This window comes from Piscinibacter sp., assembly GCF_047600445.1.
Lineage (GTDB): Bacteria > Pseudomonadota > Gammaproteobacteria > Burkholderiales > Burkholderiaceae_C > Piscinibacter.
Genome location: NZ_JASGKT010000001.1, coordinates 725,029 through 780,417, shown reverse-complemented (window position 1 = coordinate 780,417; position 55,389 = coordinate 725,029). Strand labels below are relative to the sequence as shown.

The 55,389-nt window shown below is 72.3% G+C and carries 52 protein-coding genes and 1 tRNA gene (2 of these 53 cut by a window edge); 32 read left to right on the top strand and 21 right to left on the bottom strand.

Annotation, left to right across the window (positions count from 1 at the left end):
* A protein-coding gene (locus tag QM792_RS03640; protein ID WP_415147823.1) for a feruloyl-CoA synthase crosses the window boundary here: on the bottom strand, window positions 1–1,463 show its 5' portion. The gene continues 388 nt to the left of window position 1, outside the view; 1,463 of the gene's 1,851 nt are visible here — the first part of the coding sequence; the start codon lies at window positions 1,461–1,463; its stop codon lies beyond the left edge, outside the window.
* The gene (locus QM792_RS03635) at window positions 1,460–2,269 is read right to left on the bottom strand and encodes a crotonase/enoyl-CoA hydratase family protein (protein ID WP_415147822.1); all 810 of its coding nucleotides are present in this window, start codon (window positions 2,267–2,269) and stop codon (window positions 1,460–1,462) included. The genes QM792_RS03640 and QM792_RS03635 overlap by 4 nt, the downstream gene beginning before the upstream one ends.
* Before the next feature lie 137 nt (window positions 2,270–2,406).
* On the opposite strand from QM792_RS03635, the gene QM792_RS03630 reads away from it, so the two are divergent.
* Window positions 2,407–3,276 (top strand): amidohydrolase family protein, encoded by an 870-nt coding sequence (locus QM792_RS03630; protein ID WP_415147821.1) that lies wholly within the window; start codon window positions 2,407–2,409, stop codon window positions 3,274–3,276.
* Window positions 3,277–3,371: 95 nt separating this feature from the next.
* The gene (locus QM792_RS03625; protein ID WP_415147820.1) at window positions 3,372–4,193 is read left to right on the top strand and encodes a universal stress protein; all 822 of its coding nucleotides are present in this window, start codon (window positions 3,372–3,374) and stop codon (window positions 4,191–4,193) included.
* Window positions 4,194–4,284: 91 nt separating this feature from the next.
* On the opposite strand, the gene QM792_RS03620 is transcribed toward QM792_RS03625, so the two are convergent.
* Complete coding sequence (locus QM792_RS03620) at window positions 4,285–4,716, bottom strand: universal stress protein (protein ID WP_415147819.1); 432 nt, start codon at window positions 4,714–4,716, stop codon at window positions 4,285–4,287.
* A gap of 95 nt (window positions 4,717–4,811) precedes the next feature.
* Here QM792_RS03620 and QM792_RS03615 point away from each other — a divergent pair, with 95 nt between their 5' ends.
* The 10 genes from QM792_RS03615 to QM792_RS03570 all read left to right on the top strand — a co-directional run bounded on the left by QM792_RS03615 (window position 4,812) and on the right by QM792_RS03570 (window position 13,509).
* Window positions 4,812–5,684, top strand: a complete 873-nt coding sequence (locus tag QM792_RS03615; RefSeq protein ID WP_415147818.1) for a branched-chain amino acid ABC transporter permease — start codon at window positions 4,812–4,814, stop codon at window positions 5,682–5,684.
* Between the two features lies 1 nt (window position 5,685).
* Window positions 5,686–6,651 carry a branched-chain amino acid ABC transporter permease gene (locus QM792_RS03610; RefSeq protein WP_415147817.1) on the top strand — a complete coding sequence of 322 codons (966 nt, stop codon included), beginning with the start codon at window positions 5,686–5,688 and terminating at the stop codon, window positions 6,649–6,651.
* Window positions 6,644–7,414, top strand: coding sequence for an ABC transporter ATP-binding protein (locus tag QM792_RS03605; RefSeq protein ID WP_415147816.1), 771 nt, complete (start codon window positions 6,644–6,646; stop codon window positions 7,412–7,414). The genes QM792_RS03610 and QM792_RS03605 overlap by 8 nt, the downstream gene beginning before the upstream one ends.
* 2 nt (window positions 7,415–7,416) lie before the next feature.
* A complete protein-coding gene (locus QM792_RS03600) occupies window positions 7,417–8,118 on the top strand; it encodes an ABC transporter ATP-binding protein (RefSeq protein WP_415147815.1) in 702 nt (233 codons plus the stop codon).
* Between the two features lie 31 nt (window positions 8,119–8,149).
* Window positions 8,150–8,452 (top strand): antibiotic biosynthesis monooxygenase family protein, encoded by a 303-nt coding sequence (locus QM792_RS03595; RefSeq protein ID WP_415147814.1) that lies wholly within the window; start codon window positions 8,150–8,152, stop codon window positions 8,450–8,452.
* Between the two features lie 102 nt (window positions 8,453–8,554).
* The gene (locus QM792_RS03590) at window positions 8,555–9,082 is read left to right on the top strand and encodes a GNAT family N-acetyltransferase (protein ID WP_415147813.1); all 528 of its coding nucleotides are present in this window, start codon (window positions 8,555–8,557) and stop codon (window positions 9,080–9,082) included.
* On the top strand, window positions 9,079–9,927 hold the full coding sequence (locus QM792_RS03585; protein WP_415147812.1) for a patatin-like phospholipase family protein: 849 nt from the start codon (window positions 9,079–9,081) through the stop codon (window positions 9,925–9,927). Before QM792_RS03590 ends, QM792_RS03585 begins: the two co-directional genes overlap by 4 nt.
* A 103-nt stretch (window positions 9,928–10,030) precedes the next feature.
* Window positions 10,031–10,567: an ECF-type sigma factor gene (locus tag QM792_RS03580; RefSeq protein WP_415147811.1), complete on the top strand. Its 537-nt coding sequence runs from the start codon at window positions 10,031–10,033 to the stop codon at window positions 10,565–10,567.
* Entirely contained in the window at window positions 10,564–13,236 is a 2,673-nt protein-coding gene (locus tag QM792_RS03575; protein WP_415147810.1) for a protein kinase domain-containing protein, read from the top strand. Before QM792_RS03580 ends, QM792_RS03575 begins: the two co-directional genes overlap by 4 nt.
* Window positions 13,237–13,317: 81 nt before the next feature.
* Window positions 13,318–13,509 carry a hypothetical protein gene (locus QM792_RS03570; protein ID WP_415147809.1) on the top strand — a complete coding sequence of 64 codons (192 nt, stop codon included), beginning with the start codon at window positions 13,318–13,320 and terminating at the stop codon, window positions 13,507–13,509.
* Here the strand turns inward: QM792_RS03570 and QM792_RS03565 are convergent.
* Both QM792_RS03565 and QM792_RS03560 read right to left on the bottom strand, forming a co-directional pair.
* Window positions 13,495–14,337, bottom strand: a complete 843-nt coding sequence (locus QM792_RS03565; protein ID WP_415147808.1) for a Rossmann-like domain-containing protein — start codon at window positions 14,335–14,337, stop codon at window positions 13,495–13,497. The two genes, QM792_RS03570 and QM792_RS03565, sit on opposite strands and share 15 nt — an antisense overlap.
* A gap of 17 nt (window positions 14,338–14,354) precedes the next feature.
* On the bottom strand, window positions 14,355–14,783 hold the full coding sequence (locus tag QM792_RS03560) for a TOBE domain-containing protein (RefSeq protein WP_415147807.1): 429 nt from the start codon (window positions 14,781–14,783) through the stop codon (window positions 14,355–14,357).
* A 120-nt stretch (window positions 14,784–14,903) separates the two neighbouring features.
* On the opposite strand from QM792_RS03560, the gene QM792_RS03555 reads away from it, so the two are divergent.
* From QM792_RS03555 to QM792_RS03530, 6 genes are all read left to right on the top strand, one after another.
* Window positions 14,904–15,293, top strand: coding sequence for a winged helix-turn-helix domain-containing protein (locus QM792_RS03555; RefSeq protein ID WP_415147806.1), 390 nt, complete (start codon window positions 14,904–14,906; stop codon window positions 15,291–15,293).
* Window positions 15,294–15,392: 99 nt separating this feature from the next.
* Complete coding sequence (locus QM792_RS03550) at window positions 15,393–17,399, top strand: TonB-dependent receptor plug domain-containing protein (RefSeq protein ID WP_415147805.1); 2,007 nt, start codon at window positions 15,393–15,395, stop codon at window positions 17,397–17,399.
* A 13-nt stretch (window positions 17,400–17,412) separates the two neighbouring features.
* Window positions 17,413–17,955 carry a DUF2478 domain-containing protein gene (locus QM792_RS03545; RefSeq protein ID WP_415147804.1) on the top strand — a complete coding sequence of 181 codons (543 nt, stop codon included), beginning with the start codon at window positions 17,413–17,415 and terminating at the stop codon, window positions 17,953–17,955.
* Window positions 17,948–19,003, top strand: coding sequence for an ABC transporter substrate-binding protein (locus QM792_RS03540; protein ID WP_415147803.1), 1,056 nt, complete (start codon window positions 17,948–17,950; stop codon window positions 19,001–19,003). The genes QM792_RS03545 and QM792_RS03540 overlap by 8 nt, the downstream gene beginning before the upstream one ends.
* Complete coding sequence (locus QM792_RS03535; RefSeq protein ID WP_415147802.1) at window positions 18,990–20,024, top strand: FecCD family ABC transporter permease; 1,035 nt, start codon at window positions 18,990–18,992, stop codon at window positions 20,022–20,024. Before QM792_RS03540 ends, QM792_RS03535 begins: the two co-directional genes overlap by 14 nt.
* A complete protein-coding gene (locus QM792_RS03530) occupies window positions 20,021–20,830 on the top strand; it encodes an ABC transporter ATP-binding protein (RefSeq protein ID WP_415147801.1) in 810 nt (269 codons plus the stop codon). The genes QM792_RS03535 and QM792_RS03530 overlap by 4 nt, the downstream gene beginning before the upstream one ends.
* A gap of 1 nt (window position 20,831) precedes the next feature.
* Here QM792_RS03530 and QM792_RS03525 read toward each other — a convergent pair whose 3' ends face one another.
* Window positions 20,832–21,524: a dienelactone hydrolase family protein gene (locus tag QM792_RS03525; protein WP_415147800.1), complete on the bottom strand. Its 693-nt coding sequence runs from the start codon at window positions 21,522–21,524 to the stop codon at window positions 20,832–20,834.
* A 37-nt stretch (window positions 21,525–21,561) separates the two neighbouring features.
* Window positions 21,562–22,650, bottom strand: a complete 1,089-nt coding sequence (locus QM792_RS03520; RefSeq protein WP_415147799.1) for a substrate-binding domain-containing protein — start codon at window positions 22,648–22,650, stop codon at window positions 21,562–21,564.
* Between the two features lie 174 nt (window positions 22,651–22,824).
* Between QM792_RS03520 and QM792_RS03515 the strand changes: the two genes are divergently transcribed.
* From QM792_RS03515 to QM792_RS03495, 5 genes are read left to right on the top strand one after another with little or no spacing between them, the layout of a single operon-like run.
* The gene (locus QM792_RS03515; RefSeq protein ID WP_415147798.1) at window positions 22,825–23,298 is read left to right on the top strand and encodes a formate dehydrogenase subunit gamma; all 474 of its coding nucleotides are present in this window, start codon (window positions 22,825–22,827) and stop codon (window positions 23,296–23,298) included.
* The gene (locus QM792_RS03510) at window positions 23,295–24,854 is read left to right on the top strand and encodes a formate dehydrogenase beta subunit (protein ID WP_415147797.1); all 1,560 of its coding nucleotides are present in this window, start codon (window positions 23,295–23,297) and stop codon (window positions 24,852–24,854) included. The genes QM792_RS03515 and QM792_RS03510 overlap by 4 nt, the downstream gene beginning before the upstream one ends.
* A 2-nt stretch (window positions 24,855–24,856) precedes the next feature.
* Window positions 24,857–27,733, top strand: a complete 2,877-nt coding sequence (gene fdhF / locus QM792_RS03505) for a formate dehydrogenase subunit alpha (RefSeq protein ID WP_415147796.1) — start codon at window positions 24,857–24,859, stop codon at window positions 27,731–27,733.
* On the top strand, window positions 27,730–28,563 hold the full coding sequence (gene fdhD / locus QM792_RS03500) for a formate dehydrogenase accessory sulfurtransferase FdhD (RefSeq protein ID WP_415147795.1): 834 nt from the start codon (window positions 27,730–27,732) through the stop codon (window positions 28,561–28,563). The genes fdhF and fdhD overlap by 4 nt, the downstream gene beginning before the upstream one ends.
* Window positions 28,564–28,576: 13 nt before the next feature.
* Window positions 28,577–28,777, top strand: a complete 201-nt coding sequence (locus QM792_RS03495; protein ID WP_415147794.1) for a formate dehydrogenase subunit delta — start codon at window positions 28,577–28,579, stop codon at window positions 28,775–28,777.
* A 4-nt stretch (window positions 28,778–28,781) separates the two neighbouring features.
* Here QM792_RS03495 and QM792_RS03490 read toward each other — a convergent pair whose 3' ends face one another.
* The 3 genes from QM792_RS03490 to QM792_RS03480 all read right to left on the bottom strand — a co-directional run bounded on the left by QM792_RS03490 (window position 28,782) and on the right by QM792_RS03480 (window position 35,241).
* The gene (locus tag QM792_RS03490) at window positions 28,782–30,224 is read right to left on the bottom strand and encodes an aldehyde dehydrogenase family protein (RefSeq protein WP_415147793.1); all 1,443 of its coding nucleotides are present in this window, start codon (window positions 30,222–30,224) and stop codon (window positions 28,782–28,784) included.
* Between the two features lie 85 nt (window positions 30,225–30,309).
* Entirely contained in the window at window positions 30,310–32,421 is a 2,112-nt protein-coding gene (locus tag QM792_RS03485; RefSeq protein ID WP_415147792.1) for a TonB-dependent siderophore receptor, read from the bottom strand.
* A 126-nt stretch (window positions 32,422–32,547) separates the two neighbouring features.
* Window positions 32,548–35,241 carry a protein kinase domain-containing protein gene (locus QM792_RS03480; RefSeq protein ID WP_415147791.1) on the bottom strand — a complete coding sequence of 898 codons (2,694 nt, stop codon included), beginning with the start codon at window positions 35,239–35,241 and terminating at the stop codon, window positions 32,548–32,550.
* Window positions 35,242–35,442: 201 nt separating this feature from the next.
* On the opposite strand from QM792_RS03480, the gene QM792_RS03475 reads away from it, so the two are divergent.
* The 4 genes from QM792_RS03475 (at window position 35,443) to QM792_RS03460 (ending at window position 39,571) form a co-directional block, all read left to right on the top strand.
* Entirely contained in the window at window positions 35,443–37,368 is a 1,926-nt protein-coding gene (locus QM792_RS03475; RefSeq protein ID WP_415147790.1) for an InlB B-repeat-containing protein, read from the top strand.
* Between the two features lie 35 nt (window positions 37,369–37,403).
* Window positions 37,404–37,709: a hypothetical protein gene (locus tag QM792_RS03470; RefSeq protein WP_415147789.1), complete on the top strand. Its 306-nt coding sequence runs from the start codon at window positions 37,404–37,406 to the stop codon at window positions 37,707–37,709.
* 174 nt (window positions 37,710–37,883) lie between these two features.
* Window positions 37,884–38,255 (top strand): helix-turn-helix domain-containing protein, encoded by a 372-nt coding sequence (locus QM792_RS03465; RefSeq protein WP_415147788.1) that lies wholly within the window; start codon window positions 37,884–37,886, stop codon window positions 38,253–38,255.
* Complete coding sequence (locus tag QM792_RS03460; RefSeq protein ID WP_415147787.1) at window positions 38,249–39,571, top strand: HipA domain-containing protein; 1,323 nt, start codon at window positions 38,249–38,251, stop codon at window positions 39,569–39,571. Before QM792_RS03465 ends, QM792_RS03460 begins: the two co-directional genes overlap by 7 nt.
* 97 nt (window positions 39,572–39,668) lie before the next feature.
* On the opposite strand, the gene QM792_RS03455 is transcribed toward QM792_RS03460, so the two are convergent.
* The 5 genes from QM792_RS03455 to rsmB all read right to left on the bottom strand — a co-directional run bounded on the left by QM792_RS03455 (window position 39,669) and on the right by rsmB (window position 44,749).
* A tRNA-Phe gene (locus QM792_RS03455) sits at window positions 39,669–39,744 on the bottom strand.
* A gap of 43 nt (window positions 39,745–39,787) precedes the next feature.
* Entirely contained in the window at window positions 39,788–40,495 is a 708-nt protein-coding gene (locus QM792_RS03450) for a response regulator (RefSeq protein ID WP_415147786.1), read from the bottom strand.
* Between the two features lie 6 nt (window positions 40,496–40,501).
* The gene (locus tag QM792_RS03445; RefSeq protein ID WP_415147785.1) at window positions 40,502–42,826 is read right to left on the bottom strand and encodes an ATP-binding protein; all 2,325 of its coding nucleotides are present in this window, start codon (window positions 42,824–42,826) and stop codon (window positions 40,502–40,504) included.
* A 10-nt stretch (window positions 42,827–42,836) separates the two neighbouring features.
* Complete coding sequence (locus tag QM792_RS03440) at window positions 42,837–43,376, bottom strand: DUF4390 domain-containing protein (protein ID WP_415147784.1); 540 nt, start codon at window positions 43,374–43,376, stop codon at window positions 42,837–42,839.
* A 65-nt stretch (window positions 43,377–43,441) separates the two neighbouring features.
* Window positions 43,442–44,749, bottom strand: coding sequence for a 16S rRNA (cytosine(967)-C(5))-methyltransferase RsmB (gene rsmB / locus QM792_RS03435; RefSeq protein ID WP_415147783.1), 1,308 nt, complete (start codon window positions 44,747–44,749; stop codon window positions 43,442–43,444).
* 91 nt (window positions 44,750–44,840) lie between these two features.
* Here rsmB and folE point away from each other — a divergent pair, with 91 nt between their 5' ends.
* Together folE and QM792_RS03425 are read left to right on the top strand one after the other, a co-directional pair.
* Window positions 44,841–45,575 carry a GTP cyclohydrolase I gene (gene folE, locus QM792_RS03430; RefSeq protein ID WP_415147782.1) on the top strand — a complete coding sequence of 245 codons (735 nt, stop codon included), beginning with the start codon at window positions 44,841–44,843 and terminating at the stop codon, window positions 45,573–45,575.
* A 2-nt stretch (window positions 45,576–45,577) separates the two neighbouring features.
* Complete coding sequence (locus QM792_RS03425) at window positions 45,578–46,003, top strand: BLUF domain-containing protein (RefSeq protein WP_415147781.1); 426 nt, start codon at window positions 45,578–45,580, stop codon at window positions 46,001–46,003.
* A gap of 168 nt (window positions 46,004–46,171) precedes the next feature.
* Here QM792_RS03425 and QM792_RS03420 read toward each other — a convergent pair whose 3' ends face one another.
* Together QM792_RS03420 and QM792_RS03415 are read right to left on the bottom strand one after the other, a co-directional pair.
* Window positions 46,172–46,483 carry a DUF167 domain-containing protein gene (locus tag QM792_RS03420; protein WP_415147780.1) on the bottom strand — a complete coding sequence of 104 codons (312 nt, stop codon included), beginning with the start codon at window positions 46,481–46,483 and terminating at the stop codon, window positions 46,172–46,174.
* Window positions 46,484–46,487: 4 nt separating this feature from the next.
* Entirely contained in the window at window positions 46,488–49,049 is a 2,562-nt protein-coding gene (locus QM792_RS03415; RefSeq protein ID WP_415147779.1) for a DNA topoisomerase III, read from the bottom strand.
* 113 nt (window positions 49,050–49,162) lie between these two features.
* Here QM792_RS03415 and QM792_RS03410 point away from each other — a divergent pair, with 113 nt between their 5' ends.
* The 3 genes from QM792_RS03410 to QM792_RS03400 all read left to right on the top strand — a co-directional run bounded on the left by QM792_RS03410 (window position 49,163) and on the right by QM792_RS03400 (window position 51,386).
* Window positions 49,163–49,663 carry an SET domain-containing protein gene (locus QM792_RS03410; protein ID WP_415147778.1) on the top strand — a complete coding sequence of 167 codons (501 nt, stop codon included), beginning with the start codon at window positions 49,163–49,165 and terminating at the stop codon, window positions 49,661–49,663.
* Window positions 49,664–49,799: 136 nt separating this feature from the next.
* Complete coding sequence (locus QM792_RS03405; RefSeq protein ID WP_415147777.1) at window positions 49,800–50,699, top strand: biotin--[acetyl-CoA-carboxylase] ligase; 900 nt, start codon at window positions 49,800–49,802, stop codon at window positions 50,697–50,699.
* A 6-nt stretch (window positions 50,700–50,705) separates the two neighbouring features.
* Entirely contained in the window at window positions 50,706–51,386 is a 681-nt protein-coding gene (locus tag QM792_RS03400) for a hypothetical protein (protein ID WP_415147776.1), read from the top strand.
* On the opposite strand, the gene QM792_RS03395 is transcribed toward QM792_RS03400, so the two are convergent.
* The 4 genes from QM792_RS03395 to gap form a co-directional block, all read right to left on the bottom strand.
* Window positions 51,331–53,037, bottom strand: a complete 1,707-nt coding sequence (locus tag QM792_RS03395) for a S8 family peptidase (RefSeq protein WP_415147775.1) — start codon at window positions 53,035–53,037, stop codon at window positions 51,331–51,333. The genes QM792_RS03400 and QM792_RS03395 overlap by 56 nt on opposite strands.
* Entirely contained in the window at window positions 53,034–54,698 is a 1,665-nt protein-coding gene (locus QM792_RS03390; RefSeq protein WP_415147774.1) for a S8 family peptidase, read from the bottom strand. Before QM792_RS03390 ends, QM792_RS03395 begins: the two co-directional genes overlap by 4 nt.
* A gap of 14 nt (window positions 54,699–54,712) precedes the next feature.
* Window positions 54,713–55,045, bottom strand: a complete 333-nt coding sequence (locus tag QM792_RS03385) for a hypothetical protein (protein WP_415147773.1) — start codon at window positions 55,043–55,045, stop codon at window positions 54,713–54,715.
* A 159-nt stretch (window positions 55,046–55,204) separates the two neighbouring features.
* On the bottom strand, window positions 55,205–55,389 hold the 3' portion of the coding sequence (gene gap, locus QM792_RS03380) for a type I glyceraldehyde-3-phosphate dehydrogenase (RefSeq protein WP_415147772.1). The gene runs 814 nt beyond the window's last position; only the last 185 of its 999 coding nucleotides appear in the window; the start codon falls outside the window, past its right edge — the gene reads right to left on this strand; it ends in the stop codon at window positions 55,205–55,207.

Genomic DNA, 55,389 nt, shown 5'->3' with positions numbered 1-55,389 from the left:
GCCCGCAGCGGGCCCACCGAGACGAAGGTGCCGGTGGAGAGCTTGAAGTCCTCGGCGGTGCGGCCGTCGAAGGCGAAGCCGCGGCCGGGGTTCGCGGGATCGATGAGCCGCACGGCGTCGCCGCTGCAGTAGAAGCCCTCGTCGTCGAAGGACTCCTGCGTCTGCTCCGGCGCGCGCCAGAAGCCCGGCGTGACGTTGGGGCCGCGGTAGCGCACCTCGGTCTTGTCGCCGCTGGGCACCAGCTTCAGCTCCATGCCCGGCGCCGGCAGGCCGATATGGCCCGACTTCACCTCGCCGGCGTTGGCGCACATCGCGAACGGCGCGGTCTCGGTCATGCCCAGGCCGGTGAGCATGCGGATGCGCTCGCCGCAGGCGGCCTCGGCGAGGCGGTCGAGCTTGTCCCACACCGGCTGCGAGAGCCCGGCGCCGGCGAAGAAGAACATGTTGACGCGCGCGAACAGGCTGTCGCGCAGCTTCGCGTCGTCTTCCATCGCGTTGGCGATCTCCTCGAAGCCCTTGGGCACGTTGAAGTACACCGTGGGCGAGATCTCGCGCAGGTTGCGCAGCGTCTCGTGGATCGCCGCCGGCGTCGGCTTGCCCTCGTCGATGTAGAGCGTGCCGCCGTTGTAGAGGGTCAGCCCGACGTTGTGGTTGCCGCCGAAGGTGTGGTTCCACGGCAGCCAGTCCACCAGCACCGGCCGCACCTGGCCGAGCCCGGGGAAGCACTGCAGGATCTGCTGCTGGTTGGCGCACAGCATGCGCTGCGTGTTGATCACGCCCTTGGGCAGCTTGGTCGAGCCCGAGGTGAAGAGGAACTTGGCGATGGTGTCGGGGCCGACGCGGTCATGGGCCGCATCCACCGCCGCGCCCGCCGGCGCGGCCAGCAGGTCATCGAAGGGGATCGTCGCGCGGCCTTCGATCTCGCCGTGCGCCAGCACCACCGGCGTGGCGGCCGGCACCACGGCGCTGATCGCGCGGCCGTAGCCGCTGGCCGACGACGCGAACACCAGCCCCGGCGTCAGCACGCCGAGGATGTGACGCAGCTTGCCGTAGTCCTGCGAGACGGTGGAGTAGGCCGGCGAGATCGGCGCGAACGGCACGCCGGCGAACATCGCGCCCAGGCCGAGCAGCAGGTGCTCGATGTCGTTGTCCGACAGGATCGCCACCGGCTGCTGGGCCGACAGGCCGCGGTCGAGCAGCGCCTGCGCGATGCGCCGGGCGCTGGCCACCGCCTCGGCGTAGCTGACGCGGCGCCAGTCGCCGCCGTGCACACGCTTGGCCACCAGCGTGTGCTCGGGCGACACGGCGGCCCAGTGCAGCAGCCGGTCGGTCAGGCGCGCGGGGTGGTCGGCCAGCGGCTCGGCGGAGGTGACCCGCGTCGTGCCGTCGGCGCGCCGCTCGAAGTGCGCGGCCAGCGAGCCGCCCAGCGGCAGCGCGCGGTAGCGAGGCGCGGCGGGCGTCACGACTTCTCCACCTTGCCGGCGCGCTTCTCGAGGAAGGCGCGCACGCGCTCCTTGGCCGCCTCGTCGCCCTGCGCGATCGCGGCCATCAGCGACTCGACGAACAGCCCGTCGGGCTGCGACAGGTCGGCGATGCGCGGCAGCGCCTGCATCACCGCGAAGTTCGACAACGGCGCATTGCCCGCGATCCTCGCGGCCAGCTCGCAGCCCTTGGCGAAGCCGCTGCCGTTGGGCACCACGTACTGCGACAGCCCGCGCCGCTCGCCCTCGCCGGCGTCGAGCACGCGCCCGGTCAGCATCATGTCGCTCATGGTCGCCACGCCGGCCAGGCGCGGCACGCGCGCCGAGCCGCCGCCGCCGACGAAGATGCCGCGCTGGCCTTCGGGCAGGCCGTAGTAGGCGCTTTCCTCGGCGACGCGGATGTGGCAACTGCTGGCGAGCTCCAGCCCGCCGCCGACCACCGCGCCGTGCAGCACCGCCACCACCGGCACGCGCCCGAACTGGATGGCGTCCATCGCGGCATGCCAGGTGCGCGAGTGGAGAACCCCTTCGGCCACGCTGCGCTCGCTCAGCTCCGACAGGTCGAGCCCGGCGCAGAAATGCTCGCCGGCGCCGGTCAGCACCACCGCCTTGACGGCCTCGGGCAGCGAGACGAAGGCGCTGTGCAGTTGCGCGATCAGCGTGTCGTTGATGGCGTTGCGCTTGGCCGGCCGGTTCAGCCGGATGTGCGCCACGGCGCCGGCCGTCTGGACGTGCAGCAGGTCCAGCGCGGCCAGCGCGCCGGTGGCGGGAAGGAAGTTCAGGCTCATGGGGTGCGTCTCGCGTATTTAGTTCTTAGTTTTAACTAAGTGAAGCAGAGAGCACATAGTAGAAACCCTGGAATCATCTTGTGCGAGCCGGCACTTTTAGTTATCTTGAGAAATCAATTGAGTCGCCTGGAGGCACCATGAACACCGCCGAGCTGATCGCCATCGACGTGCACACGCATGCCGAGGTGTCGTGCTGGAACCCCTTCGACAACTACGGCGAGGAGTACGACCGCGCGGCCGACAAGTACTTCGGCAGCAACCGCCGGCCGACCATCGACGAGACGGTCGCCTACTACCGCGAGAAGAAGATCGGCCTGGTGATGTTCACCGTCGACAGCGAGGCGCAGCTCGGCCGGCGCCGCATCCCGAACGAGGAGATCTGCGAGGCGGCGCAGAAGAACGCCGACATGATGATCGCCTTCGCGTCCATCGACCCGCACAAGGGGAGGATGGGCGCGCGCGAGGCGCGCCGGCTCGTCGAGGAGCACGGCGTCAAGGGCTTCAAGTTCCACCCCACCGTGCAGGGCTTCCTGCCCCACGACAAGATGGCCTGGCCGATCTACGAGGTGATCGCCGAGCACAAGCTGCCGGCGATCTTCCACAGCGGCCACTCGGGCATCGGCAGCGGCATGCGCTGCGGCGGCGGACTGCGGCTGCAGAACAGCAACCCGATGCTGCTGGAAGACGTGGCGATCGACTTCCCCGACATCCAGATCGTCGTCGCGCACCCGAGCTGGCCGTGGCAGGACGAGGCGCTGTCGCTGGCGCTGCACAAGCCGAACGTGTGGATCGACCTGTCGGGCTGGAGCCCGAAGTACTTTCCGCCCCAGCTCGTGCAGTACGCCAACACCTTGTTGCGCGACCGCATGCTGTTCGGCAGCGACTACCCGCTGATCACGCCCGAGCGCTGGATGAAGGACTTCGGCGAGGCGGGGTTCAAGCCGGCGGTGCACGAGCTGATCCTGAAGAAGAACGCGATGCGGCTGCTCGGGCTCGGCCCACAGTGAGCCGCAGTGAGCCGGATTGACAGCGCTCAACGGCGCGCCACGCGCCGCGCCGTAGCGTGGCAGCATCTCCATCTTCGCCTCGCCGGAGCCGGCCCATGAGCACGCTGAAATCCATCCTCGTCCACGTCGACGCCTCGCCGCAGGCGGCGGCGCGCCTGAAACTCGCCGAGCAGCTCGCGCTGGCACACGGCGCGCAGGCCACCGCGGTCTACGCGGTGGTCTCGGCGCTGCTGCGCTACCCGATGGCGATGGCCGCGGGCGCCGACATGGCGCCGATGCTCGCCGAGGTCGACCAGCAGCGGCTGGAAGCGGCGCGCAAGCGCTACGCCGCGACGGTCGACGCGGCGCACGTCGGCTGGCAGGAGTGCAGCGGCCAGCCGGTCGCCGAGCTGACGCAGCGCGCGCTGTGCGCCGACCTGCTGCTGCTCGGCCAGCGCGGCGCGGACGCCGGCCGCGACGCCGACCTGCCCGCCGACTTCGTCTCGTCGGTGCTGATCGCCAGCGGCCGCCCGGCCATCGTGCTGCCGCACGTCGCGGCGGCGCCGGCCAAGCTCGAGCGCGTGCTGGTCGCCTGGAAGCCCACGCGCGAGGCGGCGCGCGCGGTGACGGCCGCGCTGCCCATCCTGCAGCGGGCGCAGCGCGTGACGGTGGCCGCCTTCGACGAGCGCGGCGAAGCCGGCGCCGAGGCCGGCATCGTCGGCTACCTGCGCCAGCACGGCGTGCAGGCGGCGTTCAAGCGCGAGGTGGCGGCCGGCAGCGGCGTGGGCGACCAGTTGCTCTCGCTGGCGGCCGACGAGCAGAGCGAGCTGCTGGTGATGGGCTGCTACGGCCACGGACGCGCGCGCGAGTGGGTGCTCGGCGGCGCGTCGCGCACCGTGATCGAGTCGATGACGATCCCGGTGCTGATGTCACACTGACGAACCGTGTCCCGTTCGGGCTGAGCCTGTCGAAGCCCGTCGTGCTCCGCGAGCGCCCTTCGACGGGCTCGGGGCGAACGGAGATCCGCGGTCACGCCCCCGAGCGCACCAGCGTGACCGGCAGCCGCGCGTCGTGCACCAGCGTGTGCGCGACCGAGCCGAGCCGGCGCCCTTCGCTCTCGCCCTTGCCGTGCGCGCCGGCGACGATCAGCGCGCAGCCCTCGTCGTCGGCGATGTCGAGCAGCGCATGCGCCGGCTCGCCGCGCGCGACCTCGATCTCGTGGTCGACGCCCGCCGCCTTGCACAGCGCCGCGCCCTCGGCCAGCAGGTGCTCGCCGGCCTCGCGCGCGATGGTCTCGATCGCCTCGGCGTCGTGCACGCGCAGCAGTTCGTACAGGCCGGCGGGCTCCTGCACGTTGACCAGCAGCAGGCTGGCGCGCAGGCCTTCGCGCACCAGCGCGAGCGCGTGGCGCACCGCGGCGAGCGATTCGGCCGAGCCGTCGACGGGGACGAGGATCTTCATGGGCTTTTTTCTCCAACGCAACGGCGCCCAGTATCTCGCAGCCCCCGCGCGGGGGCTGTAAGCTCGGGGTTCCCTCCGCCACGGCCGCCCCGGCAATGGACCTCGCCACCTTCCTCGTCCAGTGCCTGAACGCCGTGCAGTACGGGCTGCTGCTGTTCCTCGTGGCCAGCGGGCTGACGCTGATCTTCGGGATCATGGGCGTGATCAACCTCGCCCACGGCAGCTTCTACATGATCGGCGCCTACCTGGCCTTCGTGCTGGCGCCGTGGTTCGGCGACTGGTACCTGACCAAGCTCGCCGCCGGCGTGGTCCTCGCGGCGCTGTTCGGCTACGTGCTGGAGTGGGCCTTCTTCAGCTTCCTCTACCAGCGCGACCACCTGCAGCAGGTGCTGATGACCTACGCGCTGATCCTCGTCTTCGAGGAGCTGCGCTCGCTGACGGTGGGCAACGACGTGCACGGCGTGCAGGCACCCGCGTGGCTGGCCGGCGGCTTCCAGCTCGGCGAGCTGATGAGCTACCCGTGGTATCGCGTGTTCGCGTCGGCGGCGTGCGTCGTGCTGGCCGTGGCGCTGTACTGGGTGGTCAACCGCACCCGGCTGGGCATGATGATCCGCGCCGGCGCCAGCAACCGCGACATGGTGCGCGGCCTGGGCATCGACATCCAGCGCCTGTACCGCATCGTCTTCGCCGGCGGCGTGGCGCTGGCCGCGCTGGCCGGCATGATCGCCGCGCCGCTGTCGTCGGTGTACCCGAACATGGGCGCCAGCGTGCTGATCATCTGCTTCGTGGTGGTGGTGATCGGCGGCATCGGCTCGATCACCGGCGCGCTGATCGCCTCGCTGCTGGTCGGCTTCGTCGACACCTTCGGCAAGGTGTTCTTCGCCGAGTTCAGCGGCATCGGCGTGTACCTGCTGATGGCGGTGATCCTGGTGTGGCGGCCCGAAGGGCTGATGAAGCGGGGCCACTGAGATGCGCCCGTGGCTGGTTCCCGTCGCCGCGCTGCTCGCGCTCGCCGCGCTGCCCCTGGTGCTGACGCCCTACACGCAGGACCTGGTGCTGAAGATCGCGGTGCTGGCGATCTTCGCGCTCAGCCTCGAACTGCTGGTGGGCAGCGCCGGCTTGGTGAGCCTGGGGCACGCGGCCTTCTTCGGCATCGGCGCCTACGTGGCGGTGCTGGGCAGCGGCGACGCCGGCGCGGCCTCGCTGTGGTGGCTGCTGCCGGCATCCGTCGGCGCGGCGGCGCTGTACGCGCTGTTCGTCGGCGCGCTCAGCCTGCGCACGCAGGGCGTCTACTTCATCATGGTGACGCTGGCCTTCGCGCAGATGGCCTACTTCGTGTTCCACGACACCCAGGTCGGCGGCGGCAGCGACGGCATCTTCCTCTACGGCAAGCCGGTGCTCGCGATCGGCGGCGCCGCGCTGCTCGACCTCGACGACAAGCGGCACCTGTACTACTTCGTGCTGGGCGCCCTCGCCTTCACCTACGCGCTGCTGGCGCTGATCGGCCGCTCGCGCCTCGGCCACGCGCTGGCCGGCATACGCGTCAACGAGCAGCGCATGCGCGCCGCGGGCTTCCGCAGCTACGGCTACAAGCTCGCGGCCTTCGTGATCGGCGGCGCGCTCGCCGGGCTGGCCGGCTTCCTGACGGCGGTGAAGGACGGCGCGGTGAACCCCGAGCTGCTGTCGTGGCACGAATCGGGCGCGGTGCTGCTGATGATCATCCTCGGCGGCATCGGCAGCCTGCGCGGCGCGGTGCTCGGCGCCGTCGCCTTCACGCTGCTGAAGGAGCTGTTCCAGAGCGAGGCGCTGCTCGGGCCGCTGGCGGCGCACTGGCAGCTCACGCTGGGCCTGACCATCATCGCCTTCGTCGCGCTGCTGCCCAAGGGCCTGATCGGCTTGAAGCAGCGCTTGCAGTCGGGAGCATCGCGTGGCTGAGCCGCAGGCGAACGTCGATCAGCCGCTGCTGCGCTCCAACCTGCTGACGCGCCGCTTCGGCGGCCTCACCGCGGTGAGCCGCGTCTCGCTCGACCTGCACGCCGGCGAGGTGCATGCGGTGATCGGCACCAACGGCGCGGGCAAGTCGACGCTGATCAACATGCTCTCGGGCGAGATCGCGCCCTCGGGCGGCAGCATCCACTTCGATGGCCACGACGTCACCGACTGGTCGCAGCCGAAACGCGCGCGCGCCGGCATCGGCCGCAGCTACCAGCGCACGACGATCTTCCCCGAGTTCACGGTGCTGGAGAACTGCCGCCTGTGCGCGCAGGCCGCGCGGCCGCGCCCCTGGGCGCTGTGGGAAGCGGCGCAGCGCTGCGACACCAGCCTGGCGGCGGCGCACGAGGCGTTGGCCGCGGCCGGCCTGGCCGACGCCGCGCAGCGCGGCGCCGGCACGCTCAGCCACGGCGGCAAGCGCCAGCTCGAGATCGCGATGTGCCTGGCGACGCGGCCGCGCGTGCTGCTGCTCGACGAGCCGCTGGCCGGCATGGGCGCCGAGGAGACCGAACGCATGCTCGCGCTGCTGGCCGCGCTGAAGGCCACGCACGCGGTGCTGCTGGTGGAGCACGACATGGACGCGGTGTTCCGCATCGCCGAGCGCATCACGGTGATGGTCAACGGCGAGGTGATCGCCAGCGACGCGCCGGCGGCGATCCGCACCAACCGCGAGGTGCAGACGGCCTATCTCGGCGAGGGCCATTGAGCATGCTGAGCATTGCCGACCTCCACACCTACTACGGCGAAGCGCACATCCTGCACGGCGCCGCGCTCGAGCTGCCGGCCGGCAGCGCGCTGGGCCTGCTGGGCCGTAACGGCATGGGCAAGACCACGCTGATCCGCACGCTGATGGGCTACGTGCGCCCGGCCTCGGGCCGCATCGCGTGGGAGGGGCGCGAGGTGACCGGCTGGCCGCCCGAGCGCATGGCGCGTCTCGGCATCGGCTACGTGCCAGAGGGACGGGGCATCTTCCCCAACCTCTCGGTGCGCGAGAACCTGCTGATGAGCGCGCGCGCCGGCGCCGACGGCCGGCGCGACTGGACCGAGGAGCGCGTGCTCGCCACCTTTCCGCGCCTGGCCGAGCGGCTGGCGCACGGCGGCGGCCAGCTCTCGGGCGGCGAACAGCAGATGCTGTCCATCGGCCGCGCGCTGATGACCAACCCGAAGCTGATGATCCTCGACGAAGCCACCGAGGGCCTGGCGCCGCTGATCGTCGCCGAGATCTGGCGCGTGATCGTCGCGATCCGCGAGACCGGCATCAGCACCCTGATCGTCGACCGCGACTACCGCCGCGTGCTCGCCCACACCGACCGCGCCGCGGTGATGGAAAAAGGCCGCATCGTGGCTGCCGGCGCGAGCGACACGCTGGCCGCCGACCCCGCCGCGCTGGCGCGCTACCTCGGCGTCTGACGACCCACCACCCCTGCCTCAAGGAAGAGCCATGATCCTCGAACTCGCCGACATCCGCATCCAGCCCGGCCAGCAGGCCGCCTTCGAAGAAGCCATCGTGCGCGGCGTGACCACCGTGATCGCCCAGGCGCAGGGCTTTCGCGGCTGGAAGGTCGACAAGGGCATCGAATCGCCCGAGCGCTACCTGCTGCAGATCTTCTGGAACACGCTGGAAGACCACACCGTGCACTTCCGCGGCGGCCCGCTGTTCCCGCAGTGGCGCGCGATCGTCGGGCCGTTCTTCGCGCAGCCGCCGGTGGTGGAGCATTTCACGTTGCTGGCGAAGTCGGACTGAGCCTCGCCCCACGCGACCGCGCTTCCACCCCAAAGGGGGGTGAGGCGAGGGCGCTGTCCGGATCGCAGCGCGCCGCGCGTGGTACGGGGTCAGGAGGTCACCATGACGACTGCACCCTTGACGATCCACCGCTTCGCGACGCGCACGGGGCGGCGCGTCACCCTGCGCACGGCCTGCCCGGGCGATGCCGCGGCGCTCGGCCGCATGATCGAGAGCCTGTCGCCGCTGGCGCGGCGGCGGCGCTTCCACTGCACGCTCAACGGCCTGCCGCCGAAGCAGTTGCACGAGATGACCAGCGTCGACGGCCATCGCCGCATCGCGCTGCTGGCCACCGTCGAGCACGACGGCGGCGAACTGCTGGTGGCCGACGCACGCTGCGTCACCGACGCCAGCGACAGCGCCGCCGAGTTCGCGCTGGTGGTCGCCGAAGGCTGGCGCGGCCTGGGGCTCGGGCGCCGCTGCCTCGCGGCGCTGCGCAGGGCCGCCGCCGACGAGGGCCTGCGCTGGCTGTACGGCCACGTGCTGGTCGACAACCTGCCGATGCTCACCTTGCTGCGCCGGGCCGGCTTCACGCTCAGTGCGCACCGCGGCGACGCCCGGCTGGTGGTTGCCGAAGCGAGGACGCGATGAGCCGCCATCGTCTTGCCCTGGTGCTCGGCAGCGGCGGCGTGCGCAGCGTGGCGGCGCTGGGCATCGTCGACGCGCTGGCGCGCCACGGCATCCGGCCCGACCTCGTGGTCGGCTGCAGCTCGGGCGCGCTGTTCGGCGCGGTGATCGCCTCGGGCATGGCGCCGGCCGAGGGCCTCGCGCTGTCGCGCAAGCTGTGGTCGCAGGAACTGACCGAGCGGCACAACCGGCGCGCCTGGCTGCAGTTGCTGATGCCGCGCCTGGCGCGCTTCAACGCCGACTTCGCGCTGCGTGACAGCTCGCTGATCGGGCAGCGCATCGAGTCCGTGTTCGGCACGCGCCGCATCGAGGCGCTGCCGCTCGCGCTGCGCATCGCCACCACCGATGCGTCCAGCGGCGAGCCCGTGCTGCTGTCGCGCGGCGCGCTCGCGCCGGCGCTGCGCGCCAGCATGGCGGTTCCGCTGGTCTTCCCGCCGGTACACATCGACGGCCAGCGGCTGATCGACGGCGTCGCCTCCGACCCGCTGCCAGTGGCCGCCGCGCTCGATGCGAGCGTGGTGCTGACGCTCGGCTTCGCGGGCCGGCCGCCGCGCCGCATCGACCGGCCTTCGCGCCTGGTCGCGCACGTCAGCACCATGACGCTCAACAACCTGATGCGCGCGCGCCTGGACGCGGCCGCCGCGCGCGGTCAGCGCATCGTGCCCTTCGAGCTGGCGCTGGACCGGCACGTCGGCCTGTGGCAGACCGACGCGCTGCCGGAGCTGTTCGAGGCCGGCCAGCGCGCCGCGCGGGCGCGGCTGTGCGAGGTCGAGACGCTGCTCAGGCACGACCCGCGGGCGGCGACGTGACGCCCGAGCCCTCGCTCCACGGAGGGATTGCGATCCGCCCGGCGGGCGCGCACCATTGGCGCCCGCCTGTCGCCGACGGGCACCGCGCCGCGAGCCCTTCCCCATGGTCACCCTCGAATCCGGCGAGCCGGCCGCGTCCGCCGACGTGCTGTTCGCCCAGCTCTACCACGAGCTGCGGCGCCTGGCGCGCTCTCGCCTGGCCGGCGGCGGCCGCCACACGCTGCTCGACACCTCGGCGCTGGTGCACGAGGCCTTCATGCGCATGCAGCGCGAGGGGCTGGTGGCGCTGGCCGACCGCGAGCACTTCCTCGCTTATGCCGCCAAGACGATGCGCTCCGTGGTGATCGACTTCGTGCGCCGCCGCCGCGCCTTGCGGCGCGGCGGCGACGTCGAGCACATCACCCTCGACACGCGCGCCGGCGAGATGCTGGGCACGCGCGACGACGAGATCCTCGAGGTGCACGAGGCGCTGCAGACGCTGGCGCAGGTCGACGCGCGGCTGGTGAGCGTGGTCGAGATGCGCTACTTCGCCGGCCTCACCGACCTCGAAATCGCCGCGGCGCTGGGCGTCACCGACCGCACCGTGCGGCGCGACTGGGAACGCGCGCGACTGCTGCTGGCGCAACTGCTGGGGCGATGAACGCCGACGAGCTGCGCCGCGTCAATGCGCTGCTCGAAGCCGCGCTGGCGCTGCCGGCGCCCGAACGCGCCGCATGGATGCACGCACTGCCGGCGCCCGAGCGCGAGCTGCTGCCGCTGCTGCGCGACCTGCTGGCGCGCGCCGACACCGATTCGGGTGACGCGTTCCTGCGCGCGCCGCTCGACGTGGACGGGCTGAACGAGGCCGGCTTCGAGCCGGACCGCGCCGGCGACGTCGTCGGCCCGTACCGGCTGTTGCGCGAGATCGGCCGCGGCGGCATGGCCACGGTGTGGCTGGCCGAACGCATCGACGGCAGCCTGGCCCGCCTGGAGGCGCTCAAGCTGCCGCACGCCGGCTGGGCCTCCAGCCTGGCGCAGCGCATGACACGCGAGCGCGACATCCTCGCCGTGCTCGAACATCCGCGCATCGCGCGGCTGTACGACGCCGGCGTCACGCCCGCCGGCCGGCCGTGGCTGGCGATGGAGTACGTCGATGGCGTGACGATCGACCGCCACTGCGTCGAACACGCGCTCGACATCGCCGCGCGGCTGCGCCTGTTCCTGCAGGTGGCCGAGGCCGTCTCGCACGCGCACGGCCGGCTGATCGTGCACCGCGACCTGAAGCCGAGCAACATCCTGGTGACGCCGTCGGGCGAGGTGCGCCTGCTCGATTTCGGCGTCGCCAAGCTGCTGCACGACGACGATCCGGCGCGCGCGCAGCTCACGCGCCTGATGGGCCGCGCGGTGACACCCGACTACGCCTCGCCCGAGCAGGTGGGCGGCCGGCCGGTGGGCGTGGCCACCGATGTCTACTCGCTCGGCGTGGTGCTCTACGAGCTGCTCGCCGGCGCGCGGCCGTACCGCCTGCCGCGCGACACGCCGGCCGCGCTCGAAGAGGCGGTGCTGGCCGCCGACGTGCCGCCGGCCAGCACGCGCGCGCCCGACCGGCGCACGGCGCGCGCGCTGCGCGGCGACCTCGACACCCTGCTGGCCAAGGCGATGCGCAAGGATCCGGCGCAACGCTACCGCAGCGTCGAGGCCTTCGCCGCCGACATCGAGCGCCACCTCGCCGGCGCGCCGCTGCTGGCGCGGCCCTACGGCGTCGGCGAGCGGCTCGCCAAGGCCGCCGCGCGGCACCGGCTCGCGCTGGCAGCCGGCGGCGCGGTGGCGGCGGCGCTGATCGCCGGCACCGCGCTGGCCACCTGGCAGGCACGCGAGGCCGAACGAGAGCGCGACCAGGCACGCGCGCTGCTGGCGCGCAACGACGCCATCAACGAGTTCTTCGGCGCGCTGTTCACCGAGGCGGTAGAGCCGGCGCAGGCCGAGGCGGTGCGGCAGATGCTCGAGCGCGGCCGGCAGATGGTGGCGCCGGCCTTCGGCGCGGTGCCCGAGCACGAGGCGGCCATCCTGCGCATCCTTGCCGAATACCAGAGCGATCCGCAGCGCAGCGATGCGCTGCTGGAACGCGCCGGCAGCATCCTGCGCGAATCGGACGACCGCACGCTGCGCGCACAGATCGACTGCGATCGCGGCCAGCTGCTCGAATCGCTGGGCCGCAGCGACGAGGCCGTGCGCCTGCTGCAGCGCTGGATCGCCGACCGCGCCACGCCCGACCTCGCCGCGGCGCACTGCCTGCAGATGCGCGGCGCGATCGCCGCCAACCGCAGCGAGCCGCGGCTCGCGCTGCAATCGGCGCAGGCCGCGCTGGCGCGGCTGCAAGACGCCGGCCGCGGTGGCGGCGCGCTGGAGGCCGAACTGCTCGGCGACATCGCCTTCGCGCTGCACGCCGACGGCCGCAGCGGCGAGGCCGAGCAGTGGTTCGAGCGCTCGCAGGCGCGCTATCGCGCGCTGCACCGGCTCGACAGCCTGCATGCGCGCGTGATGCTCAGCAACTGGGGCGTGGCCGAACTCGCCAGCGGCGACGTGCAGCGTGCGTTGGCGCGCTACGACGAGCTGCTGGCCGGCCACCGCCGGCGCATGGCCTGGCGCGACCCGCCGAGCTGGCTGCTGGGCAACCGCGCGATGGCGCTCGAACGCATCGGCCGCTGGAACGACGCGCTGGCCGCCTACCGCGAGACGCTCGCCGCGAGCGAGCGCGCCGGCCACGCGCCGGGCAGCCGTTACGGCCTGGCCGGCATGGCCGGCGTACTGCTCGCGCTCGGCCGGCCCGACGAAGCCGAGCAGGCCCTGCAGCGCGCCGCCGGGCTGCCCGGCGCCGACGACGCCGGCCACCCGGCCAGCATCCGCGCCGAGTGGATGCAGGCGCGCCTGCTGCTGCGCCGCGGCGATGCGGCGCAGGCGCAGGCGCTGCTGTCGCGCCAGCTCGCGCGCTTGCGCAGCATCGGCGCCAATCCCTCGCACCTCGGCCTGGCGTTGCGCGGCCGCGCCGAGGCGTCGCTCGCGCTCGGCCGCGCGGCCGACGCCGCCGTCGATGCCCGCGAGGCGCTCGCCATCGGCCAGCGCCTGCAAGGCGGCAAGCCGCATTCCGACCACACCGGCCAGGCCTGGCTGCTGTTGGCACGGGCCGGGCGTGCCGGCGGCAACGACGCCGAGGCGGCGGCGGCTTTCGATCGGGCCGTCGAGCACCTCGCGGCCAGCACCGGTGCCGACAGCCCCGAAAGCGTGCGTGCGCGCGCCTTGCGCGACGCCGTGACGCACAAGGTGAACTAGGGGGAACCTGAACCTCCAAGCAGGGGATGCGGCGCGCCGCCCGCGCGCCCATACTGGCCTCGACATTCAAGGAGGCCCGCCATGAAACTGCAACCCGTCGAGTCCGCGCCGCGCAGCGCTGCGGCCCCGCTGCTCAGGCCGGCGAACAAGGAAGCGGGTGTGCGCCTCGTGTGTCGTTGCGTCGGCTGCGGCTGCACCCTCACCTTCGATGCGCTGATCGTCTCCTGCGCCTGCGCCGACGAGGCGCCGCGCGCCGATTCAACGCTGCACTGAAGCGGCGCGCGCCAGCAGCGCGGCGGCACCGGGCCAGGCGTCGCGCGCGATGGCGGTCTTGCGCGCGTGTGCGCTCCACGGCATGCCGGCCGCGAGCGCGGCCTTGAAACCTTCGGCGTCGACGATCCAGCTACCGCCCAGCAGCGTGACGCCGCGCTCGAACAAGGCATCGGGCAGGCAGCCCGCCCCCGGGCCGATCATCGCGATGCGCTCGGCGCCGCGGCAGTGCCCCAGCAGTTCGGCTAGCGTGTCGTTGAGCAGCACGGTGCTGGTGCTCATCACCTTGTTGCAGTGGCGCAGTTCCGCCGCGTCGCGCGTCACGCGCCAGCCCTCGTGGCTGCCCAGCAGGTCTTCGCGCAGTTCCAGCACCGTCAGCCGCGCGCCGGTGGCCAGCACCTGCTTCACCAGCGGCGGGAACAGGCCGACCATGCCGGCGTGGTCGCCCGGGCCCAGGTCGAGATCGCCCATCGAGCCGCGCGCCGGCGGCGGCGTGTAGCCGGCGCGGCCGTACAGGTGGCGCGTCAGCGCGTTGATGGCGGCAAAGCCGAGCATGCGCTGCACGCCTTCGCCTTCGTCGGCATAGCGGCGCGCCAGTTCGAGCGCGGGCAGCCCGGCGATGCCGGCACCTTTGCCCGCATGCAGTTGCGCCAGCGCGCCGCCCAGCAGTGCGAAGCTCAGGCCGATCGAGCCGTCGTCCAGTTCCACCGCGCTGAACTCGCTGTTGCGCGACTCGGCCGGCGGCAGCAGCAGTCGGCGCACGCGCGGCAGCGGCCCGATTGCGGCGAGGCCCTCGACCGCCGCAACCAGCTCCCGGGCGATGGCGCGCATCGCGGCGGCCCGCTCGTTCAGGGCCGCGCCGCCACGATCACCGAATAGGCCTTGAACACCGCCGTGGCCGCCATGCCGGGCTTCAGGCCGAGCGCGTCGGCGCCTTCGTTGGTGACGCTGGCGGTGATGGCCTGGCCGCCGGGCAGCGTCAGCGCCACCAGCGACGACACCGCGCCGCGCTCGACGCGCGCGACGCTGCCGGCGAGCTGGTTGCGCGCCGAGAGCTGCCAGCCGTCGAAGTCGGTCACCAGCACCACGGCCGAGGCCTTGACGAGCGCCAGCGCCTGGCGGCCCTTGGCAAGCCGCAGGCGCGTGGCCGCGGCGCTGGTCAGCGTCGCGACGATCTCCACGCCGCCGTCCAGCGTGATGCTCACGCTGGCCGACACCGGGCCGATCTCGACGGCCGACACGGTGCCGGCGAACTGGTTGCGTGCGGTGGTCTTCATGGGCTTGCTCCGTCGGTCGCCCCGCCCCGGAATCGGGCAGGGCCGGTGCGCGGGATTGTGCCGGCAGCGCCGCCGCACTCGCCGCGAAGCCCCCGCGCGGACTGGTTATGCTCGGCCCTCATGACGACCCGGCGCGCACCCGCTCCCAACAAGTCCTCCCCGCCGGGGCCGCAACTGCGCTTTCGCATGCGCATCAACGACGGCGACGTCATCGCCATCGGGCCGGGCAAGATCGCGCTGCTCGAGGCGATCGAGCGCTGCGGCTCGATCACCGCCGCGGCCAAGAGCCTGGACATGTCGTACCGCCGCGCCTGGATGCTGATCGACGAGATGAACCACGCGCTGAAGACGCCGGCGGTCGACTCGGCCAAGGGCGGCAGCGCCGGCGGCGGCAGCGCGCTCACCGCCAGCGGGCGCGAGCTGATCGCGCTGTACCGGCGCATCGAAGAAACCGCCGCGCAGGCCGCCCGCGCCGACATCCGCAAGCTGGTCGGCATGCTGGCGCGCTGAGCGCCGCGCGCTCGCTGCACTCGTTGTATTCACCGAGATATCCCGCCTTCGGGCTGCGATATATTCGTGCATACATATCGACTGCTGCTTCCCTCCGCCATGTCCATTCCGACCGCTGCCCGCGCCCCGCTGCGCCTGTCCCTGCTGGCCCTGGCCTGCCTCTCGCTCGCCGCCGGCGCCCGCGCCGACGAAGCCTTCACGCTCGGCACCGTCACCGTCACCGGCGCGCGCGCGCCGGTCGGCGGAATGCCCGAGGACCAGGCCGGCTCGCTGGTCACGCAGACGCAGATGCAGCAGTTCGGCCGCGAGACGGTGGGCGACGCGGTCTCGCTGCTGCCCGGCGTGACGCTGGCCACCAACTCGCGCAACGAGTCGATGGTGTACGTGCGCGGCTACGACCCGCGCCAGGTGCCGCTGTTCATCGACGGCATCCCGGTCTACGTGCCCTACGACGGCTACGTCGACTTCGCCCGCTTCAGCACCTACGACATCGCCGCGATCCAGGTGGCCAAGGGCTTCAGCTCGATCGCCTACGGCCCGAACGCGCTGGGCGGCGCGATCAACCTCGTCTCGCGCAAGCCGACGCGCGCCTTCGAGGGCGACGCCTTCGTCGGCGCCGGCGCCGGCGGCGAGCGCAAGGCCGGCGTGAACGTCGGCACGCGGCAGGGCATGTGGTACGCCCAGGCGAGCGTCTCGCAGCGCGAGGCCGACGGCTTCCGCCTCTCGTCGGACTTCGAGCCGACGCCCACCGAAGACGGCGGCCTGCGCGACAACAGCGACCGCCGCGACCGCAAGCTGTCGTTCAAGCTCGGCCTGACGCCGAACGCGAGCGACGAGTACGCGCTGTCGTACTACAAGCAGGACGGCGAGAAGGGCCAGCCGCCCACCACCGGCACATCCGGCGTGCGCTACTGGCGCTGGCCGATGTGGGACAAGGAGAGCCTGTACTTCGTCTCGCGCACCGCGCTGGGCGCGTCCGAGGCGCTCAAGCTGCGCCTGTACCACGACCGTTTCGACAACGAGGTGACGAGCTACACCGACGCCACCTACACCACGCTGCGCACCAGCGGGCAGGGCAGCGTCGCCACCGGGCGCAGCATCTACCACGACCGCAGCACCGGCGGCGCCGTCGAGCTGGAATCGCGCCGCTTCGCCGGCCAGCTCTGGCGCGCGGTCGTGCAGCAGAAGAAGGACCGCCACGAGGAGCGCGACGCCAACGCGCTGCTCAACACCCGCTACGAGGACACGCTGCGCTCGATCGGCGTCGAAGACCTGATCGACATCGCCGAGCACTGGCAGCTCTCGCTGGGCGCGGCGCGCCACAGCCTGCACCCCGACAGCGTGTTCGGCCTGACCAGCACCTACGCGCTGCCCGACACCTCGCACGGCACCAACGCGCAGGTGGGCCTGTTCCACGACCTGACGCCGACGGCCCGCGCCTACCTCAGCGCCTCGCGCAAGACGCGCCTGCCGACGCTGAAGGACCGCTACTCGCAGCGCCTGGGCAACTACGTCGAGAACCCGCAGCTCGGGCCGGAGCGCTCGCTCAACCTCGAGGTCGGCTACCAGGGCCGGCCCAGCGCCGGCTTGCAGCTCGAAGCGGCGCTGTTCCTCGGCGAGGTCGACGACAAGATCCAGTCGGTGTTCGTCGCCGGCGGCACGAGCTGCGGCCCGGCCACGCCCTGCCAGATGCGCAACGTCGGCCGCACGCAGGTCCACGGCATCGAGCTGGGCGCGCGCGCCACGCCGCTGGCCTGGCTCGACCTGGGCGGCAACCTGACGCTGATGGAGCAGAGGAACACCTCCAACCCCGACACGCGCGTGACCGGCGTGCCCGACAACAAGGCCTTCGCCTACGCAGTCGTGCGCCCGCTGGAAGGCGTCTCCGTGCAGGCCACGCTGGAGCACAACAGCAAGCGCTGGGTCAACAACACCACCGCGCTGTCCGGCTTCACCATCCTCGGCCTGAAGGCGCTCTGGAGGCCGCTGCCGTCGCTGACGCTGGAAGCCGGCGTCGAGAACGCCACCGATCGCAACTACGAACTCGATGCCGGCTTCCCGGTGCCGGGGCGCTCGTGGTTCGCGCAGGCGCGCGTCGAATTCTGAAGGAGCACGAACCATGAGTTCCGCATGCGACGACGGCGCGCCCCGCGCCGCCGCCATCGTCGACGACGGCACGGCCGACGTCGACACGCTGCTGGCCGCGATCGCCTGCCAGCAGCGCCGCCTGGGCCGCGCGGTGCACGGCCTGGTGATGACCCATCCCGACGGCGGCCACGGCTGCGCTTCGCCGATGGTGCTGGTGGACCTGCAGACGCTCGACGAGTACCTGGTGTCGCAGCCGCTGGGCAGCGGCTCCGGCGCGTGCCGCGCCGACCCGCAGGGCTTCGCGCGCGCCAGCGCGGTGCTGCGCCGCGCCGCCGAGGCCGTGCCCGACCTGGTGGTCAGCAACCGCTTCGGCGCTCTGGAAGCCGAAGGCGGCGGTTTCAGCGCCGAACTGCTCGAACTGATGGCGCTCGGCATCCCGCTGCTGACCGTGGTGGCCACGCGCCACGCCGAGGCCTGGCAGCGCTTCAGCGGCGGCGCGCCGCTGCTGCCGCCCGAGCGCGCGGCGATCGACCGCTGGCTGGCCGCGACGCTGGCGGCGGCAGCGCATGCCTGAAGAACGACGGGTCTCGCGCCGCGCCTGGCTGATCGGCGCCGCGACGCTGTGCGCGGGCGTCGGCGCCGGTGTTCGCCCGGCGCGCGCCGCCAACCTGGTGCAACGCTTCGGCCGCCCGCTCGCGGCGCCGCCGCAGCGCCTGTTCGCCGCCGGGCCGCCGGCCGGCGTGCTGCTGGCCTGCCTGGCGCCCGAGCGCCTGCTCGGCTGGCCGACGCCGCTGCCGGACGCCGCCAAGGCGCTGCTGCCCGCCGCGGCGCGCGACAAGCCGGTGCTCGGCCGCCTGTCGGGCCGCGGCAGCACCGTCAGCCTGGAAGCGCTGCTGGCGCTCCAGCCCGACCTGATCGTCGACGCCGGCTCGGTGGACGCCACCTACGTCTCGACCGCGCAGCGCGTCGCCGAGCAGACCGGCGTGCCCTACCTGCTGGCCGACGGGCGGCTGGCCGATTCGGCGGCGCAGTTGCGCGAGCTGGGCGCGCTGCTCGGCGCGCCCGCGCGCGGCCAGGCGCTGGCCGCCTTCGCCGACGAGGCGCTGGCCGAGGCGGCGCGGGTCAGGGGCGACGGCGCCGCGCGGCCCTCGGTCTACCTCGCGCGCGGCGCCGACGGGCTGGAGACCGCCACCGCCGGCGCGATCAACGCCGAGATCATCGAGGCCGCCGGCGGCCGCAACGTCGCCGTCACCGGGCGCGCCGGCGTGGCACGCGTCTCGATGGAGCAGGTGCTCGGCTGGTCGCCCGACTGGGTGCTGACGCAGGACCGCAACTTCCACCGCCTGGCGCGCGGCGATGCGCCGTGGCGCACGCTGCCGGCGGTGCGCGAAGGCCGCTTGCTGCTCGCGCCCGAGCTGCCCTTCGGCTGGCTCGACGGCCCGCCCTCGGTGAACCGCCTGCTCGGCGTGAAGTGGCTGGCGGCGCAGTTGCGCCGCGGCACGGCGCCGGCGCGCGCGGCGCTCGACGAAAGCGTCGATGAAGCGCTGCGCTTCCACGCGCTGTTCTACGGCGTGACGCCGCCGCGCGAGGCCGTGCAGGGCTGGCTCGATGGCCGAACCTGAGGCGCGGCGCGGCGGCGCGCGGCGCCTGGCCTGGGGCGCGGCCGGGCTCGTGCTGCTGCTGGCCGTGGCGACGGCCTCGTTCTCGGTCGGCAAGTTCCCGCTCGCGCCGGCCGAGCTGTGGGCCTCGCTGCTGGCGCGCCTGAGCGGCGCCGCTTCGCCGCTGCCGCCGGCGGCCGAGGCGGTGATCTGGAGCGTGCGCGGCCCGCGCGTGCTGGCCGCGGCGCTGGTCGGCGCGGCGCTGGGCGCGGCCGGCGCGGCCTTCCAGGCGATGTTCCGCAACCCGCTGGTCTCGCCCGACATCCTCGGCGTCTCGGCCGGCTGCGGGCTGGGCGCGGCCGTCGCCATCCTGCTCGGCCTGCCGGTGGCGCTGATCTCCGGCGCGGCCTTCGGCGGCGGGCTGCTCGCGGTGGCCGTGGTGATGCTGGCCGCGCGCCGCGTCGGCGAACACGAGCCGGTGCTGGTGCTGGTGCTCGCCGGCGTGGCGGTGGGCGCGCTGCTGGGCGCCGGCATCTCGCTGGTCAAGCTGCTGGCCGACCCGAGCGTGCAGTTGCCGGCCATCACCTTCTGGCTGCTCGGCGGGCTGAACGCGGTCACGCCGGCCGACCTGTACTTCGCCTGGCCCTGGCTGGCCGCCGGCGCGCTGGTGCTGGTGCTGGCGCGCTGGCGCATCAACCTGCTGTCGCTGCCCGACGACGAGGCCGCCGCGCTGGGCGCGCGCGTCGGCCCGCTGCGCGCGGCGGTGGTGGCCGGCGCGACGCTGATGACCGCGTCGGCGGTGGCCCTGTCGGGCATCGTCGGCTGGGTCGGGCTGGTGGTGCCGCACGTGGCGCGGCTGCTGGTCGGGCCCGAGTTCAGCCGCCTGCTGCCGGTGGCGATGGGCCTGGGCGCGGCCTTCCTGATGCTGGCCGACACGCTGGCGCGCACGCTCGCGGCCATCGAGCTGCCGCTGTCGGTGCTGACCGCCGGCGTCGGCGCGCCCTTCTTCCTCTGGCTGCTCGGGCGGCGCCGCCGGCCGGCATGAACGGCACGCCACTGCTCGCGCTGCACGCGCTGGCCTTCGGCCACCACGGCCGCGCGCTGGGCGCGCCCGTCGACCTGGACGTGCGCGCCGGCGAGGTGGTCGCGCTGCTCGGGCCGAACGGCTGCGGCAAGACGACGCTGTTCCGCACCGTGCTCGGGCTGATCCCGGCGCTGGGCGGGCGCGTCGAGGTCGAGGGCATCGACCTGCTGGCCGCGCCGCGCGAGGCGATCGCGCGCCGCGTCGCCTACGTGCCGCAGGCGCACGGCGGCGTGTTCGCCTACCGCGTCGAAGACGTGGTGCTGATGGGCCGCGCGGTGCACGTCGGCGCCTTCGCGCTGCCCTCGCGGGACGACCGCGCCGCCGCCGCCGAGGCGCTCGAGCGGCTCGGCATCGCCCACCTCGCGGCGCGGCCCTACACCGAGATCAGCGGCGGCGAGCGCCAGCTCGTGCTGATCGCGCGCGCGCTGGCGCAGCGGGCGCGCGTGATCGTGATGGACGAACCCACCGCCAGCCTCGACTTCGGCAACCAGCGCGTGGTGCTGCGCGAGATCGAGGCGCTCGAGTCGCGCGGCGTCGCGGTGCTGCTCTCGACCCACCAGCCCGAGCACGCGCTGCGCATCGCCGACCGCGTCGCGCTGATGGGCGCCGGGGCGCGCTGGCAAGCCTTCGGCGCGGCGGCCGCCGTGATGACGCCGCGCACGCTGGCCGATCTGTACGGCGTGCCCGAGGAGGAGGTGGCGCGCAGCGTCGCCGGGCTGGCGCGCAACGTCGCCGGGCTGGCGCGGCCGGCCCCGGGCGGGGCGTAGCTCAGCTCAGCACGGCGCCGAAGAAGCGCATCGTGCGGTCCCAGGCCATCTGCGCCCAGGCCGCGTCGTACTGCGTCATCGGGATGCGGCCGCGGCCCTGCGCGGTCTCGTTCGCGAAGGCGTGGTGCGCCTGGTAGCGGTGGCCTTCGTAGCGTACGCCGGCATCCTTCAGCTTCGCTTCCAGGCCGTCGACGTTCTCGATCGCGAAGGCCTGGTCCTGCGTGGCCCAGTGGGCCTGCAGCGGGATGCTGATCTTGCCGGCATCGACGTATTCGAGCGGCGGCAGGCCGTACCACACCACCGCCGCGTCGGCCTCGGGCACCATCGTCGAGGCCAGCACGGTCAGCGCGCCGCCCATGCAGTAGCCGGTGACGCCGACCTTGCCGCTGCCGGCCTTCAGCGCCTTCAGGTACTGCACCGCGCCGCGGATGTCCTGCTGCGCCGCCTCGCCGAAGTTCAGCCCGCTCATCAGGTGGTGCGCCTCCTCGGCCTCGACGGTGCTCTTGCCGCGATAGAGATCGGGCACCAGCGCGGTGAAGCCGGCGTCGGCGAAGCGCCGCGCCACGCCGCGGATCTGCTCGTTCAGCCCCCACCACTCCTGGATCACCACCACCGCGCCGAGCGGCCGCTCGGCCGTCGCCAGTTCGCCCCTGGCGGCCCGTCCGTCGGGGCGCTTGAATTCGATGCTCTGCATGTGTCGTCTCCTCGTGTTGGGGCCGGCGGCCAGTATCTCAGCGATGCGCGCGCTGCGGCGGGGCGCCGAAGGCCTCGGCCAGCGTCAGCACGCGGCCGGCCTCGTCGGCCTGGTAGCCGGGCAGGCGGTTCACCGCGTCGCGGAAGTCGGCGCTGCGCAGCCGTTCGATCATGCGGCGCAGGTCGGGCGTCTCCAGGCTCGCCGCCTCGCAGAGAAAGAAATAGCGCTCCTGGTGGCAGGGCAGGAATTCGAGCTTGAACTCGCGCGCCGGCACCTCCAGGCCGAAGCCGGCGTCGGCCATGCCGCTGGCGACGAAAGCCGCCACCGCGGCGTGCGTGTACTCGCACTGCTCGTGGCCGCGGATCGCCGCCACGTCGATGCGGCGCTGGCGCAGCATCAGGTCGAGCAGGTGGCGCGTGCCCGAGCCGGGCTGGCGGTTGATGAAGCGCACCTCGGGCCGCGCGAGGTCGGCCACGTCGTAGATCTTCTTCGGGTTGCCGGGCGTCACCATCAGGCCCTGGCGGCGCGTGGCCAGCATCACCAGGCGCTGGCGCGCCGGGTCCAGCCAGGGGCGGTAGTGCGCCACCGTGGCGGCCTCGAACTCGCCCAGCGGCACGTGGAAGCCCGCCACCTCGCAGGCGCCGCTGACCAGCGCGGCCAGCGCCTCGGCGCTGCCGCAGTACTTCAGCTCGTGCGGCAGCGCCTCGCGTTCCATGGCCTCGTGCAGCATCTGCACCGCGAAGCCGTGGCTGGCGTGGATGCGCAGCCGCTCGGGCGCGGCGCTGAGCGCCTTGCGGATCTCGGCGTTCAGCTCGGAGGCGAGCGAGTCCAGCACCGGCGACAGCCGCGCCTGCACGCGCCGCTGCGCCCACACCAGGCGCTCGCCCAGGCCGGTGAGCTGCGAGCCCTTGCCGCGCGACATCAGCAGCAGCGGCTGGCCGAACAGCGCCTCGCCCTCGCGCAGCAGTTGCCAGGCGTGGCGGTACGACACGCCGCTGGCCGCGCAGGCGCCGGCCAGGCTGCCGTGTTCGTCGACCTGCGCCAGCAGCTCGACGACGCGCGGGCCGAGCGCGCGGCCGTCGGGGCCTTCGATGGTCCACAGCGGGGCGACGGAGACACGAAACATGGGGCGACGGTGGCAAATAGGCGCTGCACAGCCGATGACAACGCCGGGTTGGATCATATTGCCACCGCAGGCGATCGGCACGACCATCGCGGCAGCGGCGACCGGCTGCCATATGCGGCGCGCCGCCTATTGAGCCGTTGAATTCGAATCAGCGGTCGCCAGGAGACAAGCCGCATGACGACAACGGAAGCCATCGCCACCGTTCGCAGCATCGCCGACGCGCACCGCGACGTTCCCGGCGGCCTGATGCCCGCGCTGCACGCGGTGCAGGAGGCGCTGGGCCACGTGCCCGACACGGCCGTGCCGGTGCTGGCGCAGGCCTTCAACCGCTCGCGCGCCGAGGTGCACGGCGTGATCACCTACTACCACTTCTTCCGCCGCGAAGCGCCGGGCCGGGCCGTGGTGCAGGTGTGCCGCGCCGAGGCCTGCCAGGCCTGCGGCGCCGAAGACCTGCTGGCGCGCGCCGAAGCGCTGCTGGGCTGCAAGGCGCACGAGACGCGCGCCGACGGCGCGGTGACGCTGGAGCCGGTGTACTGCCTGGGCCTATGCGCCTCGTCGCCGGCGATGCAGATCGACGAAAAGCTGCACGCGCGCGTGACGCCCGAGAAGCTCGAACGCCTGCTCGGCGGCCTGGGGGTCGCGCGATGAGCGCGACCACGGTCTACGTGCCGCGCGACGCCGCCGCGCTGGCCGCCGGCGCCGACGAAGTCGCCGAACGAATCGCCGCCGAAGCCGCCGCGCGCGGCCGCGCCATCCATCTCGTGCGCAACGGCTCGCGCGGCATGTTCTGGCTCGAGCCGCTGGTGGAAGTGGCCACACCGCTGGGCCGCGTCGCCTACGGCCCGGTGACGGCCGACGACGTGCCCGGCCTGTTCGACGCCGGCCTGCTCGAAGGCGCGGCGCATGCGCTGTGCCACGGCGCCACCGAGCGCATCCCCTACCTCGCGAAGCAAGAGCGGCTGACCTTCGCCCGCGTGGGCGTGACCGATCCGCTCTCGCTGGCCGACTACGAAGCCCACGAGGGCTGGGCCGGCCTGAGGCGCGCGCTGGCGCTGGCGCCCGCGGCCATCGTGCAGGAAGTGCTGGATTCCGGCCTGCGCGGGCGCGGCGGCGCCGCCTTCCCGGCCGGCATCAAGTGGAAGACGGTGGCCGGCGCGCAGGCGGCGCAGAAATACGTGGTCTGCAATGCCGACGAGGGCGACTCCGGCACCTTCTCCGACCGCATGACGCTCGAAGGCGATCCGTACATGCTGATCGAAGGCATGGCGATCGCCGGCCTCGCGGTGGGCGCAACCAAGGGCTACGTCTACATCCGCTCCGAGTACCCGCACGCGGTGGCGGTGGTGCAAGAAGCGATCACGCGCGCCACGGCCGCCGGCTTCCTCGGCGAGAACGTCTGCGGCAGCGGCCGGGCCTTCCACCTGGAGGTGCGCAAGGCCGCCGGCGCCTACGTCTGCGGCGAAGAGACCGCGATGCTGGAAAGCATCGAAGGCAGGCGCGGCATCGTGCGCGCCAAGCCGCCGCTGCCGGCGCTGGCCGGGCTGTTCGGCCAGCCGACCGTGATCAACAACGTCATCAGCCTGGCCAGCGTGCCCATCGTCCTGGCGCGCGGGGCGGCCTTCTACAAGAACTACGGCGTGGGCCGCTCGCACGGCACGCTGCCCTTCCAGCTCGCCGGCAACATCCAGCACGGCGGGCTGGTCGAGAAGGCCTTCGGCCTGACGCTCAGGGAGCTGGTGTTCGACTTCGGCGGCGGCACGCGCAGCGGCCGGCCGGTCAAGGCCATCCAGGTCGGCGGCCCGCTGGGCGCCTACGTGCCCGAATCGCGCTGGGACACGCCGCTCGACTACGAAGCCTATGCCGCCTTCGGCGCCGTGCTGGGCCATGGCGGCGTCGTGGTGCACGACGACACGGCCGACATGGCCCGCCTCGCCCGTTACGCGATGGAGTTCTGCGCGCTGGAGAGCTGCGGCAAGTGCACGCCCTGCCGCATCGGCAGCACGCGCGGCGTGGAGGTCATCGACCGCATCACCCGCGACGAGCGCCGCGCCGAGCAGGTGATCCTGCTGCGCGACCTGTGCGACACCATGCTGGCCGGCAGCCTGTGCGCGATGGGCAGCATGACGCCCTACCCGGTGCTGTCGGCGCTGGACCACTGGCCCGAGGACTTCGGCATCACGGCACCTGAACGAAAGGCGGCCTGACCATGCTTCACCATCACCCGCAAGAGATCGACCGCGGCACGCCGGCCAGCGAGTCGACCACGACGGTCACGCTGACCATCGACGGCGCCAGCGTCAGCGTGCCCGCCGGCACCTCGCTGATGCGCGCGGCCATCGACGCCGGCGTGCAGGTGCCCAAGCTGTGCGCCACCGACAGCCTGGAGCCCTTCGGCTCGTGCCGGCTGTGCCTGGTGGAGATCGAGGGCCGGCGCGGCTACCCGGCCTCGTGCACCACGCCGGCCGAGGCCGGCATGGTGGTGCGCACCCAGACGCCGAAACTGCAGCAGTTGCGCCGCGGCGTGATGGAGCTGTACATCAGCGACCACCCGCTGGACTGCCTGACCTGCGCGGCCAACGGCGACTGCGAGCTGCAGGACATGGCCGGCGTCACCGGCCTGCGCAACGTGCGCTACGGCGTCGGCGCGGCGGCCGGCGCGCACCACTGCGACGCGCAGAAGGACGAATCGAATCCGTACTTCACCTACGACGCCAGCAAGTGCATCGTCTGCAACCGCTGCGTGCGCGCCTGCGAGGAAACGCAGGGCACCTTCGCGCTGACGATCTCGGGGCGCGGTTTCGACAGCCGCGTCTCGCCGGGGCAGGACCAGCCCTTCATGGACAGCGAGTGCGTCAGTTGCGGCGCCTGCGTGCAGGCCTGCCCGACCGCCACCTTGCAGGAGAAGAGCGTCATCGAACTCGGCCAGGCCGAGCACAGCGTGATCACCACCTGCGCCTACTGCGGCGTGGGCTGCGGCTTCAAGGCCGAGATGAAGGGCAACACCGTCGTGCGCATGACGCCGTGGAAGGACGGCAAGGCCAACGAAGGCCACTCCTGCGTCAAGGGCCGCTTCGCCTGGGGCTACGCGACGCACAAGGACCGCATCACCAAGCCGATGATCCGCGCCAGGATCACCGACCCGTGGCGCGAGGTCACCTGGGACGAGGCGATCGACCACGCCGCGCGCGAGTTCAAGCGCATCCAGGCCGAACACGGCAAGGACTCGATCGGCGGCATCACCTCCAGCCGCTGCACCAACGAAGAGACCTACCTGGTGCAGAAGCTGGTGCGCGCGGCCTTCGGCACCAACAACGTCGACACCTGCGCGCGCGTGTGCCACTCGCCCACCGGCTACGGCCTGGGCCAGACCTACGGCACCTCGGCGGGCACGCAGACCTTCAAGTCGGTGGAGCACGCCGACGTGATCATGGTCATCGGCGCCAACCCGACCGACGCGCACCCGGTGTTCGCCTCGCGCATGAAGAAGCGCCTGCGCGAAGGCGCGCAACTGATCGTCGTCGATCCGCGCCGCATCGAGCTGGTGGAGTCGCCGCACGTCCGCGCGCGGCACCACCTCGCGCTGAAGCCCGGCACCAACGTCGCGATGATCACCGCGCTGGCGCACGTGGTCGTCACCGAAGGGCTGGTGAACGAAGCCTACGTGGCCGAGCGCTGCGACAGCCGCAGCTTCGACGACTGGCGCGCCTTCGTGGCCCGCCCCGAGAACTCGCCCGAGGCCTTCGAGGCCGTGACGGGCGTGCCGGCCGCCGAGGTGCGCGCCGCCGCGCGGCTGTATGCCAGCGGCCCGAACTCGGCGATCTACTACGGCCTGGGCGTCACCGAGCACGCCCAGGGCTCGACGATGGTGATAGGCATCGCCAACCTCGCGATGGCCTGCGGCATGGTCGGCCGCGAGGGCGTCGGCGTGAGCCCGCTGCGCGGCCAGAACAACGTGCAGGGAAGCTGCGACATGGGCAGCTTCCCGCACGAGCTGCCGGGCTACCGCCACATCGCCGACACCACGGTGCGCTCGCAGTTCGAGGCCGCCTGGGGCGTCGAGCTGAGCCCCGAGCCGGGGCTGCGCATCCCGAACATGTTCGACGCCGCGCTGGCCGGCAGCTTCAAGGGGCTGTACTGCCAGGGCGAGGACATCGTGCAGAGCGACCCCAACACGCAGCACGTGGCCGCGGCGCTGTCGGCGATGGAATGCATCGTCGTGCAGGACATCTTCCTCAACGAGACCGCCAAGTACGCCCACGTGCTGCTGCCCGGCACCAGCTTCCTCGAGAAGGACGGCACCTTCACCAACGCCGAGCGCCGCATCAGCCGCGTGCGCCGGGTGATGCCGCCCATTCCGGGGCTGGCGGACTGGGAGGTGACGGTGCGCCTGGCCAACGCGCTCGGCTACCCGATGCACTACGCGCACCCCGAGGAGATCATGCGCGAGATCGCCGCGCTGACGCCCAGCTTCGCCGGCGTCACCTACGAGAAGATCGACCGCTTCGGCAGCGTGCAGTGGCCCTGCAACGAGGGCACCGACGAAGCCGGCACCGCGCTGATGCACGTCGGCGGGTTCGTGCGCGGCAAGGGGCGCTTCTTCAACACGCAGTACGTGCCGAGCGAGGAGAAGGTCACGCGCCGCTACCCGCTGCTGCTGACCACCGGGCGCATCCTCAGCCAGTACAACGTCGGCGCGCAGACGCGGCGCACGCCCAACAACCGCTGGCACGACGAAGACCGGCTGGAGATCCATCCGCACGACGCCGAGGAGCGCGGCATCGACGAAGGCGACTGGGTCGGCATCGCCAGCCGCGCCGGGCAGACGGTGCAGCGCGCGATGATCAGCGACCGCATGCAGCCCGGCGTGGTCTACACCACCTTCCACTTCCCCGAGTCGGGCGCCAACGTCATCACCACCGACAGCTCCGACTGGGCCACCAACTGCCCCGAGTACAAGGTGACCGCGGTGCAGGTGACCAAGGTGATGCAGCCCTCGGAATGGCAGAAGGAATACGCCGAGTTCAACCGCGAGCAGCTCGACCTGCTGGCGCGGGCGCGCGGCGAGGCGGTGATGGGCAAGTGAAGCCGCTCGACACCTCGCTCGCGCCGCCCGGCACGCGGCCGGCGCATGTCGCCGAATGGCGCGGCGCGCGCGACTCGGCACGCGCCGACCTGCTGGCCGAGGAAGTGCCGGTGGCGCTGGTGTTCAACGGCATCTCGCACGCGGTGATGCTCGCCAGCCCCGTCGAGCTGGAAGACTTCGCGCTCGGCTTCGCATTCACCGAGGGCCTGATCGACGCGCCGCGCGAGCTGTTCGGCGTCGAGGCGCAAACGGTGGCCGAGGGCATCGAACTGCGCCTGGAGGTCTCGTCGGCCTGCGAGTGGCGGCTGAAGGAGCGCCGCCGCACGCTCGCCGGCCGCACCGGCTGCGGCCTGTGCGGCACCGACAGCCTGGCGCAGGTGCGCCGCGCGCTGGCGCCGGCCCCCGCGGTCAGCGTGCCGACAGCCGCGCTCGGGCGCGCGCAGCGCGAGCTGTGGCAGCACCAGGCGCTGCAGCAGCTCACCGGCGCGACGCACGCCGCCGCGTGGTGCGGCCTAGACGGCCGCGTGCAACTGCTGCGCGAGGACATCGGCCGCCACAACGCGCTCGACAAGCTGATCGGCGCGCTGCTGCGCGGCGGCGCCGACAGCGCCGCCGGCTTCGCCGTCATCACCAGCCGCGCCAGCTTCGAGATGGTGCAGAAGGCGGTGGCGGCCGGCATCGGCGCGCTGGCGGCCGTCTCGGCGCCGACGGCGCTGGCGGTGCGCGCGGCCGCCGAACTGAACCTCGCGCTGGCCGGCTTCGTGCGCGGCGGCGACGGCGTGGCCTACACCTTCCCCGAACGCTTCGGCCTGGCTTCCGATGGACCCTGACAACCTCGTTCACATGGCCAACCGCATCGGCGAGTTCTTCGCCGCGATGCCCGACGCCGCCGAGGCGCGCGCGAGCATCGCCACGCACATCCGCCGCTACTGGGAGCCGCGCATGCGCCGCGCGCTGATGGAGCACGTCGCGCAGCGCCAGGGCGCGGGGCTCTCGCCGCTGGTGCTGCAGGCGATCCGCGAGGCGCCGGCGCCGCTCGTTTAAGAAGTCAGACGCGCCGCAGCAGGTCGAGCAGCATGCGGCTGAGCCTGGCCTTGCCCGCCGTGTAGGGCGGGAACAGCATCTTCAGCGCCGACAGCGGCCCGCCGGAGAGCACCGCGCGCTCGTGCGAGAAGGCCGTGAAGCCGAACACGCCGTGCGCGTTGCCCAGCCCGGAGTTGTTGACACCGCCGAACGGCAGGTTGCCGTGCGCGAACTGCTGCAGGCACAGGTTGACGCACAGGCTGCCCGAGCTGGTGTCGGCGCGCAGCCTGTCGGCCGCCGCGCCGTCGCGGCTCCACAGGTACAGCGCCAGCGGCTTGGGCGCGGCGTTGATGCGCGCGATCACCTCGTCGAGCGAATCGAAGGGCGCGACCGGCAGCACCGGGCCGAAGATCTCCTCCTGCGCGATGCGCGCCGCGTCGCTGACGTCGGCCAGCAGCGTCGGCGCCACGTAGCGCCGCGCCGCATCGTGCGTGCCGCCGGCCAGCACGCGCGCGCCGCGCGCCACCGCGTCGTCGACCAGCCCGGCCACGCGCTGCGCATGGCGCTCGTGGATCATGCGGCCCAGGCTGGGGCTCGCGGCCACCGCGGCGGCATCGGCGCCGAAGCGCTCGGCCAGCACCTCGCGGCACAGCGCGACGAAGGGTTCCATCACCGAGCGGTGCACGTAGACGTGGTCGGGCGCCACGCAGGTCTGCCCGGCGTTGACCAGCTTGCCCCACATCAGGTGCTCGGCGGCGTGGCGCAGGTCGGCGCTGGCGTCGACGACCACCGGCGACTTGCCGCCCAGCTCCAGCGTCACCGAGGCGAGGTGCTTCGCGGCGGCGGCCATCACCACCTTGCCGACCGCCGGCGAGCCGGTGAAGAAGACGTGGTCGAAGGGCAGCGCGAGCAGGTGCGTGGACGTTTCGACGGCGCCCTCGACCATCGCCACCTCGGCCGGCTCGAACACCTCGGCGACCAGCTCGCCGATCACCGCGTTGACGCGCGGCGTGAACTCCGAGGGCTTGAGGATCGCCGTGTTGCCCGCCGCCAGCGCCGAGACCAGCGGGCCGAGCAGCGTCGACACCGGGTAGTTCCAGGGCCCGATGATCAGGCAGCGCCCGCGCGGCTGGCAGACGATGCGCGCGCGGGTGCCGAAGGTCATCAGCGTCGGCGCGGCGCGCTGCGGGCGCATCCAGCGCTTCAGGTGCTTCTGCGCGTGGCGGATCTCGTCGACCACCGGCAGCAGCTCGGTGAGGTCGACCTCGACGGCGGGCTTGCCCAGGTCTTTCGCGAACGCGGCGGCGAAGGCCTCGCGGCGTGCCAGCAGCGCATCGAGCAGCCGGCCCAGCCTGGCGCGGCGCTCGTCGGCGCCGCTGCGGCGCAGCGCCAGCGCCTTCGCGGCCTGGCCGGCGAAGAGCGCGTCGATGACGGCGGGGGCGGTTTCGCGGTCCAGCGGATTGCACATGGCGGTCGGCTCGGCAGAAGGCGGTTTGCCATCTTGCCCGAGCCGGCCGCCGGGCGGCTCGGTGGGGCTCTCTACTTTGGGAGCTTCACAGCTTGTAGTCGAGCGAGACCATGAAGTTGCGCGGCGCGCCGTAGATCGCGCCGTATTCCACCGTGCCGACGTACTTCTTGTTGGTCAGGTTGTTGACGTTGAAGCGCAGCGTGGCCGCATCGGTCATCTCCCAGGCCGCGAAGGCATTGGCGACGGTGTAGCCCTTCTGCCGCGCGCCGCCGATCTTGTGGACATCCGACTGCCAGCGGGCGTTGATGCCGGCGCGCACGCCGGGCAGCCCCGGCACGCGGCTGTCGAAGCGGAGGTTGAAGGTCTGGCGCGGCACCCACTCGTAGATGTCCTTGCCGTCCGGGCCGGTGAGGTCGAGCTTGGTGAAACCCAGCGTCAGGTTGGCGTCCTGCGTGATGCGGCCGGTGGCCTCGATCTCGAAGCCCTGCGACTTCACGTCCTTCGGTTCGTACCAGTAGGTGCCGCCGGCGGTGATGCCGCCGTAGGTCGCCAGGCCCTTCTGCTTCGACGAGAACAGCGCGAAGGTGGTGAGGAACTTGCGGTCCAGCCACTCGGCCTTGACGCCGGCCTCGACGTTGACGCCCTTCATCGGCGCGAGGTAGGCGCCGTTGATATCGGTCTGGTCCTGGTTCTGGAAGATGTCTGAATACGACACGTAGCCCAGCAGGTCGGGCGTGATGTCGTAGGTGACGCCGAGGTAGGGGCTGAGCTCCTCGGTCTTGGGGTAGTTGTTGGCCGTCGCGACGCTGCCGTACAGCGACGCACCCTCGCGCTCGAGCCGGATCGCGTTCAGGCCGCCGATCGCCTTCAGGCTGTCGGTCAGCGCGAAGCGCATGGCGGCATACAGGCGCGTGAGTTGCTGCTCGCCCGTGGTGTCGGGCGTGCGCGGGCCCCAGCCCGGCTCGGCGTAGACATTGCCCGCGTACGGGAAGGCCGGCAGCGGCTGGATGGGCGCGGCGAGAGGGAAGACGTCGCGCTCGGTCTCCTGCCGCGAATGGCTGAGGCCGGCGATCAGGTGGTGGGTGCGCCCGAAGGCCTTGAACTGGCCGCTGAGGTTGGCGTCCAGCACGTCGTTGGTCTGCTCGGTGGTGCTCCGGTAGGCCCAGCCGACGAGGCCGGTGTTGTCCATGTTCAGGGCGCCGGTGGGCACGTAGGCGTACAGCAGCTTCGTGTCCTCGTCACCGCGGCGGTGGGTGTAGGTGAGCTTGGCCTCCCAGTCGGCCGACAGCGTGTGCGTGTACTCGGCGAAGACGCTTTGCGAGCGCGTGTCCCAGCGCGCCCAGTCCTGCGAGGTCGACGAGGAGACGTCGAAGTCGGCCTGGCTGCCGTCGACGCGGTTGAGCGTCAGCGAGCCCCACATCGGCGATTTCTGCTTCGAATCCTGGTAGGTGAAGCCCAGGGTCAGCATGCCGTTGTCGCCGATCTGGCCGTCGACGACGCCGTACAGCGTGCTGCGCGTGTCGTGCAGCGCGCGCAGATACGAATCCTTGTCTTCGTGCGCGACGACCAGCCGGCCGGCCCACGAACCGTCGGCGGTGAACACCTTGTTGTAGTCCAGCGCGACGCGGCCGGTGTGGTAGGAGCCGCCGCTGAGTTGCACCACGCCGCCGTCCTTGTTGGTCGGCCGCTTGCGCACGTAGTTGATCGTGCCCGACGAGTTGCCCACGCCGGTCAGCAGCCCGTTGGCGCCGCGGATCAGCTCGATGCGCTCGAAGATGAACGAGTCCTGCTGGCCGACGACGGTGCCCCAGTCGTTGGTCATGCCCAGGCCGTCGATCTGCGTCAACTGCACCTCGAAACCACGCGCCTGGTAGACGGCGCGGTTGGTCTCGTACTGCTCGACGTTGATGCCGGTGCCCAGGCGCAGCGCGTCGTTGCTGCCGCTCAGGCCGTAGTCGGTGATGGCTTCGCGTTCGATCGTGCTGATCGACTGCGGCGTGTCCTTGATCTCCAGCGGCAGGTTGGTCGCGCCCTTGGAGACGCGGCGCTCGCGCTTGCCGGTGACGACGACCGCATCGAGCGTCGTTTCCTTGTCCTTCGCGCTCGCGGCGGCGGCGGCGTCCTGCGCGCGCGCATCGTCGCCGAGCGCCACGCAGGCCGCGAGGGCGCAGGCGGTCATCGTGAACGGGTACTTCATCGGGTTCTCCGGATTCGAGGTGAGTTCTTCGCAGCGGCCACCGCTGCGGGGCCGCGGGCTGCAAACGCGGGGAGCGGCAGCCGATTGTAATGCGAATGACTCTCAGTCCTAAGAACTGAATCCGACTCAGCGCAGGCGCTCGCGCGCCTGCCGGGCCACGACGTAGACGCGGCCCGGCTGCGCCAACGCCTCTTCCGACTTCAGCGCGACGAGCGCCGCATCGAGCAGCGGCCGCGCCGCCGCCGCATCGCCGCGGCGCTGCAGCGCGATGCCGCGCAGCGCGTCGATCGCGGCGGGCCAGGTGCCGGTGGCGCGGCCGGACTCGAGCGCGTCCGGGTCGAGCTGCTCGATCAGCGCCTGCGCGCGCCCGGTCTCGCCGATTTCCAGCTCGATCAGCGCGAGCACGAAGGCGGCGTCCTGCGTCTGCGGCGAGCCCGCGCCGGCGAGCCGGCGCAGCGCCTCGTGCGCGCGGCGCGCCTTGTCGGCGGCCTCGGCGGCGCGGCCGGCCTCGGCCAGCGTGCGCGCCCAGTTCAGCAGCGTCACGTGGGTCGATGCATGGCCGTCGCCGAACTTGGCGCGCACGCGCTCGTGCACCGTCTGCGCCCAGCCGATCGCGCGCGGCCAGTCGCCGCGGCGGAACGCGACGCCGAGCAGTTCGTTGAGCAGTTGCAGGTGGCGCGTGTGGTTCTCGCCGAGCCGCGCGGCGATGGTCGGCCGCGCGTCGAGCAGCAGGCGTTCGGCGGCCGCGTGGTCCTCGCCCTGCGCGCGCACCAGCGCGAGCCGCGCGAGCGCGACCAGCAGCTCGTTGTCCCGTCCACGGCCCTGCGCCTCCTCGATCAGCCGCCGGCCTTCCTCGGCCGCCTGCGCGTCCTGCCCGGCGAGCGCGAGCGCGTTGATCAGTTCCAGGCGCAGCGCGTCACGCTGCGCGGCCTCGCCCGCCGCGGCGCCGTCCAGGCCGTCGATCGCCGCGCGCAGCTCGACGACGGCCTTGGCGTAGTCGCCCTGCCCGATCAGCAGCGTGCTGCGCGCCGTCGCGACACGCGGCCGGGCGCGCGGATCGTCGGACGCCGCGCTGAGCCGCTCGAGCGCCTGCAACTGCTGCTCGGCCTCGCGCAGGCGCCCGGTGCGGCCGAGCACGCGCACCAGCACCGCACGGGTCTGCAACGCGCTGCGGCTCGCGCCGGCGCCGTCGCGTTCGAGCAGTTCGAGCGCGCGCCGCGCCTCGGCTTCCGCGTCCTGGAACAGGTCGATCGCACCGAACAGCGAGGCGAGGCTGCCGCGGATCGCCGCCTCGGTGTCCGACTGCGCGCCGAAGCGGTCGGACGCGCGCTCGCGCGCCGACAGCAGCACCTCGCGCAGCGTCGCGTCCGGGCCCTTGGCCGAGACCAGCGGGTTCGAGCGCCCGATCAGGTCCTCGTCGAGGAAACGCGCCAGCGCCGTCGCGCGCTCGAGTTCGACGCCCGCCTGGTTGCGCGCCTTCACCGCCTGCTGCTGCAGCCACACCGCGGCCACGATGCCGAGCACGAGCACCGCGAACAGCGCCCGCACGAGCGGCCTGCGCGCCCGGCTGCGCGCGAGCAGCTCGCGCTCGCGGCGCTGGGCCTCCTGCGCGCGCTGCTGTTCGAGCCTGTCGGCGCGCCGCTGGTCGAGGCGGCGCAGGCGGTCGGCGAGTTCGGCCACGCTCGCGAGCCGCCGCTCGGGGTTGCCGTCGGTGGCGCGCCGCAGGTCCTCGCGCAGCAGCTCGTCGCCGACCTGCGCCTCCCAGCCGGGCGCCATCGGCTGGCCGACCCGCCCGGCGAGCAGTTGGTAGAGCACGACGCCGAGCGCGTAGACGTCGCTCTTCACGGTCGGCGCCTGGCCGGTGAAGAGCTCGGGCGCGACGTACAGCGGCGTGCCCGAGGTCGCGTCGCCGCCGGGCCGGTCTTCGACGGTCATGCCCAGGCGCGTGATGCCGGCCTGGGCGAGCCGGTCCGGGTCGAGCAGCCGGCCGCTGCCGAAGTCGGTCAGCCGCACGTGCGGCGCGCCGGCGTCGCCGCTGACGAGCACGTTCGCGGGCTTCAGGTCCTTGTGCAGCACGCCGACGGCATGCGCCGCCGCGACGGCGTCGGCGATCTGCAGGAACAGGGCGATGCGCGCGCCCGTGTCCAGGTCCGGCAGGTGTGCCTCGGCCCACTCGGCCAGCGTGGCGCCCCCGTAGCGGCACTCGAGGAAAAACGGCGCGGTCTCGAAGTTCCAGTCGAGCACCTCGACGACGTGGCTGGCGTCGTCCAGGCATTCCTGCAGCAGGCGCAGCAGCGTCACCTCGCGCTTGAGCGCGCGCAGCCGGTCGGCGTCGAGCGCGAACTTGTAGACGCGCTGCTCGCGCGTCTTCTGGTGCTCGCCGAGCCAGACCTCGCTGCCGGCGGTGCGGCCGAGCGGACGCAGCAGCACGAAGCTCGCCCGGCCCGGCACACCCTGCCCCGCCTCCAGCGCGAGCGTGCTGACGAACTGGCGGCCGACGGCGGTGCGGGCCACCGCCGCGTCGAGCCGGTAGCCGACCCGCGCCTGGGTCGAGATGCAGCTCGCATTGGCCTCGCCGAGCGCGCGCCGCAGCTTGTTGATCGCGTTCGGCAGCACCTTGTCGACCGTGATGCGCCCGGCCCAGACCTCGCGCAGCAGCTCCTCCTTGGTCACCACCTCGCCGGCGTGCTGGAGCAGGTAGGCGAGCACTTCGAGCGCGCGCCGTTCCACGTCGGCCGGCAGTCCGGCGACACGCAGTTCGAAGCGGGATTCGTCGAATTCGGCCGTGCCGAAGCGATAGCAGAACGCGGGTCGTTCCATCGAGAGGGGGTTGTCCATCAGCGCCACGGCAGGCCTTTTAGACCAACGGCGCCGCCCTTGCGGGGTGGAACCGCCGGCGTTACCGATCCGTTATCGGGCGTGGCCGCGCCGTGCCGACGCGGCGAGGGCGCGAGCCTAGCATCCGCCGCCGATCGACGACCCCACCCCTGGGGCGCGACATCCCACGAACACATTGAACGCATGAAACTGAATCGAGCAGGGCTGAAGACGAGTACGCGGCGGCCGGCCGGCCGCCGCGCCTGGTTCGCGCTGGTTGGCGCCGCCGCGGTGCTGGTGGCCGGGTGCGGAGGTGGCGGCGGCGGCGGCGGTGAACCGCCACCCGGGCCGGTCATGTACCCGGTGACGGTGAGCGTCACCGGCAACGGCAGCGTCGCCAGCACCAGCGGCGGCATCAACTGCGGCACGGCGTGCCGCGCCGACCTGGCCGCCGACACCGTGCTGACGCTGACCGCGACGCCGGCGGCCGGGCACCTGCTGCAGGCCTGGGGCGGCGCCTGCGCCGGGGCCGCCGGCGCGGCGCGCTGCGAGGTGTCCGTCACGCAGGCGACCGCGGTGTCGGCCACCTTCGTTCCGCAGGTCGCGGGCAGCTTCACGCTCTCGGTGGCGGTGAGCGGCAACGGCAGCGTGCGCTCGCAGCCGGCCGGCATCGATTGCGGCAGCGCCTGCAGCGCGGGCTTCGCCGGTTCGAGCTCCGTCGTGCTGACCGCCACGCCGACGCAGGGCCAGACCTTCCAGTCCTGGGGCGGCGCCTGCAGCGGCTCGGCCGCCACCTGCACGGTCTCGATGACCGCGGCACGCAGCGTGACGGCGAGCTTCGTGGCCACGCAGGCGCCGGCGCCGACCTGGGGTGCCGCGGCACTGCTCGAGGACAGCAACGACTTCAACGTCGCCGGCACCAACATCTTCGGCGACACGAACGCGCTGACCGCGGTCGATCCGGCCGGCAACACGCTGGTCCTCTGGGAGCAGTCCGACGGCGCGCCGAACGGCAACACGCGCAAGGTCTGGTCGCGCCGCTACGTGCCGGGGCAGGGCTGGGCGGCCGCGGTGGTCGTGCCGGGGCTGACGACGGCGAGCTCGTCGGTCGCCCTCGTCACCGGGCGCCTGCTGGTCGACGCGAGCGGCACGGCGACCTGGATCCGCCACAACTTCGAGACGCGCCGCTACAGCGCGGCCGGCGGCTGGTCGGCCACCGCGTTCAAGCCGGCGGGCAGCGGCAGCGGCGAACTCGCCGACGCCAGGATCGAGGCGAACGGCAGCGTGCACCTGCTCGGCATCGGCAGCAACGACGTGCTCTACAGCCGCCTGCCGGCCGGCAGCAGTCAGTGGACGGCGTGGGCCGACGTGAGCTTCACCGACCTCGCGACGCGCGACGCCCAGCTCGCGCTCGGCGCCCAGGGCAACCCGATCGCGGTCTGGCGCGAGCGCAACCCGGGCGACTCCAACTACAGCATGAAGGCCAACCGTGCCGCCGGCGGAAGCTGGCAGCAGCCGGTTCGCATCGAGGAGGTGCTGACGCCGGTGCACGACTCGGCGCCGCGCATCGCCAGCGACGCGGCGGGCAACGCGATCGCCGCCTGGCACCAGGGCAATTCGGTCTACGTGAACCGCTTCGACGCGGCGACCAATGCCTGGGGCAGCGCCAGCCAGATCGACGCGAACCAGGTGGACGGCATCTTCTCGGCGCGCCTCGCAGTCGCGATGGCGGCCGACGGCCGCGCCGTGCTCGCCTGGTCGTCCGGCATCTACGGCGTCAAGTCGATGACCTGGGCGCCGGCGACCGGCTTCGCCGCACCCGTGACGGTGACGAGCTACAGCAGCGGCCACTGGCTCGGCATCGACGCCGACGGCCGCGCGTCGCTCGTCTACCGCAGCGTCAGCCAGTGGCCCAACCCGACCGACGCGACGCAGAACCTCTACACGCGCGAACTGCCGTGGGGCGGCGCCTGGAGCGCGGCGACGCTGCTCGAGAACGGCGCGGGCGACGTCAAGTCCGGCGCGCGCTGCGCCTTCAACGCGGCGGGCCAGGCCGCGTGCGCCTGGGCGCAGGACGACCTGGCGGGCAGCGCCGTGCGCAACAGCCTGTGGGCGGCCGTGCGCCGCTGACTCCACACGACGACTCCACGCAGGAAGACACCATCATGAGACCCATCCGATCCCGCGCCTACGCGCTCGCCGCCCTGGCAGCCGCGGGCTGCGCCTCCATCGCCGTCACCGACGACGCGCTCGTCGACCGCACCGCGTTCGCGCTCGGCCTCGCCAAGGGCGACTTCACGATCTCCAACCGCAGCGACGAAGGCACGACGACGCGCTACAGCGTGCGCACGAAAGCCGGGCAGGACTTCAACTGCTTCGTCGGCGGCTCGATCAGCGTGCTCGGGCGCAGCGTCTCCGAGGCGATCTGCACGAAGAAGGGCGAGACGATGCGCAATCCGCTGCTGCGCTGACGCGCGCGCCGCCGCGACGGCGAAGGGGTCGGCTCGACGAGGGCCGGCCCCTTCTTGCTTGGCCGTTTCGAGAAAGAAATGGTGTCGACACATTATTCGCCAAGGCCGATAATTTCATAAAACATGCCATAGATTGTTTGTTGCATTTACAGGCTTTGGCTTATAGGATGTGCCATGGCCGATGTCTACCCCGTCCGCTTCCCCGATCAACTCCGACAGCATCTGCGGGCACTGCGGAAGCGGCATGACCTGACTCAGGCCCAGATCGGCGCACTCGTCGGCGTCAGCCAGGCCCGGATCGCAGAGATCGAAGCAAACCCGGGCCTGGTCAACTTCGAGCAGTTGATGAAGCTCCTGTCCGTGCTGGGCGTCTCGCTGACCCTGCAGGAGGAAGCGGCCGCGCCGGTCGCCACCCGCCCCCCCGCAGCCAAGACCTCGAAGCCGAAAGCCACCAAGCCACAGCCCAAGGCAATCAGCAGACAGCCTGAGGTCAAGCCCGCTTCCCGTCGAACCCTCGTGGCCCGCCCCAAGAAGGGCTCGTGGTGACCCAGTCGCTCAACGCCTGGATGAACGGCGAACGGGTCGGCACCTGGCTCGTCGACCGGAACTCGCACGCCTTCCGCTACGACCCGTCCTGGCTGGAGTCCCCCCGCCGGCGATCGCTCTCGCTCTCCCTGCTGATCAGCGGATCGCTGGAGATCCAGGGCCAGCAGGTCCGCAACTACTTCGACAACCTGCTGCCGGACAACGAACGGATCCGCTCGCGGCTGCGAAGGCGCTTCGGCCTGCGGTCCAGTGAGATCTTCGACCTGCTGGAGGCCATCGGCCGCGACTGCGTCGGGGCCGTGCAGCTCCTGCCCGAAGGCGTCACGCCGAAGGGTTGGGACCGGATCGAGTGCGACCCGCTGACCGAGGCGCAGATCGTCGATCTGCTGCAGGCGGTGCCGTCGGACACCGACCCCGGCTCGATCCATGACGACGACCTGTTCCGGATCTCCATCGCGGGCGCGCAAGAGAAGACTGCGCTCACCCGGTGGAAGGGCCAATGGTGCCGGCCGCAGGGCGCCACGCCCACCACCCACATCATCAAGCTGCCGCTGGGCCTCATCGGCGGATCGAAGCGGGTCGATGCCTCGGACTCGGTCCAGAACGAGTGGCTGTGCGCGCGGATCGTCGCGGAGCTCGGGCTGCCCGTCGCCTCGACATCGATGGAGGTCTTCGGCGACCAGACCGTATTGATCGTCGAGAGGTTCGACCGCGAGTGGATGGACAGGGGAAAGTGGATCGCTCGACTGCCCCAGGAAGACTTCTGCCAGGCATTGGGTGTCGGGCCGGACCAGAAGTACGAACAAGCCGGTGGCCCCGGCATGCAGAAGTGCCTGCAACTGCTGCAGGGCAGTGCCGACCGTGAGGACACGACGCTCTTCCTGCTCGCGCAGCTTGCGTTCGTGCTGATGGCGGCCACCGACGGCCACGCCAAGAACTTCTCGATCTATCTCGACCGCGGCGATGCCTATCGGATGACGCCGCTCTATGACGTCCTGTCGATGTGGCCCTACTACGGTGACGGCGCCAACCAGTTCAGGCAGCGCAAGGCGGGTCTGGCGATGGCCGTGCGCTCGAAGAACGCACACTATCTGTTCCACACGATCCAGGCGCGCCACTGGCAGCAACTGGCGGCCAAGCACGGCGGCGACACCGTGTGGGCCGAGATGATCGACCTGGTGACCCGTGTCGACAGCGCACTGACCAGGGTGGAGCGAAGACTGCCCAAGGACTTCCCGGCTCCCACCTGGGAGAGCATCTCGACTGGCATGAGAAGCGAGGCCACTCGATTCCTGAGGGAGGCTGGACTGCTCTAGCCAGCAGGCCTCCATAAGCCGGCCAAACGGCCAACTTGTGGGGCAAAGCGCATCGCAAAAGAAAAATGCCCCGGGGCCGGGGCATTCTTGTATGACTTGGTGGCCAAGGGCGGAATCGAACCACCGACACGCGGATTTTCAATCCGCTGCTCTACCAACTGAGCTACTTGGCCACGTGAACTGCGAAGTATAGCCGAGGCGCGCCGCCCGGCCGGGTCAGAGCGTTCCGCTGCGCTTGTTGCGCGAGAGGTCGACGCCGAGCTGCTTGAGCTTGCGGTACAGGTGCGTGCGCTCCAGGCCGGTCTTCTCGGCCACGCGGGTCATGCTGCCGTTCTCCTGCGCGAGGTGGAACTCGAAATAGCTCTTCTCGAAGGCGTCGCGCGCCTCGCGCAGCGGGCGGTCGAGGTCGAAGCTCTGCTCGGCCTGCGGGCCCAGCAGCAGCGGCGCGTTCGGCAGGCCCTGGCCGCCGGTCATCGCCGCCTCCACGGTCAGCGTGGTGTCGCCGATGTGGTGGTTGTGGTGCGGGTGGCTCACCGGCGTGGCCGGCCGCGCCACGGCGCTGGGCTTGGCCAGGCCCTGCTCGACGGCGCGCAGCAGCTTCTGCAGCGTCACCGGCTTCTCGAGGAAGGCCATCGCGCCGAACTTGGTGGCCTCCACCGCGGTGTCGATGGTGCCGTGGCCGCTCATCATGATCACCGGCATCGTCAGCAGCCCGGTGGCGCCCCACTCCTTGAGCAGCGTGATGCCGTCGACGTCGGGCATCCAGATGTCCAGCAGCACGAGGTCGGGGCGCAGCCGTTCGCGCACGGCGCGCGCCTCGGCGGCGTTCTCCGCCATCTCCACCGTGTGCCCTTCGTCGGTCAGGATTTCCGACAGCAGCGCGCGGATGCCGAGTTCGTCGTCAACAACAAGAATGATCGCCATGGATGGTCAATGCGTCCGGCTCGCGAGGCCGTGGGCCGGAGCGAACTTCGAAAATGATAGCGAAACTTGCGCCCCGCCCGGCGCGGCGGCGCCCGGGGGCGCGGCAGTGTCGCCGCCGGAGGCGTCTTGCGCCACCCCCAGGTTGGCGATGCGGATGCGTGCGCCGTGCTCGTCGGCGATTTTCTTGACAACGGCCAAACCCAGGCCGGTGCCCTTGCTCTTGGTCGTGACGTAGGGCTCGAAAGCGCGCTTGAGCACCTTCTCGGCGAAGCCGTGGCCGTTGTCGACCACCTGCAGCCGCACCGCGCGCAGCTCGCCCTGCTCGGTGCGGGTGGCCTCGGTGCGCACGCGCACGCGGCCGTCGGGCCGCTCGACCACCGCGTCGAGCGCGTTCTGCACCAGGTTGTGGATCACCTGGCGCAACTGGGTGCTGTCGCCGACGATGGGCGGCAGCCCCTCGCCCAGCTCGGCGTGCAGCCGCCCGGCCTCCTGCGCGGTGACGTACAGGCCCAGCACCTCGGAGACCAGCGCGTTGAGGTCCAGCGGCGTCATCTGCGCGGCCGGCAGGCGCGCGTAGTCGCGGAATTCGTTGACCAGCGTCTTCATCGCCTGCACCTGGTTGACGATGGTCGCCACCGAGCGCGCCAGCATGGCCTGGTCGGGCGCCTCGAGCTTGGCCTCGAGCTTGTGCTGCAACCGCTCGGCGGAGAGCTGGATGGGCGTCAGCGGGTTCTTGATCTCGTGCGCCAGGCGCCGCGCCACCTCGCCCCAGGCCTGGGTGCGCTGCGCCGAGACGACCTCGGTGATATCGTCGAACACCAGCAGCCGCGCGCCCTGCGGCATCGCCGCGCCGCGCACCAGCAGCGTCAGCGAGTCGCGGTCGCGGCCCTGCGCGTCCTGCGTCTGGAGTTCGAAGCTGTCCTGCCACTGGTCGCGCTCGCCGGCCTCGGGGCTGGCGGCGTGCAGCTCGAAGCGCTGCCACACCGCCTTCGCGAAACCCTCCAGCGCCGGCACCTCGTCGAGGCGCCGGCCGTGGTAGGCCGACAGCGGCAGCTTCAGGATGCGCGTCGCGCCGGGGTTGACGGTGTCGATCAGCCCGGCGCGGTCGAACACGATCACGCCGGCGGTCAGGTTGTCGAGGATGGTCTGCAGGTTGGCGCGCGCGCCCTCCACCTGGCGCACGCTGCGCTGCACCAGCGCGCGCGCCTCGGAGATCTGCTCGGTCATGTCGGCGAAGGAGCGCGTCAGCCCGCCCAGCTCGTCGCCGGAGGCGAACACCGGCTTGGCGCTCAGGTCGCCGCGCGCCACCTGGTCGACGCCCTCGGCCAGCAGCAGCAGCGGACGCGCCAACTGGTTGCCCAGCAGTGCGGCCAGCAGCACCGCGCCGAACACCGCCAGCACCAGCGCCAGCGTGAGCGTGCCGATGTACATGCGGCGCAGGCCGTCGCGCGCCAGCGCGCGCTGCTGGTACTCGCGGTAGGCGCTTTGCACCGCCAGCGCATTGGCCGAGAGCGCCGCCGGCAGCAACTGGCGCACCATCAGGTAGCGCTCCTGCTCGTCGAGCGCGAAGTTGGCGCTGGGCACCAGCGCGAGCACGCGGATGCGCCCCTGCGCGGCGCTGCCGGCGTCCTCGTCCAGCCCTTCGAGCACGCCGGCCACGCGCTGCAGCCGGGCGCTGTGCAGCAAGGCGGGGGCGGGCCGCTCGGGCAGCAGCGCGGCGCTGTTGCTGGCCGCCAGCAGCGTCTGGCCGCCGGCGTTGACGATGGCCGCCTCCTGCGCCGCGAGCTGCTCGCGCAGCCGCTCCAGCGCCAGCGTGGTGGCGCTGCCGGGGCGGCCCGCCACCAGCGCCGCGGCGACGCTGCCGGGGCCGCCCTCGGCGAGCTTCTCGGCGGCCAGCCGGGTGCGCTGCGCCAGCTCGTTGACGAGCGCGTCGAGCGTGCCGCGGCCGAGGTTCAGGCCGGCGTCGAGCGCGCTCTCGACCTTGACGTCGAACCAGCTCTCGATGCTGCGCGAGACGAACTGGTAGCTGACGGTGTAGATCAGCAGCCCCGGCAGCACGCCGACCAGCGCGAAGATCGCCGCCAGCTTGAGCAGCAGCCGGCTGCCGAACTTGCGGCGCCGCACGCGCGCCACCAGGCGCACCGAGGCGATGCCGATCACCAGCAGCAGCAGCGCGGCCACGGTGACGTTGACCCAGAACAGCCAGACGTAGTGGCGCTCGTACAGCGCCGGGCTGTTGGTGGCCACCGACAGCAGGAAGGCCAGCACCAGCCCCGCGCCGGTGGCCGCCACCAGCGCGACGATCCAGGCCCAGCGCTTCGCCTTGGTCACGGGCGGGAATCTAGTCGAAGCGCTGCGTGCGCTCGAGCGCCAGCGCCCAGTCGGGCTGCGAGGCGATGCCGATCTGCATCGGCCGCGGCAGCAGCGAGGTGTCGAGCCGGAAGCTGAATTCGACGTAGTGGCTCCCGCCCTCCTCGATCTGCGCGGCCTCGGCGATCTTCCAGTTCACGCCGCGGCGGATCGCCGCGAAGGCCTCGGCGCGCGTCGTGTAGCTCTGGCTCAGGCCGGCGAAGGTGACGCGGTAGTTGGAGGTCAGCGGCTGGTAGACGATGCGCCAGACGCGCGAGGCGCTGGCGACGCGCTTGTCGCGCCAGTACCAGCGGTCGCGGAAGACCTCGGCCTCGGCGACGAAGTACAGCGGCACCGACTTGGCCAGCGCCTCCTCGGCGCCGCGCGGCAGCTCGAAGTTCAGCGCGTAGTCGATCGAGACGCCCTCGTCGTTGCGCACCACCACGAAGGAGATCAGTTCGGCGTCGCTGGCGCGCGCCGGCAGCGCCGCGGCCACGAGCCCGAGCAGCAGCGCCAACGCCAGCAGCAGCACCCGCGCCGCGCGGGAGGCTGGACGTCCAGTCGGGGGTGCCGCGCTGCGCATGGGCTGGGCCGGGGTCAGGTCTTGTGGAGCAGGCTGTAGAAGAACCCGTCGGCCGGTGCACCGGAAGCGGGCGGCGACGGGTCGGCTCGATTGTCGGGCAGCGGCAGCAGATGGCCGGGCGAGGGCGGGTTGGCGGCGGGCGCGGCGTCGCCGTGGCGTTGCAAAAAAGCGTCGATCTGGTCCTGCCCCTCGGCCTTGAAGACCGAGCAGGTGCAGTACAGCAACCGGCCGCCGCGCGCCAGCGTGGGCCACAGCGCGTCGAGCAGGCGCGCCTGGGTGCGCGCCAGCGCGGTGATGTCGCCGGCGCGGCGCAGCCAGCGCACGTCGGGGTGGCGGCGCACGATGCCCGAGGCGCTGCACGGCGCGTCGAGCAGGATGGCGTCGAACGGCCGGCCGTCCCACCACGCCGCGACATCGCCGGCGTCGGCGGCGAGCGTGCGGGCTTGCAGGTGCAGCCGGCCCAGCGTGTCGTGCACCCGTTCGAGACGGCGGGCGTCGCTGTCCAGCGCCAGCACGTCGAGATCGGCCCGTTCTAGCAGGTGCGCGGTCTTGCCGCCCGGCGCGGCGCAGGCGTCGAGCACCCGCGCGCCGGCGGGCAGCCCGGCGCCGATCAGCAGCGGCGCCGCGCGCTGCGCGGCGGCGTCCTGCACCGAGACGTCGCCGTCGGCGAAGCCGGGCAGTTGCCCCACCGGCACGGGCTGCGCCAGGATGACCGCTTCCGTGCCCGGCAGCACGCGCGCCGCAAGGCCGGCGCCGGCCAGGCGCGCCGCGTAGGCCTCGGCGCTGCCGCGGCGGGCGTTGACGCGCAGCGTCATCGGCGGGCGCTGCTGGCCGGCTTCGAGCACCTGCTGCCAGTGCGCCGGCCAGTCGCGTTGCAGGCGCTCGATCCACCAGCGCGGATGGCTGAAGCGCGCCACCGGGTCGGCCGCCACCGCCGCCAGCAGCGCCTCGCGCTCGCGCAGGAAGCGCCGCAGCACCGCGTTGACGAAACCGCCGCGCGCCTTCGCCGCGGCCACCGCCTGGTCGACCAGCGTGTGCTCGGCATAAGGCGGGCCGGAATCGGGCCACAGCAGCGCGAGCGCGGTCAGCAGCAGCGCGTCGAGCGCGGGCGCCGGCGCGCGCGGCACGAGCCGCGCGCGCACCGCCTGCGCGCCGCCCAGCCAGCGCAGCGCGTGGAAGGCCAGCGCCTGCGTGCCCGGCCGCGCCGGCGCCGGGCAGGCGGCCAGCGCGTCGTCGAGGCTGCGGCCGGCGCGCACCGCCTGCACCGCGGCGGCGGCATGGGTCAGCAACTGGGCGAGCGGCAGCGTGGCGGGGGCATTCACCGCGCGCAGTCTACGGGCTGGGCCGGCCCCGGCTGCGCGGCCGCGCGGCCTGCGCTACGCTCACGGGCCCTGCTTCGCCGCCCGCACCACGATGCCCGCCCAACAAGCCACCCCGATCTTCCGCACCGAGGAGGAGCTGGCGCGCCTGCCGGCCTCGGAGCGCATCCGCTACCGGCTGGTCGGCGCCGCGCGCCGCTTCCACGCCAACGACAACATCGCCGATCAGGTGCGCCCCGGCGAGCTCGACGAGCTGAAGGCCGAGGTCGAGGCGAAGATGCAGGAGGTGCTGCGCGCGCTGGTGATCGACACCGACAGCGACCACAACACGCAGGAGACCGCCCGGCGCGTGGCCAAGATGTTCGTCGACGAGGTGTTCGTCGGCCGCTACAGCGCGATGCCCGCGGTGACCGAGTTCCCCAACGCCTCGCGGCTGAACGAGCTGATGATCGTCGGGCCGATCAAGGTGCGCAGCGCCTGCTCGCACCACCTGTGCCCCATCCTCGGCAAGGTCTGGATCGGCGTGCTGCCCAACGAGTTCTCGAATTTGATCGGCCTGTCGAAATACGCGCGCATCTGCGACTGGATCATGAGCCGGCCGCAGATCCAGGAGGAGGCGGTGACCATGCTCGCCAACGAGCTGCAGAACCGCGTCAAGCCCGACGGCCTGGCCATCGTGATGGAGGCCGACCACTTCTGCATGCACTGGCGCGGCGTCAAGGACGACGAGTCGGCGATGACCAACTCGGTGATGCGCGGCGCCTTCCTGAAGGACGCCAACCTGCGGCGCGAATTCCTGTCGCTGCTCAGCAAGAAGAACGGCAACTGACCATGCTCGTGCGCCTGATGTACGCCAGCCGCGCCGCCGAGTCGGTGGGCCAGGACGAACTGCCCGCGATCCTGCGCCAGGCCAAGGCGCGCAACGCCGCGGCCGGCATCACCGGGGTGCTGTGCTTCTCCGGCGGCATCTTCGTGCAGGTGCTCGAAGGCGGGCGCATGCCGGTCAACGCGCTGTACGGCCGCATCGTCGCCGACGCGCGCCACCGCGAGGTGGCGCTGCTGAGCTACGAGGAAGTCGGCGAGCGCCGCTTCGCCGGCTGGTCGATGGGCCAGGTCAACCTGGCGCGCCTGAACCCGGCGCTGCTGCTGAAGTATTCCGAGACCGCGGCGCTCGACCCCTACGCGGTGTCGGGCCGGGTGACGATGGCGCTGTTCGAGGAGCTGGTGGCCACCGCGTCCATCGTCGGGCAAGGTTAGGGCCTGTTCACCCTACGGATGCCAGATGCGTTGCCCCGACAAAGCCCGCGAGCAAGGCGCGAACCGCAGCCCAGGCTGGACGCCTGGGCAAGGTTTGCAACGCCGCGCGCGGGCTTTGTCGGGGCAACCCGCAGGGAACGGGCCTGGCATCCATAGGGTGAGCAGGCCCTAGGCCAGCAGCCGCCGCACCGCCTCGACCACGACTGGCGGCGGCGCGGCCATCTCGACCCATTTGCGCCGCGCCGTCGCGCCGCGCACCAGCGTCAGCGCGCGCCTGGGCACGTCGAACTCGTCGGCCAGCCAGGCCAGCAGCGTCTCGTTGGCCTTGCCGTCCACCGGCGGCGCGGCCAGGCGCACGCGCAGCGCGCCGTCGTGGGTGCCGTCGGCGCCGGTGCGCTTCGCGTTGGGCACCACGCTGACGGCCAGCCACAGCCGCTCGCCGTGGCGCGTCAGGCAGGCGGGCAGTTCGTCGTCCGCCACGCGCTCAAGCGCTCTTCTTCGCGGCCGCCTTCTTCGCGGCGCGCGGCTCGAACTCGAACACCACCTTGCCTTCCTTCTTGTCGTAGGCGAGGTAGGCCTTGAACTTGCGCCGCGTCTTGTTGGAGACGAAGTTCTCCAGCAGCTCGGTCTTGCCGCCGGCCAGCAGCTTCGTCATCTGCTCGCGCGCCACGGGCTGCTGCAGGATGATTTTGCCGCTCTTGAAGTCGCAGGTGACATGCGCGCCCACCGCGTGCTCGCAGAGGTAGCTGCTGCCGTGTTCGAACACCCTGCCCTGGCACTTCGGGCAGTGGCCCAGCGGCTCCTGGCCCGAGAAGTCGACCGGCTCGCCGTCGCCCTCGGCCTTCTTCGCGTCCTCGCCGAAGTCGAACTCGAGCTTCCAGTTGGCGATCTCGTCGTCGTAGGCCAGCTTCAGCTCGGCGGTGAAGGGCCAGCCGGCCTTGGAGCGGAAGCCTTCCAGCGGGCCGATCTTCCTCTCGGCGATGAAGCGCTCGACCTCGTCGAGCTCGAAGCTGCGCCCGCCGGGGATCTTGCTGATCGAGAAACCGCAGCCTTCGGAGTCGCCGCTCTTGCCGGCGCAGGCGAAGCGGCGATAGTTCTCCTTGACCACGCCGCCGCACTTCGGGCAGGCGACCTTCAGCGTCGCGTAGTCGCCGGGGATGGTGTCGCGGTCGTATTCCTTGGCCTTGCGCACGATGCGCTCGGCCATCGCGGCGATCTCGGCCATGAAGGCGTCGCGCTGCAGCCGGCCCTTCTCCATCTCGGCGAGCTGGTATTCCCAGTTGCCCGTCAGCTCCGGCTTGGTCAGGTCTTCGACGCCCAGGCCGCGCAGCAGCGTCATCAACTGGAAGGCCTTGGCCGAGGGCACCAGCTCGCGGCCTTCGCGGTGCATGTACTTCTCGAGGATCAGGCCTTCGATGATGGCCGCGCGCGTGGCCGGCGTGCCCAGGCCCTTCTCGGCCATCGCCTCGCGCAGCTCGTCGTCGTCGATCAGCTTGCCGGCGCCTTCCATCGCCGACAGCAGCGTCGCCTCGGTGTAGCGCGCCGGCGGCTTGGTCTTCAGCGCGTTGACGGCCACGCTCTCGGTGCGCACCACCTCGCCGGCGGCCACCGGCACCAGGTTGGCGTCGTCCTCCTGCGCCTCGCGGCCGTACACCGCCAGCCAGCCCGGCTTGACCAGCACCTTGCCGTTGGTCTGGAAGCTGTGCTCCCGGCCGTCCTTCCTCACCGTGCCGATGCGCGTCGTCACCAGGTACTCGGCGCTCGGGTAGAACACCGCGAGGAAGCGCTTGACCACCATGTCGTAGAGCTTGGCCTCGACCTCAGTCAGGCTCTTGGGCGCCTGCAGCGTCGGGATGATCGCGAAGTGGTCCGACACCTTGGCGTTGTCGAACACGCGCTTGACCGGCTTGACGTAGTCGTCCTTCAGCGCCTTCTTCGCGTGCGGCGCGAGTTCGCGCAGCGGGCCGGGCAGGTCTTCCTCGGCGATCATCGCCATCGTCTTCTTGACGACGCCGACGTAGTCCTCCGGCAGCGCGCGCGAATCGGTACGCGGGTAGGTCAGCACCTTGTGCTTCTCGTACAGCGCCTGCGCGATCGACAGCGTGGTCTTGGCCGAGAAGCCGAAGCGCGAGTTGGCCTCGCGCTGCAGCGTGGTCAGGTCGTACAGCAGCGGGCTGGCCTGCGTGCTCGGCTTGGACTCCTCGGTCACGCTCGCCGGCTCGCCGCGGCAGGCCTGCGCGATGGCCTGCGCGTCGGCCTCGGTCCACAGGCGGTCGGCGCGCTGCTCCGGGTCGTCGGGGTTCTTCTTGAACTTCGGGTCGAACCACTTGCCCTCGTACTCGCCGGCCTGCGCCGCGAAGGTGGCCTTGATCTCCCAGTAGTCGCGCGCCACGTGCCTGCGGATCTTCTCCTCGCGCTCGACGACGATCGACAGCGTCGGCGTCTGCACGCGGCCCACGGTGGTGAGGAAGAAGCCGCCGTCGCGCGAGTTGAAGGCCGTCATCGCGCGCGTGCCGTTGATGCCCACCAGCCAGTCGGCCTCGCTGCGGCTGCGCGCGGCCTCGGCCAGGCCCTGCATGTCCTCGTCGCGGCGCAGGTTGTCGAAGCCCTCGCGGATCGCCGCCGGCGTCATGCTCTGCAGCCACAGCCGCCGCACCGGATGCTTGCTCTTCGCGTGCTGCTGGATCAGCCGGAAGATCAGCTCGCCCTCGCGGCCCGCGTCGCAGGCGTTGATCAGCTCGGAGACGTCCTTGCGCTTGGCGAGCTTGACGATCGCGTTCAGCCGGCCCTTGCTCTTGTCGATCGGGTTGAGGTCGAAGTGCGGCGGGATCACCGGCAGGTGCGCGAAGCTCCACTTGCCGCGCTTGACGTCGTACTCCTCCGGCGCCTTGATCTCCAGCAGGTGGCCGACGGCCGAGGTGACGATGTACTTGTCGTTCTCGAAGTACTCGTCGTGCTTGTCGAACTTGCCGGCGCTCGGCGTCAGCGCGCGCACGATGTCCTGCGCGACGGAAGGTTTCTCGGCAATGATCAGGGACTTGGTCATGGTGTGTCGTGCGGTGCTTTCGCGGCGGCCGGCGGCCGCGTCAATACAATCCGGGCTTCGCGCGCACGCACGCATACGCGCGCGCGCCCATGAATTCAATGTACATAAAGACGATGATGGCGCAAGCACGCAACGGCAAGACCCACGCCGCCGCGAACACGGCGGCCGCGGGGCGGCGCATCCAGGTGCGGCGTTCGGGCGTGCACGGCAAGGGCGTGTTCGCGCTCAAGCCGCTGGCGCGCGGCGAGGTGGTGATCGAGTACAAGGGCGAGGTGATCGACTGGCCCGAGGCGCTGCGCCGCCACCCGCACGACCCGAGCGATCCGAACCACACCTTCTACTTCCACATCGACGAGCACAACGTCATCGACGCCAAGGTCGGCGGCAACGCGGCGCGCTGGATCAACCACGCCTGCGACCCGAACTGCGAGGCCGACGAGGTCGACGGCCGGATCTTCATCAAGGCGCGCCGCGCCATCCAGCCCGGCGAGGAGCTGTTCTACGACTACGGCCTGGTGATCGACGAGCGCTACACGCCCAGGCTGAAGAAGCAGTTCGCCTGCCGCTGCGGCTCGAAGAAGTGCCGCGGCACCATGCTCGCCCCGAAGCGCTGAGGGTCCGATCCATGATGCGTCAACGCGGGCGGGCCGAGCGCCGGGCCGCTCCCAAGCCTGTCCTGAGCTGTGTCGAAGGGCCGGCCCGCATCCCCTCGGGGGATCGCCCGGCGTACCCGCCGGGCGAGGGGTCGTCATGACCGCCGCGCATCTGACCTGGGGCGCCGAGGAGCTGTGGCTGCAACTGCGCGAGCCGCTGCCCGGCCTGAGCGTCGAGGTCGTGGAGCGTTGCGCGTCGACCAACACCGCGCTGCTCGAACGCGCCCGCGTCGAGGTGCGGCCCGCGCCCGACGACGCCGAGGTGCTGGTGCGGCGCAGCGTCGAGAGCGGCGCCTTCGGCCGGCGCGCCGCCGACGTGCAGCCCTGCCTGCTGGTGGCCGAGCACCAGAGCGGCGGGCGCGGGCGCATGGGGCGGAGCTGGGCCTCGGAGGCGGGCGCGTCGCTGACCTTCTCGCTGTCACTGCCGATCGCGCGCGAGGACTGGTCGGGCCTGTCGCTGGCGGTCGGCGTCGCGCTGGCCGACGCGCTCGACCCGGCCGCCGAGGGCCAGCCGCCGCGCCTCGGCCTGAAGTGGCCCAACGACCTGTGGCTGATGGACGGCCCGCTGCGCGGCGGCCGCGGCCGCAAGCTCGGCGGCGTGCTGATCGAGACGGTGTCGGCCGGCGACGTGCGCCTGGCGGTGATCGGCATCGGCCTGAACGTGCAGCCGCTGGCCGAGGTGGACGCCGGCAGCGGCCTGGCCTGCGTGCGGGAGATCGATGCGCGCGCCGATCCGCCGGCCGTCCTGCACCGCATCGCGCTGCCGCTGGCGCTGGCGCTGCGCCGCTTCGAGGCCGAGGGCTTCGCCGCCTTCGCGGCCGCCTACGCACGCCGCGACCTGCTCGCCGGCCACGCGCTGAGCACCACCCAGCAAGGCGTGGGCGTGGGCATCGCCTGCGGCGTCGACGCGGACGGCGCGCTGCGACTGCAAACGCCCGACGGCCTCGTCTCGATCCACAGCGGCGAAGTGAGCGTGCGGCTCGCGCCGCCGGGCTGAACGGCGATGCTGCGCACCGTGGTGCTGCTGCTGGCGCTGGCCAACGCGCTGTTCTTCGCCTGGACGCAGGGCTGGCTGGCCGGCGCGGGCGGCCTGCGGCCGCACCCCGAGCGCGAGCCGGAGCGGCTGGCGCGCCAGGTCCACCCCGAGCACATCGTCGTGCTGCCGCCCGGCGGCGCGGCGGGGCCGGAAGCCACGCCGGCCAGCGCGCCGCAGCAGCACGGTGCCTGTCTCGAAGCCGGCCCGTTCGCGGCCGGTGCCGTGGCGTCGGCACGGGCCGCCGTGCAATCGCTGCAACCCGCACTGCCGCCGGGAAGCTGGCAGGACGTGGCCGTGACACGCCCGGGCAGTTGGATGGTCTACATGGGCCGTTACCCGAACCGCGAAGCGCTGGCGAAGAAGGAAGAGGAATTGAAGCGCACGCGCGTCGCCTTCCAGCCCGTCGACGAGCCGGCCGAGTTCACGATGGGCTTCTCGCTCGGCCGCCACGACACGCGCGACGGCGCCGAGCGCGCGCTCGAGCAGCTCGGCCAGCGCGGCGTGCGCAGCGCGCGTGTCGTCGAGCTGGTGGCGCCGGCCACGCTGCACCTGCTGCGCGTGGCCAGGGCCGACGCGGCGCTGGCCGAACGCCTCAGCGCCCTGCGCCTGCCGGCGCTCGGGCGCGGCTTCGCGGCCTGCGCCGGCTGAGCGCCGCCACGGCCAGCGCCAGCGCGGCCAGCCAGCCGGCGCCGAGCGCGCCGCCGCCTCCGCCGTCCTGCTTGAACGCCCGGTCGATGTCGGCGTTGTCGACCACCTCCGGCTGGCGGTTCGGCGCCACGTAGCTGTCCGGCGCGAGCGCATAGGCCATCGCGCCGGCGGCATCGAGGATGCCGGCGCCGCAGGTGGCGGTGGTGCAGACGCAGCGGCCGGAGTTGCGCTCGGAACAGCTTGGCATCCGCGGCACGAGCACGTGGGGCCGCGCGCTGCGCTGCAAGCCGTCGATGATCTGCGCCACGCTCAACGACGGGTTGGCGCTCAGCATCAGCCCGATCACGCCGGACACCGCCGGCGCCGCGAAACTGGTGCCGGCCTCGCGCGTGTAGTCCGGACGGCCCGGCGCCATCCGGCCGCCGTTGCCGACGGTCAGCAGCCCGTCGTCGCCGAGATCGATGCCCCACTCGCCGATGTCGCGCGGGTCGCCGCCGACGGTGGCGATCTTCACCGCCGCGCCGAAGTTCGAGTAACTGGCCTTGAAGCCGTCGCGGTTCAGCGCCGCCACGCCGACCACGCCGCGGCAGCTCGCCGGCCGCGTCACCGCGCCGTGCTCGTTGCCGGCCGCGGCCACCACCACCACGCCCTTGGCGGCCAGTTCGTCGATGGCGTCCTGGTAAGCCGCGTTGCAGGCCGCGCTGCCGCCGAAGCTGATGCTGACCACACGCGCCGGGTTCGGGTTGCGCGGCACGCCGGCGACGGCCAGGCCGGCGGCCCAGCGCATGCCGGCGACGATGTCGGCCACGTCGGCGCCGCACTTGCCGGCCACGCGCACCGGCAGCACGCGGCCGTTCCAGTTGATCGCGGCGACGCCGATGCCGTTGTTGGTGTCGGCCGCCAGCATGCCGGCGATCGCGGTGCCATGCCAGGAGCTGTCGGCTTCGTCGCAGTCGCCGAACAGCGCCGGGTTGGCCGTGCGATCGGCGCCGTTGACCCAGTCGCCCGGGTCCGACGGGTCGTCGTCCCAGCCGTCGCCGTCGTTGGCGTATTCGACCGTCGAGACGAAGTCGCGCCCGGGCAGCACGCCCTGTGTCAGGTCGGGGTGCGCGGTGATGCCGGTGTCGAGCACCGCCACCACCGCGGCGGCGCTGCCGTGGCTGGTCGTCCAGGCGTTCTGCACGCCGGGCACGCCGCGGCGGCGCTCTTCGATGTCGTTGGCGTTGCTGCCGCCGGCCGGGAACAGCCACCACTGGCCGCTGCCCTGGTAGCTGGCGGCGAAGCGCGGATCCTGCGGCACGTCGAGGCGGCGCTCGCGCTCGTTGGGCACCACCCACTCGACCTCGGGCGATTCGGCCAGCCGCAGTGCGAGGCGCTGCGCTTCCTCGCGCGACAGGCGCGCGCCGAAGTCGACGTGGCGCGAGCGCACGCCGAGATGGCGGCCGCGCGCCGCCAGGCCGGCCACGCGCAGCACGCGCGCCAGGCGCGCGTCGACTTCCGGCACGGCGTCGGCGGGGCGCTCGCGCAGCTTGACGATCAGCCCGTTGACCGACGACGGCGCGGCCGTCGCCGCGGCCGCGAAACCCAGCGCCGCGAGCCCGATGCCCGCCAGACGAAGCGCGAGGCAGGCCGTGGGGCAGCGCCGCGTCACGGCGCTTGAACGCCGCGGCGCGTGCGCCGCAGGCTCCACACCGCGCCGGCCAGCCCGGCGAGCCAGCCCAGGCCCAGCGCACCACCGCCGCCGCCGCCGCCGGAACCGCCGCCGCTGCCGACCCCCGCGGCGGCGCGCACCGCGGCGTCGGCATCGAGCATGCCGGCGCCACAGGTGCTGGTGGTGCAGTTGCACTGGTCCTGCTCGGTGCCGTCGGGTGCGCGGCAGTTGGCGATGTCGGAGTAGACCGGGAAGGGCCGCGCGCTGCGCATCAGCAGCTGGCGCAGCTGGGCCGGCGTCAGTTCGGGTTTCACCGACAGCATCAGCGCCGCGGTACCGGCCACCAGTGGCGCCGAGAAGCTGGTGCCCACCGTGGCGTTGAAGGCGTCGGTGTAGATGGCGCCGGCGCTGCCCGCCACCGGGTCGTACGCGCCGCTGTTGGCGGTGGTCAGGATGGGGTACAGGCAGGCGCCGCTGGCCGTCACGCAGTTGCCGGCGGGCGCGCTGAGGCTCAGTTCGGGGCCGATGTCGGAGTAGCCGACCTTGTCGCCCTCGTGGCGCAGGCCGCCGACGCCGATCACGCCCGAGCAGTTGGCCGGCTCGGAGACCGCATGCCCGGCGCCGTTGCCGGCCGAGGCCACGATCACGACGCCGCGCGCGCTGATCTGCGCGACGGCATCGCGATAGGCCGACGAGCAGGCACCGGATCCGCCGAGGCTGAGGTTGAGCACCTTGGCCGGGTTCGGGTTGGTCAGGCCGTCGACCGTGATACCGGCCGCCCAGCGCATGCCGGCGAGGATGTCGGCGTCGAACCCACCGCACTTGCCAAGGACGCGCACCGGCAGAACGCGCACGCGCTCACGACCGACGCCGGCCATGCCGATGCCGTTGTCGGTGGCCGCGCCGATGATGCCGCTGACCTGCGTGCCGTGCCAACTCGAACCTGAGATGTCTTCTGACGTGCACGGATCGAAGTTGCCCGTGTCGATGTCGGCTTGGGTCAGGAAGTCGCCAGGATCAGAGGGGTCGGAATCACGGCCGTCGCCATCATTGGCAGTGGGGACGTCACCGACCATGTCGTAGCCCGGCAGCAGCTTGCCGGCCAGATCGGGGTGATCGAAGCGCACGCCGGTGTCGAGCACCGCCACCACCACCGGCGCGAGCGTGGCCGCCGGCACGCTCCAGGCCGCCTCGGCGTTGATCGCCGACAGCGCGCTGGGATCCGGCGCACGCAGATACCACTGCCCCGCCACCGGCCCGCCGCTTTGCTGGGCCGGGTTCAGCGCCGGCCCGGTGCCGTAGAGCGGATCGTTGGGCGCGGCGGCGCGCTGCTTGCGCCGATCCGGCACCGCGTACTCGACGTCGGCCTCGCGGCTCAGGCGCGCCGCCAGCGCGTCGGAGTCGAGGCCGGCGGCGAACACCACCTGGGTGTTCTCGCCCACGCCGCGCCCGGCGCCCAGCGCCAGGCCGAGGCGCGAGCCGAGCGCGGCGGCCTGCGCCTCGTGGCGCTGCGTCGCACTCTGCACCTGCTTGCGCAGCGCCGTGGAATCGGCCTTGAACTTGACGATCACACGCGCGGTCGGCGCGGCATCGGCCGCCGTCGCCGCCAGCGGCACCAACAACGACAAGGCCAGGGCGAGGCGCGGCAGTTTGGATTTCAAGACGTCTTCTCCGATCAGGGACTGACGATGCGCTTGCGCTCGTCGCGCTGCACGGCGGCGATGCGCGCGCCGTCGGCGCGCAGGCGCTGCAGCAGCGCATCGCAGTCGGCGGCGCCGTCGCAGCGCAGGAACACGCTGTGCCAGTCGCCGCCCGACGAGGCCAGGTAGCGCGCCGGCCGGCCCGCGGCCTCGCCCACCTGCGCGGCGACACGCGCCGCATCCGCGCCCGGCTGCGCGAGCTTGACGAGCACGCTCATGCCGGCCGGCGCGGGTGCCGGTTCGGCCGCGCACGCGGCGAGCGCGAGCGCGGCGAAGCACAGCGAAGCGAACCGGGCGGGCGTCGGCATGGCCTCAGTGTATTGGCGCCCCCGCGATGACCCGCGTGCGCTTCGCACGCGGCGGGGTAAGGGTTTGTTGCGCGGGTGTGGCAAGACGTGAGAGGCGGAAACGGGAGAGGGCCCTCGCAGGCCCCCTCGTGTTCACGACATACGGTGAAACGAATCGGCTCAGCGCGCGATCACGCGCACCATCTCCAGCACCTTGTTGGAGTAGCCCCATTCGTTGTCGTACCAGGCCACGACCTTGACGAAGGTCTTGTCCAGCGCGATGCCGGCCTCGGCGTCGAACACCGAGGTCATCGCCTCGCCGCGGAAGTCGGTCGAGACGACCTTGTCCTCGGTGTAGCCGAGCA

Coding starts and splice junctions, on each gene's coding strand:
- QM792_RS03635 (WP_415147822.1), bottom strand. CDS start 2,269: ATGAGCCTGAACTTCCTTCCCGCCACCGGCGCGCTGGCCGCGCTGGAC.
- QM792_RS03630 (WP_415147821.1), top strand. CDS start 2,407: ATGAACACCGCCGAGCTGATCGCCATCGACGTGCACACGCATGCCGAG.
- QM792_RS03625 (WP_415147820.1), top strand. CDS start 3,372: ATGAGCACGCTGAAATCCATCCTCGTCCACGTCGACGCCTCGCCGCAG.
- QM792_RS03620 (WP_415147819.1), bottom strand. CDS start 4,716: ATGAAGATCCTCGTCCCCGTCGACGGCTCGGCCGAATCGCTCGCCGCG.
- QM792_RS03615 (WP_415147818.1), top strand. CDS start 4,812: ATGGACCTCGCCACCTTCCTCGTCCAGTGCCTGAACGCCGTGCAGTAC.
- QM792_RS03610 (WP_415147817.1), top strand. CDS start 5,686: ATGCGCCCGTGGCTGGTTCCCGTCGCCGCGCTGCTCGCGCTCGCCGCG.
- QM792_RS03600 (WP_415147815.1), top strand. CDS start 7,417: ATGCTGAGCATTGCCGACCTCCACACCTACTACGGCGAAGCGCACATC.
- QM792_RS03595 (WP_415147814.1), top strand. CDS start 8,150: ATGATCCTCGAACTCGCCGACATCCGCATCCAGCCCGGCCAGCAGGCC.
- QM792_RS03590 (WP_415147813.1), top strand. CDS start 8,555: ATGACGACTGCACCCTTGACGATCCACCGCTTCGCGACGCGCACGGGG.
- QM792_RS03585 (WP_415147812.1), top strand. CDS start 9,079: ATGAGCCGCCATCGTCTTGCCCTGGTGCTCGGCAGCGGCGGCGTGCGC.
- QM792_RS03580 (WP_415147811.1), top strand. CDS start 10,031: ATGGTCACCCTCGAATCCGGCGAGCCGGCCGCGTCCGCCGACGTGCTG.
- QM792_RS03575 (WP_415147810.1), top strand. CDS start 10,564: ATGAACGCCGACGAGCTGCGCCGCGTCAATGCGCTGCTCGAAGCCGCG.
- QM792_RS03570 (WP_415147809.1), top strand. CDS start 13,318: ATGAAACTGCAACCCGTCGAGTCCGCGCCGCGCAGCGCTGCGGCCCCG.
- QM792_RS03565 (WP_415147808.1), bottom strand. CDS start 14,337: ATGCGCGCCATCGCCCGGGAGCTGGTTGCGGCGGTCGAGGGCCTCGCC.
- QM792_RS03560 (WP_415147807.1), bottom strand. CDS start 14,783: ATGAAGACCACCGCACGCAACCAGTTCGCCGGCACCGTGTCGGCCGTC.
- QM792_RS03555 (WP_415147806.1), top strand. CDS start 14,904: ATGACGACCCGGCGCGCACCCGCTCCCAACAAGTCCTCCCCGCCGGGG.
- QM792_RS03550 (WP_415147805.1), top strand. CDS start 15,393: ATGTCCATTCCGACCGCTGCCCGCGCCCCGCTGCGCCTGTCCCTGCTG.
- QM792_RS03545 (WP_415147804.1), top strand. CDS start 17,413: ATGAGTTCCGCATGCGACGACGGCGCGCCCCGCGCCGCCGCCATCGTC.
- QM792_RS03540 (WP_415147803.1), top strand. CDS start 17,948: ATGCCTGAAGAACGACGGGTCTCGCGCCGCGCCTGGCTGATCGGCGCC.
- QM792_RS03535 (WP_415147802.1), top strand. CDS start 18,990: ATGGCCGAACCTGAGGCGCGGCGCGGCGGCGCGCGGCGCCTGGCCTGG.
- QM792_RS03530 (WP_415147801.1), top strand. CDS start 20,021: ATGAACGGCACGCCACTGCTCGCGCTGCACGCGCTGGCCTTCGGCCAC.
- QM792_RS03525 (WP_415147800.1), bottom strand. CDS start 21,524: ATGCAGAGCATCGAATTCAAGCGCCCCGACGGACGGGCCGCCAGGGGC.
- QM792_RS03520 (WP_415147799.1), bottom strand. CDS start 22,650: ATGTTTCGTGTCTCCGTCGCCCCGCTGTGGACCATCGAAGGCCCCGAC.
- QM792_RS03515 (WP_415147798.1), top strand. CDS start 22,825: ATGACGACAACGGAAGCCATCGCCACCGTTCGCAGCATCGCCGACGCG.
- QM792_RS03510 (WP_415147797.1), top strand. CDS start 23,295: ATGAGCGCGACCACGGTCTACGTGCCGCGCGACGCCGCCGCGCTGGCC.
- fdhF (WP_415147796.1), top strand. CDS start 24,857: ATGCTTCACCATCACCCGCAAGAGATCGACCGCGGCACGCCGGCCAGC.
- QM792_RS03495 (WP_415147794.1), top strand. CDS start 28,577: ATGGCCAACCGCATCGGCGAGTTCTTCGCCGCGATGCCCGACGCCGCC.
- QM792_RS03490 (WP_415147793.1), bottom strand. CDS start 30,224: ATGTGCAATCCGCTGGACCGCGAAACCGCCCCCGCCGTCATCGACGCG.
- QM792_RS03485 (WP_415147792.1), bottom strand. CDS start 32,421: ATGAAGTACCCGTTCACGATGACCGCCTGCGCCCTCGCGGCCTGCGTG.
- QM792_RS03480 (WP_415147791.1), bottom strand. CDS start 35,241: ATGGAACGACCCGCGTTCTGCTATCGCTTCGGCACGGCCGAATTCGAC.
- QM792_RS03475 (WP_415147790.1), top strand. CDS start 35,443: ATGAAACTGAATCGAGCAGGGCTGAAGACGAGTACGCGGCGGCCGGCC.
- QM792_RS03470 (WP_415147789.1), top strand. CDS start 37,404: ATGAGACCCATCCGATCCCGCGCCTACGCGCTCGCCGCCCTGGCAGCC.
- QM792_RS03465 (WP_415147788.1), top strand. CDS start 37,884: ATGGCCGATGTCTACCCCGTCCGCTTCCCCGATCAACTCCGACAGCAT.
- QM792_RS03450 (WP_415147786.1), bottom strand. CDS start 40,495: ATGGCGATCATTCTTGTTGTTGACGACGAACTCGGCATCCGCGCGCTG.
- folE (WP_415147782.1), top strand. CDS start 44,841: ATGCCCGCCCAACAAGCCACCCCGATCTTCCGCACCGAGGAGGAGCTG.
- QM792_RS03425 (WP_415147781.1), top strand. CDS start 45,578: ATGCTCGTGCGCCTGATGTACGCCAGCCGCGCCGCCGAGTCGGTGGGC.
- QM792_RS03415 (WP_415147779.1), bottom strand. CDS start 49,049: ATGACCAAGTCCCTGATCATTGCCGAGAAACCTTCCGTCGCGCAGGAC.
- QM792_RS03410 (WP_415147778.1), top strand. CDS start 49,163: ATGATGGCGCAAGCACGCAACGGCAAGACCCACGCCGCCGCGAACACG.
- QM792_RS03405 (WP_415147777.1), top strand. CDS start 49,800: ATGACCGCCGCGCATCTGACCTGGGGCGCCGAGGAGCTGTGGCTGCAA.
- QM792_RS03400 (WP_415147776.1), top strand. CDS start 50,706: ATGCTGCGCACCGTGGTGCTGCTGCTGGCGCTGGCCAACGCGCTGTTC.
- QM792_RS03385 (WP_415147773.1), bottom strand. CDS start 55,045: ATGCCGACGCCCGCCCGGTTCGCTTCGCTGTGCTTCGCCGCGCTCGCG.